Here is a 57,671-nt window from a genome sequence, read left to right as displayed (position 1 = left end):
ATTTTTCGTAACCTAGACTAAGAATTGTTTCTTCTATTTCATACTTATCTATATATTTGTCAATAAGTAAATCTAGCTCAATTCCCACTTGGAACCTCCACCTAAAATGTTTATTTGTAATATTGGATACAATAATTATCGATTTATCCTTTCATAATTTAGGATTTACCAATAGTTTGTGAATCCATCACATTAAGCTTTTCATTATACCCTCTATCTTCTTAAATTCTTTCTTAACGTTTTTATTTCTAATTAAAAACGAACTATTCATCTAATATTTCAAATTTTTTTATTATGTTAAAGAATTCATGTGAATATTCATTAATTTGAAAAGCTCCCCATGCATTTCCGAAATTACCTAATCCACCAACACCATACCCCAAAACTTGTAATCTTTTTAACTTTTCAATACTATTTTCTAACTCAAATTTATTAACTCCGCTATTTTCAATTTCTTTTTGCATATCGTGCACTCTAATACCTTGTATATTATCTTTAAATGTTCTGTACAAAAATTTGAAATAATTTAAGTCCATATCATTTAACGACTTTAATGCATTTATTATTACAAAATCTTTGTACTCAAGTTCTTTTAGTTCATGTAAAATTATACCTGCATAATATCCCATTATTGCTGAACAAGTAGAAGACTTTGTTTGAATACTAGCTTCAATAGTTTCTGCAATATACTCTAGGTTTTTCTCATTTTTTAAGTATTTTTCTAATCTACTAAAATATTCATCATCTAATTCTTCATCTATTAATGAATCTGCTAATTCTTTTAAAAATTTTTTAAATTTAATTTTTTTATCATATTTAATGCTTGGATTCCATATTTCACTGGTGATATATATTTTCCTACCTCTTCAGCGATATCATTAAATTCTGTAAGCTCATCATCAATTCTTTCTAAAATTTCTTTTGAACTTTTCAATAATCCTGAAATAATACTAACCTCATTTACACTCTGTGCCATATCCTCGTACTCCTTATTTTTCAAAAACTATTAATTTTTTTCTCTAATCAAAAGAATTCCTTTGCTCTTTATAAATGTTGTAATACGGATTGATTTACCCAAATCTTATCACTTTAATTCATCTTTTTTATTTGTAATTGTTCATAAAGCTTAACTTTGTTATAAAAAGTATTTCTTTTTAATTCCATTTTTCGCATCATTGCAACTGCTGTCATTTCCCCCTTTTTCCAAACCGGATATAGTTGGTTAAATTGTTCAACTTGTTTTTCTGTTAATTGTGCTTTAGGTCTTCCCAAATGCTTTCCTCTTCTTCTAGCTGCTTCTATTCCCTCTTTCTGTCTTTGTTTAATCTCTTCTCTTTCTTTTTGTGCAAACGCACCAAGTATAGTGAGGATGATATCATTAATTGCCTTACGCATAACATCACTTGTATCATTACTAGTATTTAGCATGGGTTCCTTAATGAACTTCAAATTAATTCCATTATCATTAAACCAAGAATATTCATTTTTAATATCATCCATATTTCTTGAAAGTCTTGTTATACTATCAAATACAATTGTGTCGCCATCTCGTACAACCGCTTTAAGTAATTTATATTGCGGTCTCTCTATGTCTTTACCGCTTTGTTTATCGATAAATATTTCTCTATCATCAATACCTAATTTCCTCATAGTGTCAATTTGTCTATCTATATTTTGCTCTTTACTACTTACTCTTACATAAGCAAAAGTTTTACTTGTCATATAATCCCTCCACGTACTTTTATTTCTATCAAGTGTAACTCAAATGTTTGATAAAGGTATATCAAATTTATAGGATATCCTATAAAATTTTCATGTAATTTTCAGGACATAATTTAACTCTTAAAAGGAGATATATGTATAATAAAAAGTATCCTCTAAACCTTTACCTTATTCACACACATAAAAAGTGTGTTGATTTACCATAGAGGAAACTTGATAAAAAAAAGTAATAGCATAAATCGCCATTACTTAGCTAGCCAATGTTACACACTAAAAAGGAACATGTTGTTCTTCAATAGTACTTGTCATCATTGCTTCAATTCTTTTTTCTAATCTGTTTTCTAATTCAAAAACATTTTTCCATATTATTGTATTAATTTGTTTTACGTCGAAATGCGCTGCTTCGAAATCAGAATCCTTACAGGTGAAAATTACTTCTTTACCCATACCTTGAGCGAATCCTGCTTCATAATAAACCCCATTTCTATGTTGAGTAATATCTGCAATTACAAATTCCGCATTTCCTATTTCTTCTAATATTTGAGGGACAATTAATTGATTATGTTCTTTGTCGTCAATAATCATTGGCTTATAACCTTGTGCTCTAACAACTTCAATTATTTTTTCTCTTGCATCTTTCATATCCGAATCAAATGACATTGCTATAAATACAGACTTTAAAATTTCAGGAATTTGTATTCGGTTTCTAATAATTTCACGATGTATAATTTTTTTTAATCCATCAATTGATTTATCAGATGAGCCAATATTATCTATATATAATAATGAAATAAAAAACTCCTTATCATCTAAACCATTTATAAATTCCCAAAATTCGTCATAAATATAATGGTAAAAATAGATTCCAAATAATTCCTCATATTCTTTATGTCTATTTAATAAACTAATATCATATTCCATCTCATTGAAGAAATCTTTTATAAACGCTTCACTTAACCTAAAATATTTACGCTCAAAATCTTCCTTTTTTTCCACAATTGCATAATATTCATCATTCAATTCTTCTCTCCAAAGTTCGTGAGAATTTACTATGCCTCTTCTAAATGATGATAATATTTGGTCGTTAGGTAAATAACTAATGTATATATTCTTTATATGTCCCATAAAACAAGCCCCTTCTTTTTTACTATATTTTACAATATTAGAAATACCTTTTCGAATTTACATATTCAATTATATACTTTATTTATATATAGAAGAAAAAATGGACAATATGATATAATTGTCCACCTCTTATATATTTAAGCAACTGTTAGTTTATTAAACTTTAATAATTTTAGTATTCATATAGCGAATCCTGGATTTGCTTAAGTAAATCCTCTTTTTTATCTCCTTTTATCTTTGATAATTGTCCCAATTTTCTAATATTTTATTAGAAATGTTGCTGAAAACAAATAAATTATTTCTTTCAATAAATGCTGAAGGTTTTGGAAAACTCTCTTTATTTACTTTAAATATACCTTTAAATTTCTCCAAATCAAATAAATCTACACTAACTGTTTTTTCTTTTAGAAAATCTGGAATTTCATTATAAACAGGGATGTTCAATTTTTCTGTATTTAATTTTAAATAAAGCTCATAGTTCTTAGTAATACCATATAGTTCAAGTCTTTTTTTATAATCATTTGAATGGCTAATTTTCTTTTTTCTACTATAATGAATAAACATATCGGTTTTCAAATCATCATCCGTTAATAACTTTAAATTATTATCACTTATATATTCCTTTATATCTATTAATATTTCAATAGTATGTAAACCTATCTCATATCCTACAATATAATTATTTAAATAACTTTTTGGGATATTAAGCTCTGATAACCTTTTATATGAATGTTTATTTTCTTTGTACAAATTTATTTCACCATTAAAATCAGATGTATCTTTGACAACAAATATATCTTCTAAATCATCATCAAAATAAAAACCAATATTATTGTTATCATTAATCAATTTACTAATATACGGTAATTTCTTATACTTAATAAAATTAGATAAAACCATTTTAGGAAATGAAATTTCGCTTTTTTGCATTAAAGGCAACCCTTGTTTTTGTGACTCTAACTTTAAATCAAATACATACTCCGCTTTTTCAGGAATATAACCAATTGGTGAAGATTTAAAATGATTGTTATTGTATATTTCTTCCCTTTTATAATATTCATCTTTATATAAATTTCCATACTTTTCTCTAAAAACCAATTCTATAGTATGCTCTTCCCTTATCCTTGGTACAGTCCTATAATTTAATGGCAAAACTTCATCTTCAAAAATTATATTTTTTCCTTTTTCGTTAAATATTTTTTTATATCTCTCCCATGCATTTTTTCTTGATTCTAACGATGGATTATAATTTATATTATTTATTAAATAATATTCTTGTATATAAGAGAATTCTAACAAATAGGTAACATCTAATATGCTAAAACCCTCCAATAAATAATGATTAAATTCATTTAATTTTTCTTGGCTAAATTCCTTCAATACATAATCAGGTAGTTGTTGAATAAATGTTTTTTTTGAAAACATCCCATTTTCATTAATATTTTCATTGTTATCATTATTAGAATGTTGTTCAAGTTTTATTTTTTCAATCGAAATTTCGATTTCCTTATTAGTATTTCTGTCATTTAACACTAACTCAGTTCCATTACTATTAAATAATTTTATTTCTAAAACTGGATTTAGCAAAGTAGTTGCAAACATTATCTTATCTATCTCGGTAAGAGTCTTTTTTAATAAATCTTTTGTTTTAATTTCGCCTTCATAAATAACTTTCAATTTGCTTCTCCTAATAAAATGATATTTTTTTGATATATTCAAATCATATATTTATTATACAATATCTTTGTAATCTAACATTGATTAATATATGGTAAAGATATAATAAATATGGAATTACAGTTCTAAATATGAAAAAATTACTATAGTCAATATTTATATCATTTTATATTTAATTTTTATTTCATAGCATATATTATATGAAAATAATCTCCATACTAGGAATTCAAGTTAATAATCTATTAATATCAAAACTTTTGATATCATTGTTATGAAATTTAGTTATTTGTCGATAACTAGCACCAATATTAAAAGAGATATCTATAAAAAAATAACTCCTCAAAATTTTTCTTTTATTGCAATTGTTTTATTTTATCTAACTAACTCTATTACAAATTTCAAGACTTTTATGAATTGATTTCTTCTACCTATGTAATACTCTGAAAATAACAATATTTAGATATTTCTAAATTTTCCACTAATTATTATTGTGAAAAATTTATGAATTAGATAGTCCTACACCTCTATTTACAATGTACTTTAAAATACAAAAAAGAAGGGAGTAACTCCCTTCTTTTCTTAAACGTTACATTCTATTATTTGTTGAAATCACTTACTTTTCAACAAATCTTGCAATTTTTTTATTTTATCTACATCTATTTCTAAAATAAATTCCTTTAGTTGATTATATTCTTCAATTTTCCTTTTATCCATAATATGTGAATTATCTACATCAGTTATTTCATTTGGTGATATATTAAATAGTGCACATAATCCCATCAGTATTTTAGTAGAAGGATTGTTTCTATCTCCTCTTTCTAATCTCCATATATAACTTGGTGATACTCCTAACTTTTCCCCTAACTGCTCCCGTGTCCAACCAAGTTCTTTTCGTTTTGTTAATATAACATTTTGTATTTTATCTGTCGTCATAAGACCACTCCTCCTTAAAAGTAATGCTAACAGTAGCTACTATTTTGTTGTCACTTTATATTCTATTAATTTTATACATTTTTATAACAGTATCCTCTCTTTTAACACTTTTTATTATATTACACCTGTTTATTTATAAAGTAAATATTTTAATTAAATAGAAAATAGTGTAATTACAATAGTCAATAAAAATCACTTACAATAGTTGTTTAATAAATAATTTAAATAAGATATAAAATATTTGCTGCCACTAAAATATTATCTAAATCTGTAATACATACGATATTACCATCATGCTGGATATCTATAATTCTGTCCCACAGTTATAAAAAGCATCCCACAATCTATCAACCACTTTTATTCCGCTTTCTACTTTACTTCTCTCCTATTTTGTTATCACTGGTGCAATGTACGATGTGTATCTTAATTTATAAACTTATAACCTATATAAATGCCAACACAATACGTACACTTTCGCTTGCTTAAGCGATGCACAAAAAGAGACTTTGAAAACATGGTTTTAGTACCTATACATCATAGATTTTCAATAACCCTTAAGCTCGAAAAGAAAAAAGTAATTGCTCGCTAGTAGCAATTACTTTAAGTACAAATAATCTTTTTGATATTTTTAATTCAAACAAAAGTTCTCTCTTCTAATATCAGGTTCTCTTCTTTTCTATTGAGCCTTTAGCAAATTATCAATTTCATTAATTCGTTTTAATAATATTGATTTTTCATTTAATAAAGCGTCTTTATCATACTCTTGTTCTTTTACTATTGTTAATCCATCTGAAGATTTTTTTGTCACTTTCTCATATAAAGATAGAGGGATATTCTTTACTCGCATTACAACCTCTTCATCATAATCTAATGATGGATATTTTGAAGAACCACCCTTTTTAGGGAAATTTCCTGCCTTTAAGATTACATCATCATCGCCAATAAACACTTCCCTATCACGGCTACTTCTAGTAGCTAGCGTTCTTCCAAAAGCAATAAATTGAGAAGCCTCTGATGATTCATTAAGCCACTCAGCTTCCATCAAACAGATGTCTACCACCACTTTAGTAACTACACTAATTCCGTCTTCTCCGTAAACATCAATGAGCCTTTGCTTAACAACTTCTAAATCATCTTCTTTAAATTCCCATCGTTTTGTCGAACGGTCAAATTTCCCTTTCATTCTTCTAGCGTATTCCACAAATTTTAAATTATAGGGTGATTCTACCTTTACCTTACCGTCTTCTATTATTGTTTTTATCATATGTATTTCCTCCTCTAAACTAATAGTATTTGTTTCTTTATATAATGTTATTAAGCTTAAATATTTTTATAACAATTATTTATTTACTCGAACGAAAAATTACTCCAAAGAAAAAACATAATCAAAGAATCTCACGCTTCAGTCATTATGAAGATAGAAGATTTTCTCTCTAAATTATTCCGTAACTACTTCACCCTCTAAATCAAACTCTGTTGAAAAAAGTGATAGCTAATTAGCTACCACTAATAAATATCATCTAAATCAGTAATACATACGATATTGCCATCATCCTGAATATCAATAATTCTATCTCTGGTTATTTTGTACTTACTACTATCCAATTGCCTCCTTATCTTTTTAAAATATTGCTCAGCATCTCTCTTTGTATAAAATAATTCTGTCCCATACTCAATATTAAAATCTCCCCAACACTCGACCAACCATTTTGGTTCCACTTCCTTCATCCCCCTTCACTACTTTGTTATTATTATGATTTATTATAATGTTTGTCCTCACAAACTGATTTTACACTCTATTTATTTTTACACTTCCAACCTTCTCTAGTTTCTAGCCTATTATGGACTCCACCCCAATTATTGCTTGTGTTACGCATAATAAAAGGGAGAAGATTATATAGATTTTCTCCTAATGTATTTTAAAGCTATTAATATTTGCCTGATTCTTATTTTTCAAAATCGTTATATTTTCCACAGCCATTTCCTCTTTATTTGCATTAGGTACTTTGTTTGTTACGATAAAAGCTACTTAATCCACCTTTTTATAACATTGGATGTCCTCATTGTATCCTAAAAAAGAAGGTTAACATTTGCCTGCTTATAGGTCTATTTCTGATATCGTTAATAACCATCATTGTTTCAAAGGAATTAGTATTATATACATCAAAATAAGGTAAGTTTTAATAGATAGTATTACTTAAATCACCAAAACTAAAACATTAAAACCTTTTCTAATTATTAAAATAATTGATAAGAGATGTTGTTTCAGTATCTAAGTATTTCACTCTTCACGAATAAAACATTAGCCAATGTAACTAAACAATTAATCCAAGCCTTAAGCCAAGGCTTAAACCAGGGCTTAATTGTTTAATTGCATTTTCTTTAAATATCAAATGGAAAAAGAAATTATCATAAAACCTTTATATATGTATTAGTAATTCAGCCTTTAATTTTTAAAATCTAAAAATTTGATAACACCACTCTAATCGTCCTTGCCTTATTGTTTTGATAAAAAGCAAACAATGAGTCAATATTCACCTAATTTATAAGAAGGATACTTCACCAATCAATTAATATCTCTAATATCTCTTTGAATAAAAAGTAATCATCCTTCCTTATATATAGAGAGATAAAAAATGATTACTTTACTATTTTAGTATATAGATAGTATTCAGCAGGCAATAGTTAACTTAAATCAAAATAACGTGTTTCCACTTTGATATTTTTTTCTTTTAAAAATGTTTTTATCTTTTTAATTTCTCTAGAAAGTAGATGTCTATCAATTCCTATATTCTCACAAACCACTTTTTTAGATACTTTAGGTAATTTATTTTGTTGACATTCTTCCAGATAACTAATTAGTTTATCTGCTACCGTTTCTTTTTTTACTTTTGGAAATCTAATCTTCGGAATTTTGCATTCTTCAAATTGAATATTAGGTAATTGAGTCATTACTTTTTTTATAGCCTCAATATTTTTTGTATATATAAAATAAGTAGCAGCCATACCTGTTTTACGAGCAATACGACGCATTGATTGGTAATAATCGCATGCAATCAGTGATAATCTCATTTTTTCGATGCTTTCCTCCTGGAAAAGTTCAACTTTTTTAATATTCCCAACCCCTTGAGAATTATAAAAAGCATAAATCAAAAAATAATCAACATAATTATAATTAGGCGTTTTCATTAAAACAGCTACATCGCAATCTTTATAATCATTTTTTCCTATTAAGTTTCCAAAATAGTCTATTTCATAATTTTCTATTAAACTTCTTCCATCAAATTTTCTTAATTGGTTAGAGTCATTGATTATATTTTTTAAATTTTTTGAAATAGCATTTGAAGTAATAAAAAGTACTTTTTCTGTAGGTTTTGTTTCTAAACTTTCAAAAATAATCTGATGGATACTTCCTTTATCCCTACGATAATCAATTTCTCCCGTATTTAAATCAAACCACTTAATAAGACTAGTTGAGTAATTAAGTACTTTTTGTTGAGGATGTACAGTAAATATATCAGATATTTCATAACGATAATCAATTTCTGCTGAGGCATCTAAAATGATATTACAATCTAGTAAACTAAATTGAAAATCACTATCATATGTCTCAATATTTCTATCCACAATAAAACTTGGATTTTCTAAAATACACTTCAATTTTTCTAACATTTTACGGTCTTCGTTTGATTTCATTTTCTTCAAATTATCTATTAACCTTATATACTCTTTTATTTCATCTTCGGTATAATCCATTTCTAACTTTGCAAACATCATACTATTTATATTATCTATTTTTTCTAAGCTTACTATAATGTTTTCTACTATATTTTTTAGTATTTCATTTTTTTCAATTCTTGCAAATAATGCTGCATGCCCTAAATCAGCAAAACTAAATGTCTTTTTTTCAAATACATCAGGATGTTCGTCAATAATTAAGATTTTACGTTCTTCAATTAGCTCTTGATGATAACCTAAACAAATTTGATGATACATTTTATGAGTTATACATAACACCTTTGAATCTTTTGCATCCTTTAATTTAGACCCTTTACCCGATTCTTCAGATGTGAATTTACATGCTCTGTTTTCCTCATTTGCTAACTTATTAATGTTTTCCACTGTTTTATTCATAGCGTTATCTTTGACGAATCGTTGTACATATAATGCTCTATAAGGGGTGCTTGCCAATAACTCCTGGACTTTTTTGCTTTTCCCCACCCCAGCTTCATACGGATATACATCAAAATGTTTATCATCCCATAATTTCGTATTAGTCATCTTTTCTACCAATTCTTTAAAGTCCTTAGACCCATTCGGCATATTAAATCACTTCTTTTATTATATTTATATACTTTATTATACACCTCATAAGTAATATAAATAATACTATTATTACCTTTACTAGTACGATTTATATGAATATTATTAATTCTATTGCATATTATAAAAATATAAATTCTTTCAATATTTTTGTTGAAATTATCTAAGTAAAATAATAGAGGAGTGATATTATGGCAAATAGTCTATTAATTGCAGTTGATAGCGGAAAATATGCTACTAAAGCTAGATATAAAGGTGGTGATTTTGAAGATAGTAAGAAGATGTACTTTCGTACGAAGGTTCAAGAAATAGATAAAGGTTTATCTTACGATATTAAAGGTGGTGATATAATAGAGTATAATAACAAAACATATATTATAGGCGATAGTGTATCTGAGAAAAGAGCTAATTATGATGTATCAAAAGACACGACAGAACATCTTGTATGTATTTACTTAGCAATATCAAAAGCAATAGAAAAATTACAAATTACAGCAAACTTAATAAGAATAAATCTAGCGGTTAACGTCCCTATTAACATCTATCAGAATGTGGATTTGAAAGAACAGTATGCAAATCATATTAATAACAATAAAATTATTCATATTAAGCATAATGGAAAGCAATTACATCTTCTTATTGATAATTTAATATTATTACCAGAAGGAATGGCCGATATCTATACAAATCTTAGTAAATATCGTACAACTAAAAACTTAGTATTAGATATTGGAGGACTGAATACAACTTATTGTGTTTATAAAGGTATTGTGCCTCAGATAGATACAATGATTTTGGCTAATACAGGTGGTAACATTATACGCAGCAAAATCGCTAGCGCTCTCTCAAAGCAATATGGGATTGTCATTGCAGCTGATGATGTAGAGCAAATCATTAAAGATTCTTTTCTATCAAAAAATGGAGTTGTTATGGAAGACAGTCATGATTTAATTCTTAAAGTATTAACAGAACATGTTAATGAAATTATTAATTTCGCGAAATCTCATGATATTTCCTTTTACAATACCAATGTTATTATTTGCGGTGGTGGTTCGCAATTGCTTAAAAAGGTTTTGCTTTCTAAAATACCTAATGCGAATATTGTAGAGGATGGAGCTTTCTCGAACGTTAATAGTTTTTTTACAATTTTAGATGTGAAAATCAATGGGTAATCGCAGAATTTCCATAAGTATTAGAACAGACTTTAATGATGTATATACATACTTGCAATCACTTGATAACGTTAGTCTATACGTTTGTAAGCTTATTAGGGGTGATATTCAACAAAAAAAGAGGACATCAACAGATGATGAATCTTTAAAACGCCTTGTTGATTCACTTATTGATAATAAGCTCGCCAATCTTAACCTTGACAATTTGCCAACAAGCAGTAATGTCAAAGAAATCACTGAGGATGATAAAGATTTAATCAGTTCAATATTTTAGATACATAATAATTAAGGCTATTCATTGTAGAATAGCCTTTTTCCTTATATAAAGCAACAGGTGTTATATGTAATTGAATGACTAACTAACCTATTCAATAATGGATATTTGCCAAAATTGATTTTCCCCTAAGAATTTTTATATTAATAGATTATTTTTATAAATCCATATGTCAATTAAATATAAAATCCTACTTAACTTTTATGTAATTGAAATTAATAACTCAACTTTTTTATTGTATATATAGGTTTATGTTTCGGGATTGTTTCCCTAAAGAAACTTTTGATTAATGATAATGATATTATTGTATGTCATATTATTTTAATTTATAGCATTACAATTATTTTTTTGCTATTTTATCAACTTATATAAAATACATTTGCCATAATATATTTTCATTGTACAAGAAATGACATATTTTAACCTTTATTTTATTAAAAATATAAATAATGATAGATTATATTTTAATATGGCATAATATCGCAAAATATTATTTTTTAATCCATATAATATTATATTTTATTTTAATATGACATCATGGTAATTAAAGACTATGAATTATCATCTTTTATGTCATATTCTTATACAGAAAATCGTTATATAGGTTATTTTATTAGCATTTCTTTAATAATTAATGTTTAACATATATCAACCACAAATAATATTGACATATAAATTCTATCGCAATATATGTCCGTACAGCTGATAAATATCTCCTTTCTATATTATGAAAATGCTCCAATTCAAAAGAAGTAATTTTTGCACCATGTATAGTAACTTATTCAATTTGATTAAATATGTTTCAGCTACCAATAGATTTAATTTAATAACTACAATGCTTACTTTCACCTTTTATTATACAATACAGTTAGTAAGGTAAAAATATACTAAGGGTGATTATTAATGAAATTAATGGATGCTTTAAGAATTTTAGAGAATGGTAAAATTGAAAATATCCCTTTCAAAGACCTATTTTTAGATGTTCCCATAGATAAAGTAAATAAAGGAAAAGTCGGACAACTTCTTGAAATATATTTAGGCCTAGCTAATACACCTAACCCTCTAGATTTTGAAGATGGAGAACTTAAAACTAATAAAGCTAAGTTAAACGGTGAACCCCTTGAAACTATGTTCATTTCCCAAATCTCTTCGCAAGTTGATAATATGTTTTCTGGAATGACATTTGAACAATCATGGTTATTCAATAAGATTAAGCGAATGATATATTTACCAGTAGTTAAACTTTCTAAGAAGCCTGAAGAATGGTATTTTAAACCACCAATATATTTTGAAACAAAACCTGGGGAAGATTTTTTTGCTCAACTTCAAGATGACTATAATAATATAGTCTCCCAAATGATGAAGTCTATAGAAAAAGGTGATGGTTTCTTACATACTTCTAACGGAAAATATATTCAGATACGAACTAAAGATTCTAAACCTTATCATCCTATTTACTCAAAACACTACAAAAAATACATTTCAAATAAAAATTTTGCTTTTTATTTAAAAAAAGAATTCATGACTGATTTATTAAAAAGTTCAATGAAATATCCCGATATAATCTAAAAAATTTTATAGGGTAATTTACATAAAAGCCGACTATAGAGAATTTGCCTTTTAATATAGGAGATGAAGTTTTATTATGCCTTTTTCTTATTCAATGAACGAAGCAGATAATATCGCCCAGCTAGCTTATAAAGATATTGAAAAGTATTTGAACTATTTTGATGTAACTGATGAAGTAATAGATGTTCAAAACGACAAAAGATTTCAATCTCTAGATATCGATTTACTTTGGAAAAGAACGATAAATGGAAAAAATGAAACAATTAAAATTGAAATAAAAGGTGATAGATGGCATAGAACAGGAAATTACTTTTTTGAAACAATTAGTAATAGCAATAAAAACACTCCTGGTTGTTTTATGTATACAGAGGCAGATTATATATTTTACTATTTTCTTGAAATAAAAGAATTACATGTACTGCCAATGCCTGCTACAAGAAATTGGTTTATTTTGCACCAAGATGAATTTGAAGAAAAAGCTACATCAACACCTGGAGCAAATGGTCAAATAGCATATAAAACCATTGGTAAACTTGTTCCTAAAAAAACTTTACATGATAATAAAAAGCTTCCATTTCAAATTAAAGTAGTAAAATTAAATAACTGTTTAAAGTAAATTAAAAGTGAGGAATTTTATGAACATCAAATATCCTAATCCTTATTACACATCAATAGACCAAAACTATTCACTAATTCTTGGGGATAGTTTAGAAATATTAAATTCTCTTCCAGACGAATCTATTGATGTAGTTTTTGCTGACCCACCGTATTTTCTATCCAACGATGGAATTACATGTTCAGGAGGAAAAATGGTTTCAGTGAATAAAGGTTCTTGGGACAAGAAAAACTCGTTTGAAGATATTTATCAGTTTAACCTGGCCTGGTTAAAAGAAGCAAAACGAATATTAAAACCAAATGGAACACTATGGGTATCTGGTACACTTCATAATATCTATACTGTAGGATTCATCTTACAGAAACTAGATTATAAGATTCTGAATAATATCACTTGGCAAAAGACTAACCCGCCCCCTAACTTAGCCTGTAGAACTTTTACACATTCCACAGAGACAATTATTTGGGCAAAAAAGTCCAAGAAAGCCAAGCATTATTTCAACTATGACTTAATGAAGAGTTGGAATAGTGGGAAACAGATGAAGGATGTATGGACCACTTCAATTACTAAAAAGTCTGAGAAATCATTTGGTAAACATCCCACTCAAAAGCCACTTGAATTATTAGAACGTATAATCTTATCTTCAACACAAGAAGGTGATGTTGTCTTAGACCCTTTTAATGGAAGTGGCACTACCGGAGTAGCTTGCTATGAATATAATCGTAATTATATTGGAATTGATATTAATCCTACTTACTTAGATATCACGATTAACAGAATAAATCATACCGCCAAAAAGTTTTCAATTTAAAGAGGAGTAACTTATTTGAAACTTAGAATATTACTGAATGTATTTAACAATAATTTAATGCTTAATAAAAAATATTAAATATGATGCATTTTGGTTTAAACAGGATTCTGAATGGAATTATCAAAATAATTATTTGGAGGTTAGATTGGTTTGGATATAAAATTTATCAGTCCTGGAACACAGATTTTTAAAAGGGATTCCCATTCTTTTCAATCAGTATTAGATATTTATATAAATCAAAAATATGTTTTGGCAATTTTCCCAGGTAGATTATCAAAAAATGATTATTTAATAAAATACCGTGAATTTGTTAATGGAAAAGAATCTCGTCTAAGAACTCCTAAACATATTCATTGGGTTACAGATTTACTAATAAAAAAAGAATGTAAACCTAAATTAACCAATGAACTGATTAACGCATTATTATACTCTTGGAATAACTCTTCTTCAATTTCTAATCTTAATAAGAATTCTATTGTTAAGATACTAAAATCCTCCAAAGTAATTTCCAATATTGACTACTATTCTAAATTAAGTAAATATGGATATTACGATATAGAATTTCTTATTATACTTGCTGAACTTTTGGCAGTACAAGAAAAAACAAATAATACAAGTGCTTTTATGTTCAGGCATATTTTAGAAAAATCTTTAACAAATGATTTGTTTAGTATCATCTCCACTGCTACACACAATGGAAGATAACTTATATTTATTTGAAAACACCCTTTTCTAAATGGAAAAGGGTGTTTATAAACTCATTCATTTACAACTAATATCTCCGTAATTGCTCCACGCTTTGATGCCTTTGAGTTAATTGCTCTTGCAGCTTCTATATCTTCATAAATTTTAAATCCATTATACAATTCTTCAAAAAATGTATCGTCCGGATTAGTATTTTTAGGATTTGAGTTACTAAGCATCATAGCCGCACCCTTATCACTCATACTACGGTACCACTTTGCTAAACGACACTGTTCCTCATCATCAAAATCTCCCTTAGAATAACTATTAAAACTTGATGTCACATTTAAAGGTCTATATGGAGGGTCCAAGTATACAAACGTATCTTTCGTCACAAAATCAGATAGTTTTTCAAAATCTATATTGGTTAGTTTTACGTTTTTTAAAGCTTCATTAACATCACGAAGATTTTTGGCATCTACTATTTGTGGATTTTTATATTTTCCAGCTGGAACATTAAAACCACCTTTTTTATTTTCACGATAAAGTCCATTAAAACATGTTCTATTCAAAAATAGAAAACATACACTAGCTTCTATTCTAGTATTATCGATAACATTTTCTCCATAGCTGTCATATTCTATTTTATTCTTAATATTATTAAATTTATCACGCATTTCATAATAATAACTTTCTCTTTCTTCAGGAGATTTCTCCAGATAAATTGATTGTACTTTTTCTAATTTATCAATTAAAACTTCCACATTTTGTTGAATAATATAATAGGTTGAAATCAATATATTATTCACATCATTTAATATTACTTCTTCAAATTGATATTTTTTTATTAAATCAAAAAATACAGCACCACCACCAACGAATCCTTCAATGTATTTCTTAATTTCCCCATTCTGTAACCGTTTTGGATACTTTTCTGCATAAACAGGTAATAGTTTTCTTTTTCCTCCTGCCCACTTAACAAATGGTTGCGCTGATTTCATTATTATATTTTCCTCCTGAAATTTATTACTAATTCTTATATTTATATAATACCATACTTTCACTATGAGTGAAAGTTTAGGTTTTATTTATATGTTATAATTTACTTAAATATATACTGAAGGAGAAGTAATATGGCAACTGATATTATCTTTGAAAAAGAGTATTACAAAATCGGTCAAGTTATTAAAAATATTCGGATATCAAATCAATTGTCTCAAGAAGACTTTAGTAATTCTATAGGAATTAGCTTGAGCCATTTATCCAAACTAGAAGCTCCAGGTTCATGTCAAAAAGTCTCGTTAGATGTCTTATTATGTATTTCTAAAAAATATAATATACCTATGAAGAATTTTTTTGATTAGTAAATATAGTTATTTCCTCAACAAAATTAACATTTAATTTAATAAAAATTTATATTTGCCTTTAAAATAGTCAGACATATTCCACATTGTGACTTTGCTCAAAAGATACTTATTATGCCACAAATTTAATCGATTAGCGCTAAAACTGAAAAAGGAACTTCTCATCATCAAGAAGTTCCTTTAATTTGAGTCAATTTCTATTCTCTTAAATCGTACACCCTTTTCCCGTCATATTATAGATTATCTAATTCATCATATATTTGAAGACCCAAAGCAGCTAAATAAAATGCACTACTTAAACAAATCAAACAGATAATTTTCACTTAACATATTTAAATTAAATACATAATTAATATGTCCAAATGCTTCTTCAAGAGGTAAATGGGCAGTGTGCCATCCTTGTCCATCTGTAACCCAAACAAAAGTAACGTCATCACCAGAGTTTGAGACAAATTCATTTAATGTGGTAAACTCTCCTGCTACTGCTTTTAGCTTACTACCTCCGCCACCATAGTAATTTGTTTCAATCAACCATAAACGTTTTGTATTAGGGTCAAACACTGCTTCATCAAATCTACGTTCTGACTTATCGACTGGAACGTGAATCCCCCAATTACTTAATATCCATTTAGCTGTAGCTTGTGGATGGTGTTCAAATGAGAGTTTATTTGCAACTTTTGCAACATTTCTTTCAAGTATCCCTTCCATTGTTGTCCCACTACGATTCTTACGACCGTTACTATCAAGACCAGCTTCTACGCCGTAAACATAATCAACTAGAGAACGATTTGCTTCATTCGCTAAGAAATTCAATAACCCAGATTGCTCGGCAAAATCAACATACGACTTAATGTTATTTATATCAATATCTTTGAAATCGAGTTGATAAAACGACATACTATCATTTTCATCTATTGATAAAACATCTAGAATTTTATCCCTGCTAGCAATTAGACTCGGCAAAGCTTTGATTAAGTCAGGTTGTTTTGTGAACAAATTAAGAGTTTCTTGATAGATATTTTCTTTACCTATTAAATAGTTTAGCGTATTTAATTCTAACTCATACTTCTTTGTTTCACGATTCACTTTTTCCCAATTTACATAATACTCGGGAGTACGATTGGTTACAGATAAAGTATCCATAAAAAAAGCCAACCGTTTATCAGGTGATAAGTTTGCATATTCTTCAAATTTCATATGTAAAATTCCTCCATTTATGGTCTTCCTATAAGAAGTTTCTAGTTTCACTCTTCATTCTATTATTCTTAATCTACATAATAACATGTAATTATTAAAATGGTTTTATAGGATAGATTACTATGTCTGTTCAATAAACGTCTTTAAGCTTTTTACCTTATGGCAATTTTAATCCCTTCGGTGAACCTATAAAATTGCAACAATATTTATTAAACATATAAATGTATTTCATCACATATTATATATATTATCAAATCGAAAATATAGATAAAGGAAGTGCCAATAATGAGTAACAATTCTTGGAGAAGAATCTTTGATGATTTGAACTTAGACCAACATGATTTTGATACTTCACCTTACTATTTAAGTGCTGAACAAATAAAAGTCGCTTGCCAAGACTTTACGAAAGTGGCGGAAAAAGAAGTAAGAATTTTATGCAAACAAGATACACGTGAAAGTAGACCAGATGTTTTTAAGGAGAAAAACCTTTTTCTATTACCCGTAAAAAACGGTAATTATGCTATTATCCGAGGTGAAGGGTATATAGATATACCAGAAATAGATACGGATGCAATTCTTTTTAAATCAAAACTTTCCTTTAAACCTATTACAAGCACTATCGGGAATTCCGAGATGCAGCATGTTGATTATGCATTTGCTGCTGGACTTATAGAGAAATTTGTTAATGATAACTCTTTAGTATTAACAATAAGGGGAAGAAAATATACACCAAAGTTCAAATTTTCTGTCGACAAAAATCACTTAGAGGTAGAAAGTGTTCAAACAGAGGTAGATGCTGGATACGAAGGAAGTAATAAAATTGTTTTAATAGAAGTTAAAAACTCTTCAACTAGAAATACAATTATTCGTCAACTTTACTCCTTTTCACATTATAATAAAAACCACCCTAAGCCACTGTAAAGCATTAGGTTGGTTCAACAAAAATAAATTAGTGACTACTACCACTCAGATAGTAATAGTTGTAAAGTGAGAAATTGTTACTAGCAGTCTTCATTTTAATTATTAAATTCCTATAAAAACTTGAATTACCACATTTACACGTATCTGCTGTACTAATAAGTATTCTTTCCTACATCTTTACATGCAGCCAAAAATTCATCATTAAAGTTGAGCTTAAAATTATGTTCTTCGCCATTTAAAACTTTACCTTGAATACTTACATTAAATAATGAAGATAAAATAAAAACATTACCTGTTGGCTCACTGATTTCCAGTTGCAATAATGAAAGTCCAGATAATATATCTTCAATCTCTTCTATCCCCATATTAGTTTGCTTAGATATGTTTTCTAGAGTACAATGAAGCGTACTTTGATAAACATATCTTGGATTGAAAATTAATTTAAATAGTATTTCGTTGAACAATCTAATTTCTGATACTTTCATTTTACTAAAATAGATTTGGAATTTTTCTTTATCGTCATAGTCTTTTAACCTATTTTGAATATATTTATCTAAACAGTCAAAAAAGATTCCCTTTTCTCTTTTATAGGGAATTAGCTTTCTTGGTTCTATTATAGTAATGTCCTCTATTAATTGGTGCAAAAAATTATATTTCATTGATTCTACATTCCTTCTTAATAATGTATTTGATATTCATTTTTCTTATCATGCCTTATAATAGTATCGTATTTTTAATAAAAATGCATTATTTATATTGAATTTTGAAATCAAAGAAAATGAAGAATGAATTGGACATACTACCATTAAAAGCTTTCCCTACAATGTAAATTACTGGTTATTAATATCACTTTTTCTAATAATACTTGAAGTTTTTTAGGAGGTTAATATCTCTTACTCTTTTTCAGATTTTTTCGTTGTTAGTATTCTCCATACATTTTCATCTTTTTATTAACATCTATTTTTTTCAAGCTTAAAACTCATCTTTCATTTAATATACATAAAAACAGTCTATTTATCGTTAATACAAGCATCACCGATAAATAGACCTGGAATTTTATCTTCTTAAACCACGTTCATCACATAAATTAGCAATTTCTCTCCATGGTCGCCCAATAGAAAAATTACACGCTTGTTCAACCGAATAACCCTCATAGAATAACTGATAAACAGCTAAACCTTTAATACGTTTACCAACTTTAGTTTCAACCCCATTTGCAAGCATGCGGTTTTGCTCGGCTAACATCACCAAATACAATGTACCGAATAACTTTTGGATTTCAAGATTATTAAAGTAATTATTTTCTAGATTAGTAGCTATTTCAGGTATTACATTATTCAATATTCTTTCTTCTACTTCTCTACCTGTTAAATTGTAAAGATTTAAAAACTCATTGTACACTTTATCCATTCCACAAGTTTGACCTAATTTATGAAGACTACCTAAATAATCTCTATCATAGGGTGCTCTTCCATTTATATAAATGCACCATTCATCAAAATTACCTTTATCACGTGATAATTCAGTTCCATCTTCGTATCTTTTTACTAATACCATAATTTATATATATATTAAACTAAATACCTATATTATTGTCAAAAAAAACATTTAATATATTAGATAAATAATATACTTCATTATGTATATATCAGTTATAGTAGATTGATAAATTAAGCATTCTATTGATAAACATACTTAAAATTTTCATTTTAATAAAAAAGCACACTGTTTAACTATTTGAACAATATTTAAATTCGTAAATGAATACGTTTTGACTAGGTAATTGACTACGTTCATTTTATATTTATCGAAACTACATGCAATTAAAAAAGTGCCAAAATCCTTATCTATAAAGGATTTTGACACTCATTGAAATCATCTATTTTCGTATTATGGAGACGGTGGGAATCGAACTCGCGTCCAGAAACTCCAATACTCAAACTTCTACGCGTGTAGTTTGCCTATTTGCAATTCGCGAGTCCTTATGCCGACTCTTACTGCTATAAGGGATTGGAGACTTTTCCCTACTCTTCATTTATCATTTTTTTCATTAGGGAGTATTACATATTTACGAACTTGGTTCAAAGACCTTAATAATCATATCATATTTTAAGAGGTTTCAACTAGATTTCCATTTACACATTGACTAATAAATGCAAACCACTTTCCTTCTATATCATCTTCGGTGTCCATTTCTTTAATCTGTTCATAAGTTAATTTCTGTGCTACATGATTATTAAGTTTTTTCTTCACATTACTTTCAGAATATCTTGTTAGACTTGCAATCAAATTAGGTACATCATCATCTGGACCAAATGTAAATCCATCTTCCAATGAATAAAATTCTTTAATTACATCTGGATGAATATAATTTTCTATTTCTCTTTTACTAGTTAGAAATGCAACGGAACCATCGTTTCTTTCTCTAACTTTTCTACACCATTTCTCATATTTAGGTTCTTCACCTTCTTTTACTACATCTCTATCGTAAATATGAATTTCTGGTATATTTAATTGTTTTAAATATTGATTTTCAACCCAACCTCTTAATGTATCCCCACCACAAGGAATTATTATTACTTCATCTGTATTAGTTAAATCTACAATATTAGGATTTCTACTTGCAATTATTTGGCTAAATATTTTTAAAATACTAAAGTCATTCGGTCCTTCAACAAAAACTGCTACCTTTACTCTACTACCAATAGGCGATGGATATACCCCTAATGTTTCAGCCACTTTTTCAAGAACTGTTTCGTCATTTTTAGATGACATTACTACTTTTCCATCATCTATATTCAATATCAATCTTAATGAATCTATAGGTAATAAACTAGCAAAGGCTGGAACATGTGTAGTAAGAATCACTTGTGTATTATCTTTTTTGCTTAATTCCAATAAAGCATCAGCTAACATGACTTGATTAGCAGGATGCTGGGCTGTTTCTGGTTCTTCTATAGCATAAATAATGTCCCTAGAATTAGTTATATCTTTTTTTTCCGCCGCAGCCCTAAAAAAGTTCAATAAAATTAACCTTCTAACTCCACTACCTCTCTTATTAACAGGTATCCCATTATCCCCCTCTAGCGTCAATTTAAATAAATTTTGCCACTTTGGTTGTTCTGAAATATATGGTGTTAATTCGTTCGCCAATGTTGGGTCCATTTCTTTTAATTTTTCTAATGTTTGTTTTGCTACACTCATTGCCTTATCTTGAACTAACTTTTCAATATCATCTAGCTTATCTCTTACTTCTTCTAGTGCTTCTCTTATAGCAACCTTCATTGGGTCTTGAACTTCAGAATCCCCATCGCTACTTGGTCTATCAGATTGGAATAAAGTGAATATAGGTAACATAGGTTCAATTTTTTCCCATACTGTACCACTGCTTCCTCTATGTAAAACGATTTTATGCGGTTCCAATTTGTTAGTATCAACTGTACTAAATATATCTTTACGCATTAAATGATTAGTTCTTAAATCTGTTGGTCCATTTTCAATATTCAAAGTCTTTACTTTACGCTGTAACTCTTGTTGTGTAAGTTGAATAAGAAATTTTCCGTTTTCTATTGCATCTGTAGGATATAATGCTTTCAAATAAATATCTGGTTTTATATTTTTCTTAGAACAGTCATATACTTTGTGAATCTCTAAATAACCATCTTCATTTAATAAAAATTCTTCTCTAAATGTTGTAGGTGCTGTATCGTCTAAAATAATTTCTTCATCAAATCCTGAAAAAACACATCCTATTAAGACGTTACGATTTTCCGATGTAACACAATAATCTTTACTATCAATTTTAACTGTACTGTTATTAAAGAATATCTCCAGTGCCTCTAAAATAGTTGATTTTCCTACATCATTTTTTCCAATAATAGTTGTTAAACTATTAAAGTCAATTTCTACAAGGTCTTGATACGAACGAAAATTATGAATGATAACTTTTTCTAATTTCATGCATTCACCCCTTATATTTTATATACAAATATTACCATGAAATATTTTGGAATGAAAGTATTATTTTGTGCGCAAAAAGGTTTCCAAACCACTGTGTAAATTGTGCATCCACTAGTAAAGGATACAGCTATCCCCGTCCCCCCTAGGGTAGAGCTTATACTGTATTTTTTATTTGCACAACTTCGCACAGTTTTTACTAAGCTACTTGCATAATGTCACTCACTTGTTTGAAGTCATTCAACGTCATCTGGACAGCTATTGGTTTACTATCTTTCATTTCTATCACCTTTATTGGTAGTCTATTTTTTACTGCGACTTTCATCATTTGTTCTAGTATTCGTGGCGTACATGAATACATCTCAATTTCGCCCGTATATTCCACTACCAATCTTGTTTATCACATAGGTTTGTGACTTTAACTTTCAAATAAATCCTCTAATCGTACTTTATCCATAACTACTTTTGATTCAATACTCTCCTTTCGTTTTTCAAATTTTAAAAATAAGTCTGGCACTTGTTTATATAACTCCTCTTTACAATGGGGCTGTAGAGGAAAATAAATATTATCGTTATTTTTGTGTTTTTTAATTATCAATAGACCAGCTTGTTCTAATCGTTTATTAGCAGTAACTATATTTTGCCTACTACAATTAAGAAGTAATTCTAATTGATAAATCGTTGGATATGCATAGGCTTGATTAGGATTAAATAACTCTAAATATTTCACATACAAAGCTACATCGAATGGTTTGATTAAACCTAACTCAACATAGCGAAATATATCTGTAGAAACCTTCTCCATCTTCTGTTGCAAAAGATTTTTTAGGAGTAATCATTATTTCACCTCTCTTTTCCAAAATAAAAAAGTGCAAAGAATTTATCCCTCACAGTTATGTACTTTCAAATATGTTTTAGTTTAGGACATTATTATAAAAAGTCTCTTAAATTAGTTGCCACCTCTTCTACATCTAAATCTAAATATTGTGTTGTGACAGCTAAATCACTATGTCCTAATGCTTTACTGATTAACGCTATACTAGCACCCTTCTCTAATAAATTCTTAGCATGAGCACGTCTAATAGCATGGGCATTGATATTCTGTAGTCCAAATCGTTTAGCATATTTGTTTAGCTGTTTAGATATTGCAAAATTAGATGACTTACTTGTATTCATTGGTAATCCATTTTGCGTAATAAATACATTAAAGTTCTCTGTTCCATAATAATTACGAATACCATTATTAAGCTGTATTAACGTTTTTAGCATATTTGCAATTTCATCATCAATTGGTAACTTTAAATGTTTATGATTTTTTAATGTAGAACCATCTAAACTTAAAACTAAGTTTTCAAAATCGATATGACGTTCCTTGAGTTCCCCTAAAGTACGGATACGAATTCCAGTCTTATACATTAACTTAATAGCCACCGCATCTCTAAAACCTATAAATGTAGTCTGGTCTATTAACTGTAATAATTTTTCAATATCTGATAACTTAGCACCACTTTTTACTTCTTTGTCTACTCTAATTTGAATTGTTGTCCAAAAACGGTCACTAAACCAACCGTTGTTATAGAACTTACTAAGAACTGCTTTAATTGATTTTAAACGAATTAACTTTGTTCGCTGTGATACTTCAATTGAATCTAAATAATGATAGATTGAATCAATTGTTATCTCTTCCACGTACTCTAATTTATTTATCTCTATAAATTGTTTAAAGATATAATCATAACTTTGAATTGTACGTTCACGATTACCCCCAATTTTCATTTGCTTAAAAACTGTTTCTAAAGCTGTTTCAATAGTAATAGCATTACGAACTTCCTCACGATTCATTGTAGTTAATGCCACTACATCACCACTTACAGCAAAGATTCCATGTTTTCTACTCTTAGACAAAATAAAAAACCTCCATTTTCATTAGTGAATTTGAAGGTCTTGAACAGTGTAAATATGTAGGTATGAAAAAAGGGACATTCAACAAGAGTTCAACTCCCGTTCAATATCCCTAATCTCGAAAATCGTTGATATGATTGCATTTACAGCCATTATTTTTATGGAGACGATGGGAGTCGAACCCGCGTCTAATAACCTTATTATTTCACAAATAATTCCTTAAATTTTCAGCAACTTCATCTACATCTAAATCTAAATACTGCGTAGTTACTTCTAAATTAGAGTGACCAAGTGCTTTTGATATAAGAGCTAAATTTGCTCCTTTTTTCAACAAATTCTTTGCATAAGCCCTTCTTATTGCATGTGCATTGATATTTTTTAAACCATATTTTTTACTATATTTAGTAAGCTGCTTAGAAATTGCGTTATTAGTTGATTTTGTATTTAGCGATTTACCTTTATATGAAATAAAGATAAATGAATTATCCTCATGATAGTAATTCCTAACTTTATTGTTTTGTTGTATTAATACCTTGTACAAATGAAGTAATTGATTATCCAAAGGTAGCTTTAGATACTTATGATTTTTCAATACATCCCCATCTAGCTTTAATACCCCCTCATTAAAATCAATGTGTTTTTCTTCTAACTGGCCTAATGTATTAATACGTATCCCCGTCTTATACATTGTAAGAATAGCAGTAGCATCCCTTAATCCAACAAATGTTTTTAAGTCTAACAAAGATAACAATAAATCAATATCTGATGGCTTGGTTCCCTGTTTTATCTTCTTGTCTACTTTTACATTGATGGATGCCCAAAATTTAGTCTCATACCATCCATTGTTGAAACACTTGCTTAAAAAGGATTTCAAAGATTTTAATCTTGTCAATTTTGTTTGGTTTGCTACATTCATTTTATCTAGCCAATTATATATTGTTTCCATAGTTATTTCCGACAAATATTTTATACCTTGAGCCTTTTCGAAATTACTGACAATTCTTCTGTAATCATCAGTAGTACGCTTTCGATAACCACTAGCTATCATTTGTCTAATAACTATCTCCAATGCATTATCTATCGTACGTGATTCTATATCCTTCTTCTTATTTTTCTTTTTTGTTTCAATCGGCAATAACCCATCAAAATCAACATCAAAAACGCCTGACTTTTTTGTCATAAAAAAATCCTCCATTCTTTTTTTGCAATGGAAGATGAAATCGGCTAGCTGCATAGAGCAACGGTGTTCTAAGCCAGAGGTGGTGCAAAAATAGGGATTTTTCTTTCCGGACCGACACCCTGACCGAATCCCTAAAAACAGAAAAACCCTTGCGTAGCAAGGGCTCTAGAGGCTAAAACTGTATGTCCCAGGAGGGATTCGAACCCCCGACCGACGGCTTAGAAGGCCGTTGCTCTATCCAGCTGAGCTACTGAGACAGGATGTCTTTTTGATATGTTATCCTTAAGACATTTCCTATTATAGCATCTCTGATAAAATTGTCAACACTATTTTATCAATATAATAAAGTTTTTTCTTCAATTACCTTTTTTTCTTCTGTATAGAAAATTATATGCCAACCATTTTCGATGTTTTCAATGATTGCGTAACTTTTTTCTTTGCGGCCTCTCGGTAGTAAAAGACTTCCCGGATTGATATAAAGAATATTATCAACGAGTTCAACGCCTAGAACATGAGAATGTCCAAATAAGACTACGTCTGCTTCTACTTCTCTTGCTCGATAAGATAACGCAGTTAGACTTGATTTTATATGATATAAATGGCCATGCGTCATGTAGATTTGTTTACCATCTATTTCTTTTATCATTTCAGTTGGAAATTCAATATCTTGATCGCAATTGCCTCTAACTTTTAAAACACCTTGGAGTTCTGGCGCCGAGCATGATAACTCGCTATCTCCACAGTGGAAAATAGCGTCTACATCGGGGTTTTGCGCGATTACATTGGTAATTACTGCTGCATCACTATGTGTATCACTCATGACTAATAGTTTCATCGCTACCCTCTCCTATTTAAACCAAGATGGTAATTCTTCTGCTAATTTACGAATTGCATTTCCACGGTGTGAAATAGACCCTTTTTCTTCAGCAGTCATTTGAGCCATTGTTCGTTCCATTGAAGGTACATAGAAAATTGGATCATAACCAAAGCCATTATTGCCACGTTTTTCAGTTAAGATAATACCTTCGGACGTACCAAATACAGTTTTTGTTTTATGTTCTGGGCCGGTAATAGCTAAGCAACAGCAAAATCGTGCTGTACGCTTTTCTTCAGGTACTCCCTCTAAATTTTCTAATACTTTCTTAATATTCGCTTCATCATCATGATCTCCTGCATATCTTGCAGAATATACGCCTGGTTCTCCATTTAAGGCATCTATTTGAAGTCCACTATCATCTGCAATTACAAATGTATTGAGATGTTTTGCAACGGTATCTGCCTTTAAAATTGCGTTTTCTTCAAATGTTGTTCCTGTTTCTTCAATTTCCATATCTGGTGCTACATCAAATAATGTCAAGACTTCATAGCCAAGCGGTGCAAAAATAGCTTCAAAATCTTTAGCCTTTCCTTTATTCTTTGTAGCAATAACAACTTGTTTCATAAAAATTCCTCCTAATATTCCAATTTATTTTATCATTTCGCTTTCTTTAACTCCAGTAGCTTAAAACATAACATTTTATAACTAAGAATCAATGACGAGCCGAGCAAAACTACTCGTCCTATGTATAATAACTCAAAAAGAAAGCCCGAAAAGAAAACTTTTCGAGCTTCATACTATAGTTTTATTCGTTTGACATGGACTTCTTTTAAGGGTAACCAATTACTTGCAATTGTTTTGAAGATAGGAACTGAGCCTGTTGTATAAAAAAGATACTCTGGAGATTTTTTGTCTGTTCTAGCAATATGCTGGAACTGTAAAATTTCCTTTACATGTTTTGCTGTTTCCTCTGCAGATGAAACAACATGAACTTGGTCGCCTACTACTTCTTCAATTAGACTTTGAATAATTGGATAATGTGTACATCCTAAAATCATCGTATCAAACTTTTCATTTTTTAATGGCGCTAGTGTTTCCGCTACCAAGCTTTTGGCAAATTCGCCTTGGTATTCTCCACTTTCAACAAGTGGTACTAATCTTGGACACGCTAAAGATGTTACGTTACTAGAGGAATATAATGAATAAAGTGCATTTTCATATGCACCGCTTTTAACTGTTCCTTGAGTTGCAATAACTGCAATATCATGTGATTTTGTTGCTTTGACAGCTGCTTGAGCACCTGCATTAATCACACCGATTACAGGGAATTTACAACGTTTTTGTAGTCCTTCTAATGCGACTGCTGTAATTGTGTTACAAGCAATCACAAGCATTTTAATATTCATTTTTTCAAGCTGATCGACTATTTGCCAAGTAAATTGAATCACCTGTTCCTTGGAACGGGGACCATATGGGCAACGAGCAGTGTCGCCTAAATAGGTTATCGATTCATTTGGTAAATAGCGAAGCATTTCCTTTACAACGGTTAGCCCACCAACTCCTGAATCAATTACTCCAATGGGAGCATTCACATTAACCGCCTCTATCCTGGTTCATTTCTTTGTATAGTTTGCTTAATAATATTGAAAGAGATTGAACTTCTTCGCATTTAAAATCTTTGACGATATCTGCCAAATAATTTTGACGTTGTTCAATTACTTCTTCAATAATACGTTCTCCTTCTTTAAGCAAATGGATACGAACGACACGACGATCCTGATTATCCCGAATTCGTTGTACTAGTTCGTTTCTTTCCATACGATCAACTAAATCGGTTGTCGTACTGAACGCTAAATACATTTTATTCGAAAGATCTCCAATTGTCATGTCTCCTAGCTCATGAAGCCATTGTAGAGCGATGAACTGTGGTGGTGTTATTGTGTAATCACTTAAAATTTCTCTACCTTTTTGTTTTATAAGAGCTGCAATATGACGTAACTCTTTTTCTAACAATGCAATTTGTTCAATATCATGTGTGTTATTCTGTTGCTCTTGGTTTGACATGTAGCTACTCCACTCCTCAAAAGGATTACTTATTCCTATTGTGAAGTGTTTTTTTCAAAATGGCAAGTGTACTTTTTACTCTAAAGTAAACTCCCCTAAACGGATTAACTCAAGCATTGCTTGTGCGCGACTAGATACGCCCAGTTTCTGAATAGTATTAGAAATATGGTTTCGAACTGTTTTTTCACTTATACCTAGCTCTTTAGCAATTTCTTTTGTCGTATAATCCTTCATTAATAAAAGAAATATTTCGTGTTCTCTTTTCGTCAAAATTGAATGATGAAAACGACTCATTTACGTGCGCCCCTCCAATCCCCTCACACTGTAAAGTATGATAGGAATTGAATAGCGGTGACGGCATTTGCCCGAAGTTTTTTTATAGAATAATATTACTTTTCTTTTGGTTGTTTAGTTTGGATAATTGTCGTTCTTCCCAAGGTACTGATTTTCCAGTTTCTTGGTTCATCTGAACGACTGTCCCTCTACCTGTAAAACATATATGGTCAAAATCATCTACACCTAGATAATGTAGATCTAATGAAGATGTACCTATCTTGGCAATCTTAACATATACCTTTAATTGTTCATCAAAATATACCTGTTTTACATAATCACATTGTATGTCTGCAATCACAATTATGTTATTTATTTCCCTATCTAGCCATTCTTCCATAATTCCTAAATTATTTAGAAACTCAATTCTTGCTTGTTCAAAATATACAATAGGTACTGTATTATTCATATGCCCATACAAATCAGTTTCAGAAAACCTAACTTTAATAGGCGTGAAAAAAGTAAAATCCTTTTGCCACTCTTCTAAATCTTCAATATAACTTTTTATCATTTCAAAAATCCCCCTTGTTGTAAAATGAATGATTATTCATTTTATTATATCAGAACATTTAAATAATTCCACATAACTACTACTTCTGTTTTTCACAACTTATTACAGGATTATTTATTGTACATCTTTTAATGAAGGAATATAGAAACATCCATTGAATAGATATAATTACAAATTTATACATGCTAGGGGGATTTGTTTGGAAATAGAAATAACACTTTTAAGTGAAAACAAGGAGTTTGTTAAAGCTGTTTCGCAGATGGTCTATAAAGAATTTGTATTACCTTCGAGTAGCAAAATGTCTTTTGATGATGTTGTAGACTTTTTTTCAGATACTTATTCATCGAAATTCCCAATAACATTCATAGCTATATTAGATCATCAATGTGTTGGCACAGTATCAATATTTGAAAATGATTTCAAGAAATGCACACATTTTAAGCCTTGGTTAGCTTCCCTTTACGTGGACCCGAACTACAGAGAAAGAAAAATCGGAATAAGCCTTATTGATGCCTTATTAAAACACTTAGTCTCATTAGGTTTTAGAGAGGTGTATCTTAAAACTGAAAATGCTGCTGAATATTATCTAAATCGTGGTTGGGAATTTGTTGAGTCAGTATTAGATGATCGAAATGTGAATTTAGATATTTTTAAACACAATTTAATAAATAAAAAACTCCGTACCAAGTAAGTACGGAGTTTCTCGTTATCTATCTTTTTACTAGTCAACCATATGGTCAGAACCAAAGAAGTTCTTGAACATTTGAACAGTTGTAGCACGGTTTAATGCTGCGATAGAAGTTGTCAAAGGAATACCTTTTGGACAAGCTAATACACAGTTTTGTGCGTTACCACAGCCTTCAAGACCACCTGGTGTCATAATAGCGTTTAAACGTACATCTTTAGTCATTGCGCCTGTTGGATGTGCGTTGAATAAACGTACTTGTGAAAGTGGAGCTGGTCCCATAAAGTCTGAATGACTGTTAACATTTGGACATGATTCTAAACATACACCACAAGTCATACATTTAGATAATTCATATGCCCATTCACGTTTACGTTCTGGCATACGAGGACCTTCACCTAAATCGTAAGAACCATCGATTGGAACCCAAGCTTTAACTTGTTTCAAAGAGTCAAACATGCGGCTACGATCGATTTGTAAGTCACGAATTACAGGGAAAGTACTCATAGGTTGTAATTTCAATGGTTGTTCCAATTTATCAACCAATGCTGAACATGATTGACGTGGGCGACCATTAATTACCATTGAACATGCCCCACATACTTCTTCTAAACAGTTCATGTCCCATGCAACAGGAGTAGTTTGTTTTCCTTCAACTGTTACAGGGTTTTCACGAATTCCCATAAGAACAGAGATTACGTTCATATTTGGACGATACGGAACTCTGAATTTTTCCCAATAGGGGTTAGAGTTAGCATCATCTTGACGTTGAACTTCAACCTCAACATATTTTTGCGCTTCGTTTCCCATAATTAGTGAGCTCCTTTCGTATAGTCACGTTTACGAGGTTTGATAAGAGATATATCAACGTCTTCGTAGCTAATTTTTGGATCAAATGAAGGTGTAAACTCAGCAATTGTTGTTTTAAGGAATTTTTCATCGTTACGTTCTGGGAATTCAGGTTTATAGTGAGCTCCACGAGATTCATCACGAAGTAAAGCACCTTTAGTAATAACATTTGCTAAAGCAATCATATTTCTTAATTGGCGAGTGAATTGAACACCTTGGTTTGACCATTTAGATGTATCATTAATATTAATGTTGTTCCAACGTTCTTTTAATTCTTGTAATTTTACAAGAGTTTCTTTTAAACCATCGTTGTAACGAACAACAGTAACGTTTTTAGTCATTACTTCACCAAGTTCTTTGTGAAGTAAGTATGCATTTTCAGTACCATCTAAACGTAATACTTCATCCCATTTAGCTTGTTCTTCTTTAACAGCTTTATCGTACATAGATGATGGAAGATCATCAACGTGTTTATCAAGTCCATGAATGTAGTTAACAGCATTCGGACCTGCAACGCTACCACCGTAAATAGCTGAAAGTAATGAGTTAGCACCAAGACGGTTACCACCGTGTTGAGAGTAATCACATTCACCTGCAGCGAATAAGCCAGGAATTGAAGTATGTTGATCAAAGTCAACCCATAGACCACCCATAGAGTAGTGAACTGCTGGGAAGATTTTCATTGGAACTTTGTGTGGATCATCACCAACGAATTTTTGGTAGATTTCAATGATACCACCAAGTTTAACGTCAAGTTCATGTGGATCTTTATGAGAAAGATCTAGATAAACAACGTTTTCGCCGTTAATACCAAGTTTTTGGTTGATACATACGTCGAAGATTTCACGTGTTGCGATATCACGTGGAACTAAGTTACCGTATGCAGGATATTTTTCTTCTAAGAAGTACCAAGGTTTACCGTCTTTATAAGTCCAAATACGGCCACCTTCACCACGAGCTGATTCTGACATTAAACGTAATTTGTCATCACCAGGGATTGCAGTTGGGTGAATTTGAATCATTTCACCATTTGCATATTTTGCACCTTGTTGATAAACGATAGATGCTGCAGAACCAGTATTAATCATTGAGTTAGTTGATTTACCGAAGATGATACCAGGACCACCACTAGCCATGATTACAGCGTCAGCACGGAATGCTTTAATTTCAGAAGATGTAAGGTTTTGAGCTTTAATACCTTTACATACGCCTTCATCATCAAGAATTACACCTAGGAATTCCCAGCCTTCATATTTCTTAACTAATCCTTCAACTTCCCATTTACGAACTTGTTCATCAAGTGCATAAAGAAGTTGTTGACCAGTAGTCGCACCAGCAAATGCTGTACGGTGATGTTGTGTACCACCGAAACGACGGAAATCTAATAAACCTTCTGGGGTACGGTTGAACATAACGCCCATACGGTCAAACATATGAATAATAGATGGTGCTGCATCACACATTGCTTTAACTGGTGGTTGGTTTGCTAAGAAGTCCCCACCATATACAGTATCATCAAAGTGGATCCAAGGAGAGTCCCCTTCACCTTTTGTATTTACGGCACCATTAATTCCGCCTTGCGCACATACAGAGTGTGAGCGTTTTACCGGAACTAATGAGAATAATTCAACTTCTGTGCCCATTTCGGCAGCTTTCATAGTAGCCATTAAGCCAGCTAGTCCACCACCAACGACTATCAATTTACTTTTAGCCATGTTTTTTTCTCACTCCTCGTTCAAATAGTAATCAAGCGCTTACAAGTCTTCACTAGACTATTACAAAAATGCAAGTAGAGCGCCAACGCCGATTACAGATAACACTACAAAGAAAATCATTGTGATGAAAGTTGCAACTCTTTGAGATTTTGGAGATTGTGTAATACCCCAACTTACTAAGAATGACCAAATACCATTAGCTAAATGGAAAGTAGCTGAGATAATACCTAATGCATAGAATACAACCATGATTGGGTTAGATAAAATATCAACCATCATGTTAAAGTCAGCTTCTGTACCAAGTGCTTTTTGGATTCTTGTTTGGAAAATATGCCAAGCAATGAAAATTACTAAGAATACACCAGTAATACGTTGTAATAGGAACATCCAGTTACGGAAAGTACCAAAACGTTTGTTATTTGGTGATGCTGTAAATGCAATAAACACACCATAGAATGCATGGAACATTAAAGGAATGTAAATTACGAACCACTCAAGGAACCATAAAAATGGTAGATTCCCCATAAATTCACTTGCTTTGTTAAATGATGCTTCTCCGTTTGTTGCTGAGAAATTGATTAACAAGTGTTGCGTCAAAAATAGCCCTACTGGAATAATTCCAAGAAGAGAATGCAGACGACGCCAATAAAACTCTCGATCTTTCGACAAGACTGTTACCCCCCTTAGTACTTGGAAACAAGATGTCAATTTTTTGCCACGTTTTTGTAACCGGACATCTATTGACTGCTTGTTTCATAATGGTACAATATTATGACAAGTTTATTGTACTCTCATACCACAATAGCGTCAAGGAATCATGAACTTTTTATATAAGTAGTTCTTGTCTAGATTATTCTTAAATAAGTAGAGATTTCCTACTTGGCATTTGATATTTCTTTTTTAGAAATAATATAGGCAAAAAAATATGAAAGAAGGACCTTCAATGTCTACTCAACAAAAGCATGAAATAACACAATTTGGATATGAATTAATCCGTGATCACGTACTATCTTCTATTTTGGGCAAAAATGAAGAAGATATTCTATATTGGAGCGGAAAAGAATTAGCCCGGAAATTTCCACTCTATGAATTAGAAGAAGCAATCCCTTTCTTCCATGAAGCTGGTTGGGGAGATTTGACTATCGATAAGGTTTCCGCAAGTGAAGCATTTTGTACTTTAACTGGTGATCCAGAGATTCTTAAATTTGACCAACGTTGTTTTCGTCTAGAAGCGGGTTTTTTAGCTCAAAACCAACAAAAATGTAGTGGCTTTTTAACGGAATGCTATGAAGAGAAAAAAGTTAAGCAAGGTCAAGTCAAATTCCATATTAAATGGGACTTAAAAGATAAAATAGAAGAATAATAGATTAATACCACTTAGAAGATTAGCATGTCTTTAAAATCTTATATTACATAATAATCTAAGTATACGTCGGGTATTCAAAAAAATATTACTCTCTCATTGAATATTAGTGAGAGAGTCTTTTTATGCAAAAGGACTCCACTAAAACTATTTTTGTGAAGTCCTTTTAACTTATCTATACATTTCTTTTTTATTATTGTGCAACCTTTTCTTTTAATGAAAGACCAAATTCCTCATGTAGTGCATTCGCAGCTTTTAACATATCTTCTTGTGGTACTACAACTGATACTTTTATTTCAGAAGTACTTACCATTTTTACTGGTATACCTTCACGATATAAACGGTCGAACATGGAAGCTGCTACACCTGGATTTGATACCATACCTGATCCTACAATTGAAACTTTTGCTAGTTCGCCTTCGTAATTTATATGATCATATCCAAGGATATCTTTATGTTCAGATAGAACTTGTAATGTATCTTGTAAATTTTCTTTTTTTACTGAAAATGATACAGATGGTTGTGTTCCTTGAATAATCGTTTGAACAATAATATCAACATTGACATGATTTTTTGCTAATGTTGTAAAAATATTAGCTAACGAACCATTATAGGCCTCTTTATAATATACTGTTAAACGAATAATATCCGGTTCAAACGCAACACCACGTACTACTAAATCTTTTTCCACTTCGATTTCCTCCTTCAAGATTGTACCTTCAACATCCTCGTAACTCGAACGAACAGACATAGGAATGTTGTGATTTTTTGCTACTTCGACAGATCGTGGATGTAAGACACCTGCTCCTAGGTTCGCTAGTTCAAGCATTTCGTCATAAGACAATTCCTTTAACTTTCTAGCACCTTTTACAAATCGTGGATCACTCGTATAAACACCATCAACATCTGTATAAATATCACAACGTTCGGCATTTAACGCTGAAGCAATAGCAACTGCAGTCGTATCTGAACCACCACGTCCAAGCGTAGTAATATTTCCTTCGTCATCTATCCCCTGGAAGCCAGCAACGACAGCCACTTCCCCTGCTTTTAACGCATCATTGACTGCTTTTGGCTTTATGTTCTCGATTCTCGCGTTACTTGGTACATGTTCTGTAACAATACCTGCTTGCCAGCCAGTAAATGATTTTGCCTCGATTCCTAACTTATGTAATGCAATTGATAACAATGAAATCGTCACTTGTTCTCCAGTGGTCAACAATACATCCATTTCCCTCTTTGAAGGTGATTCGGAAATTTCGTGGGCCATATCCACAAGTTGATCCGTTGTTTTACCCATTGCTGATACGACAACGACAATGTCATATCCATTTTGTTTCTCACGCTGAATGCGCTTAGCAACATGCATAATTCTTTCTGTTGTTGCAACGGAAGTTCCGCCAAATTTCACTACTAAAGTACTCATCAAAACGCTCCCCCTACATCAGAATGTGTGGGCGACTTTCACAATGACTTCTAATGAAAAAAGAGCAGCTCTTCACATAAAGTGAATAGGCTGCTCTTAGCATGCACGTTCAAAAGAACATTCATGTGAGATAGCCCTCCAGAATCTATTTTCGACTCTGACAATTCTACATTTCTTCAATGTAGAACCAGCAGCAAGTTGGAATTAGCAAACTTGCAACTTCGGCGGCTTCCCCTTTCACCGACTTTCAAAGAATCTAATCATCCTCCGGTCGGGTACTATTGAAATCCGCGCCTCTATCATCACTAAATCAGTGATTTTTAATTGGTGACACTAAGATACCATATCATTTACTTCCCTTGCAATCGTTTTTCCGAAAAAAAGTCAATTATTGTCTGAGCTAGTTTTTTAGGTACACCAGCTTTTTGCAATTCATCAAAAGTTGCTTTTTTAATCTTATTAATCGATCCAAAATGTTTTAGTAATTGTTGTTTCCTTTTTGGGCCTACTCCTGGAATCTCATCTAAAATAGATGTAATAGCATTTTTTTCATGTAATTGTCTATGGAATGTAATTGCAAATCTATGCACTTCATCTTGGACACGCTGTAATAGATAAAACGCTTCACTAGTTCGTTTTAATGGAATAATCTCAGGCGGATTTCCATAAAGCAATTGAGACGTTTGATGCTTATCATCTTTTGCCAATCCAGCTATTGGTATATCTAGCCCTAGCTCATCTTCCAAAATTTCTCTGGCCACTTCCATCTGACCTTTCCCTCCATCAGTCACCAGTAAGTCTGGAAGTGGTAAACCTTCTTTTAAAACTCTCGAATAACGCCGACGAATAACTTCTCTCATTGCACCATAATCATCATGTGCATTTGCATTTTGGATTTTAAATTTACGGTATTCTTTTTTACTAGGTTTACCATCTATAAAGACAACCATGGCTGAAACAGTATCAGCCCCGAAAATATGCGAGTTATCAAACGCTTCAATTCGTAGTGGAGTAGCAATATTCATCGCATCACCTAGTTGTTCACAAGCACCCACTGTTCTTTGTTCTTGTCTCTCGATTAGTTGGAATTTTTCTGAAATTGCTATTTGAGCATTTTTTGATGCTAGATCAAGCAATTCCTTCTTATTTCCTCTTTGTGGTTGTAACACGTTGATATCTAAGACTTGTTGCAACATATCTCCTTCAATTTCTTTGGGAATAAGAATTTCTTTCGGTTTAATATGTTCCGCCTTTTCATAAAATTGGCCTACAAAAGTTAGAAACTCATCTTCCGGTTCACCATATGAAGGAAATAAAGATACATCTCGTTCAATAAGTTTTCCTTGTCTTACAAAAAATACTTGGACACACATCCATCCCTTATCTACCGCATAGCCAAATACATCTCTATTGGTAAAATCAGTTGTCGTAATTTTTTGTCTTTCCATTACAGACTCGATATGAGCTATTTGATCTCGATATTCTTTTGCACGCTCAAAATCTAGCTGTTCAGAAGCAGCTAACATTTTTTTCTGTAATTCTTCTTTAACCTTTGCGTGGCCACCATTTAAGAAATTCACAATCTCCTGAACCATATCATCGTATACCTTTTTTTCTATATCTTTTATACAAGGGGCTAGGCATTGACCGATATGGTAATACAAGCAAACACGATTAGGAAGGGTTTGGCATTTTCGTAAAGGATATAAGCGATCAAGCAATTTTTTAGTTTCATTTGCTGCATAGACATTTGGATATGGTCCAAAGTATTTGCCTTTGTCTTTTTTAACTTTCCGAACTGTCAATAATCGTGGGTGTTTTTCGTTTGTGATTTTGATATAAGGATATGTTTTATCATCCTTTAACATGATGTTGTATTTTGGATCATGTAATTTTATCAAATTTAGTTCGAGCAAAAAGGCTTCTTTATTTGAGGAAGTTACAATGTATTCGAAATCTTCAATTTCACTAACAAGTCGTTGTGTTTTACCATTATGCGTTCCAGTAAAGTATGAACGTACTCTATTTTTAAGTACTTTTGCCTTTCCCACGTAAATGATAGTACCTTGTCGATCTTTCATTAAATAGCATCCTGGTTGGTCAGGTAAGATAGATAGCTTTTGTTTGATTAAATCATTCATCAAATCACCTCTAAAAAAAACCGGGTACCTAGTAGGAACCCGGTTTCGTTTATAACCCAAAAAAACTTACGCGTGTTTTTGGATGAATTCAGCTAATGCTTCTTTTGGTTGGAAACCAACAGTTTTATCAACTTGTTCGCCATCTTTGAACAATAATAGTGTTGGGATTGACATAATACCAAATTGGCTAGCAGTTTCTTGGTTTTGGTCAACATCTACTTTTACAATGTTCACTTTACCAGCTAATTCCTGATCAAGTTCTTCTAGTACTGGAGCGATCATTTTACATGGTCCACACCAAGTTGCCCAGAAGTCTACTAATACTAATCCATTTGCAATATCATTTGAAAATGTTGCGTCTGTTGAATGTACAATTGCCATTTTTATATTTCCTCCTTAATACTATATGTATCGGTAGTGTAGCATAAAAGAAATTATGAGGCGACTGTTCTGCTCACTATTGCACTATTTTAACATAATATTTTGTTTTAATAAAAATTAAAGCTCTGCAAAAGTTCACAGAGCTTTTCGAATCATTATTTTACAGCAACACTTTTGAATTCTTCGATCAACATTGGTACGACTTCAAATAAGTCTCCAACTATCCCGTAATCTGCTACTTTGAAAATATTAGCTTCAGGGTCTTTGTTAATCGCTACGATGATTTTTGAATTAGACATACCTGCTAAATGTTGGATTGCTCCAGAGATTCCGCAAGCAATATATAAATCTGGAGTTACGACTTTTCCAGTTTGACCAATTTGCAATGAATAATCGCAATAATCTGCATCACATGCACCACGTGAAGCACCTACAGCGCCGCCTAAAACTTTTGCTAATTCTTGTAATGGAGCAAAGCCTTCAGCACTTTTAACACCTCGGCCACCAGATACCACTACTTTTGCTTCAGATAAATCTACTCCATCTGTAGTTTTACGTACTACTTCTTTAATAACAGTACGTAAATTTGTAATATCTACTGATATACTAGAAACTTCACCTGAACGAGACTCGTCTTTTTCAAGTGGCGCAATGTTATTTGGACGAATTGTGATAAATACTAAGCCATCCTTTACCTTTACTTTTTCAAATGCTTTACCTGAGTAAATTGGACGGATAAATAAAGCATCATCACCTTCACCCTCAATTGCTGTCACATCTGAGATTAATCCACTTTGTAATTTACTTGCAATCTTCGGTGACAAGTCTTTACCAAGTGCTGTATGACCAAACACAATAGCATCTGGCTTTTCTGCATCTGCTACTGCAACAAATGCTTGGCTAAAGCCATCAGATGTGTATTGTTTTAAATGAGGATGTTCCACAGTCACAATACGATCAGCACCATATTGAATCAGTTCTGCACTTAAAGTTTCTACTGCATCTCCAATTAGAACGCCAACTACTTCACCGCCATCAGCAATTGTTTTTGCAGATGCAATTGCTTCAAACGAAACATTTCTTAAAGTTCCTTCACGTACTTCACTTAAAACTAGTACTTTTTTTGACATACGATTTCCTCCTCAGCAATATTAAATCAGCTTATATAACTTTTGCTTCTGAATGTAGTAATTGAACAAGTTCTTTTACTTGGTCTTGCAATTCACCTTGAAGCACGCGACCAGCTTCTTTTTGAGCTGGTAAGAAGATTTCTACTGTTTCTGTTTTTGCTTCAACGTCATCTTCATCAATGTCTAAATCATCTAATTCTAGTTCTTCTAATGGTTTTTTCTTAGCTTTCATGATTCCAGGTAAAGACGGATAACGAGGTTCGTTTAAACCTTGTTGTGCTGTTACTAATAATGGTAACGAAGATTCAATCACTTCTGAATCACCTTCTACATCTCGCACAAGTTTAACAGTATCACCATCGATATCTAAGTCTGTAATTGTAGTAACATAATTGATATCTAATAATTCAGCAACACGTGGACCTACTTGACCAGATCCACCATCTATTGCAACATTACCAGCTATAATCAGGTCTGCTTCTTTGTCTTTTAAGTATTCGGCTAAAATATATGCTACAGAGAATTGATCTAAATCTTCTACATCTTCTTCTGCATTGATTAGTACTGCTTTATCGGCACCCATTGCTAAGGCTGTGCGAAGTTGTTTTTCAGCGTCTTCTCCGCCAATTGTAACAACTGTCACTTCTCCACCTTGTGCATCACGGATTTGAATGGCTTCCTCAATTGCATATTCATCGTAAGGATTGATGATAAATTCTGCACCGTCTTCTTGAATAACGCCACCGTTTAATACGATTTTCTCTTCAGTGTCAAAAGTTCGTTTTACTAATACATAAATATTCATATAACTAACCTCCCAATACTTTTATTGACCTTTAAAAACAGGCTCTCTTTTTTCGATAAATGCTTGGATTCCTTCTTTCGCATCTTCTGTTGCAAAAACTTTTCCAAATCCTTCAGCTTCAGCAGAGATCCCTTCATAGAAAGATGCGGGTTTTGTAAATTGCAGTAGTTCGATTGCTGTTTTTAAAGCAATTGGACTTTTCTTTGCAATTTTCTTAGCAGTTTTAAGTGCTTCTTCTAATAAGGACTCTTCGGGTACCGCTCGATTCGCAAGCCCCCATTTTACAGCCTCAATACCAGATATAGGATCACTAGTGAACATCATTTCTGCCGCTTTTGCTGCACCAACATAACGTGGTAAGCGCTGTGTGCCACCAAACCCTGGTACTAGACCTAGCTGTAATTCAGGTAAACCTAATTTCGCTGTCTCACTTACGTATCTAAAATGACAGCTCATTGCAAGTTCAAGCCCTCCACCTAAAGCCGCACCATGAATTGCTGCTATGATTGGTTTAGGAAAGGCTTCCAGTTTTTCGAAGACATCTTGTCCTCTAGTTGATAATGTTGAAAAAGCATCAACTGTTGAAAATTCAGTAAATTCTTTTATATCTGCTCCAGCTGAAAAGAACCTACCTTCCCCATGTAACAAAACTACTCGTATATCTGGATCATTTTCAACTGTATCTAAAAGACGATTTACTTCCTCAACTAGTCCGCTAGATAAAGCGTTTGCAGGTGGACGATTAATCGTCACAATAGCAACACCTTCATCCACTCTATAATTTAGATATTCCATTCCCTATTTCCTCCTTTGTGAAAAAATATGTATGTGGCAAAGTTGTGACACTTTGCCACCTTTTATTACCCCTTTTGAATCCCTTTTTGTAAAATCTGATGAACGCGTGGTGCCATTTCAACTAAATCATATTTTTGCTCTTTCATTACCCAAGTTGTAGATACTTCATCTATCGTTCCAAAAATCACTTGTCTTGTTAAACGAATATCAATATTCTCTTGAAACTCTCCATCTTCAATACCCTTTTGTAATATTTCGTCAAGCAATTTTAAATATCCTTTTAAAATACTATTAATTTTCAAACGAAGTTCTTTATTGGATTGACGAAGTTCTAATTGAGTAACAACTGCTAAATGATGATCATTCGATAGCACCTTAAAATGTCCTTCAATCATTCGATAGAGCATTTCAGAAGCTGAATTACTATCATTAATAATTTCCCGCAAGTTATCAACAAAAACTGACATTTTCTCTTGAAAAACAGATATCAAAATATCCTCTTTGTTTTTGAAATATAGATAAATTGTTCCATCAGCTACACCTGCTTGTTTCGCAATCTTGGAAACTTGTGCCTGGTGATAACCATTTTCCGCTATTGCGATGACAGCAGCGTCAATAATCTGTTTGTATTTAAGCTTGTTTTTTTTCAATCTGATCACCACCGGTTTTTTAAAAATATGAATGACCATTCATTCATATTTTTATAATATATTTTCATCCGGAGGATGTCAAGCATCGTACAATTTTTAGTTTAACTGTTCTTGTTTTGCTTTTTCTTCTTCCACTAAAGATCTACGTAAAATCTTTCCTACAGCTGTTTTAGGAAGTTCTGAACGAAACTCATATATTCTTGGGACTTTATATGCCGCTAAATTTGCACGACAATATTCATTGAACTCATCTTCGGTTACTTGATAACCTTCTTTTAATACAATATATGCTTTTACTGTTTCACCGCGATATGGATCTGGTACACCTGCAACAACACATTCTTGTACCGCATCATGCTCATATAAAACTTCTTCTATTTCACGTGGATATATATTAAAGCCACCAGCAATTATGATATCCTTTTTCCGATCAACCACGAAGAAATACCCGTTTTCATCCATATAGCCTAAATCACCTGTTAGTAACCAGCCATTACGTAAAGTCATCTCTGTATCCTCAGGACGATTCCAGTATCCTTTCATCACTTGTGGGCCTTTTACTGCAATTTCACCCACTTCACCTACAGGCAACTGTTCTAATGTATCTGTCTTAAAAATAGCCGCATCTGTATCTGGCCATGGAACACCTATAGAACCTTTTACACGTTCTCCATACCATAAGAAATTGGCATGTGTTACCGGTGAAGATTCTGTTAATCCGTATCCTTCTACCAATTTTCCTCCAGTAACTTTTTCGAATTTTTCTTGTACTTCAACAGGTAATGAAGCTGATCCACTTATACATGCTTTAATAGATGAGAGATCATATTTATCAATATCTGGATGATTCAGGAGGCCAATATATAATGTTGGTGCACCAGGGAACAGAGTAGCTTTTTGTTTTTGAATGGCTTTTAACGTATCTGTTGCATTAAATTTAGGCATTAACACCATTTTATCTTTACGCATTACTGATAGTAGTAAAACAGTTGTCATACCATACACATGGAAAAATGGTAATACCCCCATAATTACTTCTTCACCAGGTGTACATTCAGACATCCAGACACTGCACATTTGTACGTTGGCCACTAGGTTTTTATGCGTCAACATAACGCCTTTCGGAAAACCTGTTGTACCTCCAGTATACTGAAGTAACGCAATATCATCTTCATTGTTGGTTGAAACTTCAACCTTTTTCACTTGGCCAATCTTCATAATTTCAGTAAAAAGATGATTCATGCCACTATGCTCAACTGTCACTTTAAAACCATATTCCTTTTTTTGAACAAAAGGATACAACAGATTTTTCGGGAATGGTAAATAATCTTTTATGCCCGTTACAATTATATTTTCTAAATCTGTATTCTTTTGCACTTTCATAATACGAGGATAAAGTATATCTAATGTAACAATTGCCTTAGCACCTGAATCTTTAAGTTGATATTCTACCTCCCTTTCAGTATAAAGTGGGTTTGTCTGAACCACAGTACCCCCAGCATATAAGATACCGTAATAAGCTATAACACTTTGCGGACAGTTTGGCAGCATAATTGCTACGCGATCCCCTTTTTCGATGCCAATTTTCACTAAATAATTTGCAAACTTTAATGAGGATTCATATAACTCTTGATAAGTTAATTCTTTACCAAGAAAGTGAATCGCAATTTTCGTAGGAGTTTTTTCTACAGCCCTCGTCAAATATTCCTGTAATGGAATTTCCTCGTATTCCATTGTTGTAGGAATATTTGGAGGATAGTTCTTTAACCAAATTTTTTCGGTCAATTGATACGCCTCCTTTACCATGCAAAATTTTAGAATATTGCTAATTTTAATTATAAGGAAAATAGGGAGCGCTTTCAATTAATATTCACCAATTTTACGTTTTTTCTAGAAATTAATTGATTAATAGAGAATTTAATTAACATATCATCTTTATCATTTAAAGAATAGCCTTAAAATAAAAAGCTAGGCTCGCATCTAATTTGAGCCTAGCTTTTTATATATTAATCTATAATTACATCGTCTAACTGGCTTTTAGTTCATCATTAAATAGACAATTCCTGTAATAATGAAAAGACCACATACCACCATTAAAACTTTTGCTAAAGTTTCCATTTGAACTCTCCTAAACTGCTAAGAAATACTTGCACCTATCACAAATGATAAACCAACTGAAATTGTAAAGGAAATAAAACCAACAGATTTATTATCCTGTTCAATTTCCTCATCAATATTAAATGTTGGTGTCAAAAATTCAAAAAGAATATAAGCGAAGATCAGTAAGATAAATCCAAACAATCCCCAACCAATCATTTCTATCAATGAATTGTGTCTCTCGATCGAATAACGGAATATATTACACACCCCTAAGATTTTACCGCCAGTTGCTAAGGCCACAGCGATATTGCCGTTCTTTATTTCTTGCCAGTTTTTATATTTTGTAACTAGCTCAAATATTACCATTGATACAACGAGGCATAGTACAACAATACTGAAATAGCCTGCTGTCTCAACAATTGGATGATGCCAAAAGCTACTTAGCAACATAAAATCCCCCACTTCCATAATTCTCTATTATTTCAATTCCACAACGGTAACACCATATCCGCCTTCCCCAGCTTCACCGTAACGGTATGATTTCACTCGTTTATGTCGTTTTAGTAATGCTTGGATTCCTTGTCGAAGAGCACCTGTACCCTTACCATGAATAATGGATACTCGATTATAGTTAGACAATAATGCATCATCTAAATATTTTTCAGTACGAATCATTGCATCTTCATAGCGTTCTCCTCGTAAATCTAATTCCAATTTCACATAAGAATCACGATTTCGAACATTGGCAACTGATACTGTATCTTTCACTTTTTCAGGTTTCACATATTCTAAATCAGATTCTTCGAGCTTCATCTTCAAAATACCAATTTGAACAATCCATTCTTTATCTGAAACTTTTTCTAGTAATGTGCCTTTTTGACCGTAGCTTAGTACTTTAACTTCATCGCCCTTTTGCAAGTTGACAGCACGAGCATTCGCTTGGCGTTGTTTTTTCAAAATGCGATTTTCTTCTGGAGCAGCTTCTTCTAGTTTTTTACGTGCTTCAATGATTTCATGTTCTTTGACGACTTTGTTTGCATTTAAACGCATTTTATGAAGTTCATCGATTACTTCTTCTGCTTCTCGTTTTGCATCCTCAACAATTTTGCGAGCTTTTTCTTTTGCTTTTTTAGCAAGCTCTTCTTTGTTTTCTTCATATTCTTTTAACTTTTTATCAAGTTCTGCTTGTAATTTTTCGGCCTCTTCTAATAATTGATGAGAGCGTTCTGCATCAGCTTCGGAACGACGGCGACTTTCTTCAAGAGAAGCAATCATCGATTCGACTTCATGTCGATCTGTACCTGTGAAAGATTTGGCACTATTAATAATATGTTCTGGTAATCCTAGTCGAGTTGAAATTTCAAAAGCATTACTGCGTCCTGGGACACCAATTAGTAAACGGTAAGTTGGGCTAAGTGTTTCAATATCAAATTCAACACTGGCATTAATAACACCTTCACGATTATAGCCATAAGCCTTAAGTTCAGGATAGTGTGTTGTTGCCATAACACGAGCACCTCGTCCATGAACTTCGTCTAAGATAGATATTGCAAGCGCTGCACCTTCTTGAGGGTCAGTACCTGCGCCTAATTCATCGAATAAGATTAATGAACGCTCATCAAACTTTTGAAGGATATCTACAATATTCACCATATGACTAGAGAATGTAGATAAACTTTGTTCAATGGATTGTTCGTCACCAATATCAGCAAATACTTCTGTAAATACAGATAACTCCGATCCATCTAATGCAGGTACAGGAATTCCAGCCTGCGCCATTAAAGTACATAAGCCTACTGTTTTTAAAGTAACTGTTTTACCACCAGTATTTGGACCAGTAATAACAATTGCTGTAATATCACGACCAAACTCGATATCATTGGCTACTGCTTCGTCTATTGGCAATAAAGGATGACGTGCTTTTCCTAATTTAAGATAACCTTCATCATTCATAATAGGCATTGTACATTTGTTGGCCTGTCCATATTTTGCTTTGGCCAATATAACATCAATTTCACCTAATAACTGAACTAGTTCGAATAACGAGTGTGCAACCTCTTGAACCAAAGCCGAAAGATGAAGCAATATTTTTTGAATTTCTACTTTTTCTTTTGCCTTTAGACGGTGAATTTCATTATTAGCTTGAACTACAGCATCAGGCTCAATATAAAGTGTTTGTCCTGATGCAGATTGGTCATGTACGATACCGCCATAGTGTCCTCGGTATTCTTGCTTTACAGGAATTACAAAACGATCGTTACGAATAGTAATGATTGAGTCAGAAAGCATTTTAGAAGCGTTGCTACCTCGAGTTAAACTTGCCAACTTTTCACGTACACTGCCTTCTTGCGCACGCAATTGTTGACGAATTGAGCGTAATTCAGAACTTGCAGAATCCATGACTGCTGCATTTTCATCAATACAAGAATTAATCTCATGTTGTAATCCAGTGAGCACAGGAATATCATTTTTCTTTTGTATAAAATGCGGAATTTGAATCACATCTTCATCTTCAATAACTTCGATAAATTCACGGAAGATGCGACTCGCTCGAATGGTACTTGAGATTTCCATCAATTCTTGAGGACTCAACATACCACCAATTTGTGCACGTTTTGCATGAGGGCGAATATCGAATATTCCTCCCATCGGCACAGATCCCTTTACACGTAAAATAGATAACCCTTCATCCATTTCATCTAATAATTTCTTCACTGTTGCTAAATCTGTTTCAGGTACTAATTTTTCAATTGCTGATGTACCGATAGAACATGTACAATAAGTTGCCACTTGGGCACGTACCTTATCAAACTCTAGTGTTTTTAGTGCGCGTTCTGCAATCACTTAAAACACCTCCTATTTTTTCTCTAAAAAATTCACAAAATCATTGAATGACCATGTGTTTACGATATTTTCTTTTTTCAACCAAGCTTTTTGAGCGTATTTTGTCCCAATTTCCATATAACGTAATTGCTCGATTGCATGAGCATCTGTATTAATCGCAATAGGAACACCCGCATTTGCAGCCATTTCTAAATGCTCTACACAAAGATCCAGTCGATACGGATTTGCATTTAACTCTAAAATTTTACCATATTCTTTCGCCCATGCAATAAGTTGAGGTATATCAGGATTATACCCATCACGTTGACCAATCACACGCCCCGTTGGATGTGCAATCATATCGACATGAGGATTTTTCATCGCATTATGCAATCGCTCCATGATTTTCTCTTGGGGTTGTGAAAAGCTAGAATGAATTGATGCAATCACAAAATCCAATTCAGCCATTACATCATCTTCAAAATCAAGCGAACCATCTGGTAATATATCCATTTCAGTTCCCGCTAATAATCGGAAATCTGGATGTTTTTCATTGAAGGACCAAATTTCTTTTCGTTGCTCGATTAATCGCTCTGGTGTAAGACCATTCGCTACTTTTAGATATTGGGAATGATCTGTTATGACTGCATATTGATAACCTTTTGCTATTAAAGCTTCCCCCATCTCACGAACTGCATTCGCACCATCTGACCAAGTCGTATGCATATGCAAATCAGATTTAATATCACTAAGTTGCACTAGATTTGGTATATCATCAAGACGTTCAAATTCGTGAGTACCTGCACGTACAGTTGGAGGGATAAAAGGCAAATCAAAATGTGCAAAGAAATCCTTTTCAGTATTAAAAGTTAAAATAGATCCATCTTGCTGTTCTACACCATATTCACTGATTTTCTCGCCACGCTCTTTAGCGATTTGTCGCATTCGAACATTATGTTCCTTTGAACCAGTAAAGTGATGAAGCGCTGTTGCATATTCAGCCTGTGATACTAAGCGAAAGTCAACATTCACATCTTCTGTTTGTAACGTGACAGATACTTTCGTGTCTCCAGCCGCAATGATTTCTTTTACAGCCAATTTAGACAATAATGCTTCCTTCACTACTTCCGGCTTACTTGTTGCAATGATAAAGTCAACATCCTTACTTTGTTCTTTTACACGTCTAAAACTACCAGCTACAGAAGATTGTTGAATCTCCGGTATCTGTTCTAGGATCTCCTCAATTCCAGAGACAACTTCTTCTAATAACCATACAGGATGAAACTCTGCTCTTTTGCCAAAAGATTCTAGCTCTTTTAGTATCTTTTCTTCTGTTTTTTTACCAAATCCAGATAGTGCTGAAACTTTTCCATCTTCACAAGCTTCTTTTAAACTTTCTGCTGAGTCCACTCCAAGTTCTTGATAAAGTTTTGCTATCTTTTTCCCACCTAAACCTGGCAATTTTAACAATGGTGGCAAGCCTTTTGGAACTTCATTTTCCAATTGTAGCAGCACTTCAGATTGTCCATTTTCTAACAAATCATGAATAACAGCTGCTGTTCCTTTACCGATACCCTTTATAGCTGTAATATCTTCAATCTCATCTATACTTCGTGTGTCCGCTTCTAATGCTGCAGCAGCTTTTCTGAATGCAGATATTTTAAATGGGTTAACGCCTTGAAGTTCTAAATAGAGTGCTATTTTCTCAAGCGTGTTAATAATTATTTTTTTATTCATCATTTACCTCCTAATCGACAAAAGACTTCTCTCTATAGAGAGAAGTCTATCATTTACTTCATATAAACAAACCATAGATTTTGGAATGTTTTAGAAATTATAGGTGTATAATCTAGTATTAATGTCGTTAAAAATGAGCTATCTACGTATTTTTGAATACTAGCTAATGGTAACAAAGCTAATACATAAAGTACGATAAAAATAAGTAAGTAAGCTTCAATAACTCCAAAAAGTCCACCTAATATCCGATTTAAGCCACCTAGAATTGGGATATGTCTTAAAAAATCAAATAATGATGCGAAAATTTGTATAGCAAATTTCACAACAAAGAAGATCAATGCAAATGCTAGCAACTGATAAAAAGTCTGGCTTAAATCTAATTGCTCTACTGCAAATTTTAATGTAGTATTTTCATCAACGGAAGGATATGGAATCCATAACACTAATTTTTCCGCTAATGGCTTATAATATAAATAAGCTACAATAATAGAGATCAAAAAGCCAGCCATTTGGATTAGTTGTACGATTAAACCCCTTCTAGCACCGCTTACTAATCCAACAAGTAATAATATAATTATGATTAAATCAACCATTCACTTCATCCTTTAATTTTTTCAATTGTGATTCTAGTAATTCTACTTGTTTTTTTAATTTCAAGTAATCATTTACTGCATTACAGGCAGTAAGGACGGCTAATTTGGCACTGTCGAGGCTTGGGTTTGCTCGCTTAATCATACGCATTTGTTCATCAACACTTGCTGCTACAAATCGCATATGTCCTGGAGACTCTATTCCAACTATATTATATGTTTGACCATAGATTTCAACTGAAACTTTATTTTTTTGTTGCTCTGACAAAGCCGTAACCTCCTTCAAAGTCCTATTTCTTATGATAGCATGAAGTGTCTAAGTTGTGAATAATTTGAGAAGAAAGGAATATTAAATATGTCTAATATTGTCATTAAGTTAACTACAAAGGTACAAAAAGAAGTTATGAACTATTATTCTCAAAATATTATCGAACGAAAGGCTCCTGGCGTTATTTTTGCTGCAAAACTACCAGATTGCGCCATTACTGCCTATTCATCTGGTAAAGTCATGTTCCAAGGTAGCGGTTGTGAACGTGAAGCCAATCATTGGAAGTCACAAGCTGAAGACACACCTTCTATGACGTCATCTAAAGGTGATTCGTTGCCTAAAAACTTGTCCTCTTTATCTGTATTGGGTTCTGACGAAACTGGAACCGGAGATTATTTTGGTCCAATAACTGTAGCAGCTGTCTATGTACCACAAGACAAAATTGAATTGGTAAAAGAATTAGGTGTTAAAGATTCAAAAATGCTATCCGATGAATACATGCTCAAAATAGCACCAGATTTAAAAGCGACACTTCCTAATTGTGTATTAACACTCCCTAACGAAAAGTATAATGAAGTTCAAAAAAAGGGATTTTCCCAAGGAAAGATGAAAGCCTTACTTCATAACCAAGCACTTCGAAAAGTTCTCAATGAAATTGAGCCAGAAAGACCAGCTCACGTACTTATCGATCAATTTGCTGAAAGAAATACCTACTATAATTATATAAAAAATGAAAAAGAAATCGTATCAGAAAATGTGTTATTTGCAACAAAAGCTGAACAAATCCATGTTGCTGTCGCTGCTGCATCCATTCTAGCTCGCTGTGCTTTCTTACACGAAATGGACAAACTAAGCAAAAAAATCGGTATCTCATTGCCAAAAGGTGCCGGCCATCAAGTAGATGAAGTTGCAGCAAAAATATTATTAGCTCAAGGGGAAGATACCCTTTACAGTGTCACAAAATGGCATTTTGCAAATACTCAAAAAGCTTCGCGTATTGCATCTAAAAAACGTTTTAGATAAAGTAAACCTAAATTCAGAAGACATAACGATACTCAAATAACTTCAACTTTTACTGAGTATATCGTAATCATATTGCAAGAATATAACTAAATCATGATAATTCAATGACTTAAAGTAACAACGAAAAAGTGCTAATGGAAATAAAATCCACTAGCACTTTTTTCTTAAAGGTAAATAACTGTTAAATTATTTCACTGGTTCGTCAGCTACTAATTCAAGGTCTTGTAATTCAGTTTCATTTAAATAATCTATATTGTAGTTTTTCACACGTTTGTTAACTGGAATGATTTCAGTACGGAAGTACATTGGAATCGTAGTAGCTTGTTCACTCATGTATTCTTGCCATGCTCTGAATGCTTTACCACGATATTCTAAATCCATTGCTTCCTTAGAATCTATATCTGATAATAATTTTGTTAGATCATCCGAAACGAAACGGCTGAAGTTAAATTGAGCTTCTTTTCCGTATAATCCTACAGGTGATGGATTAGTACCTGTACCCCATGCAGCCATGAACATATCGATATCTTTATCATCCGCTTGTACTTTATCATAGAAACTGTTGAATTCTATCAGACGGCCAGTTGATAGTTCCACTTTTAGGCCAACATCTTTCCAATTTTGAATATAGAATTGAATAATTTTTTCATCTTTATCAGAACCCGACATCGCTGCTAGTTTGATAGAGAACTCTTTACCATCTGGATCTTCTACATAACCATCATTATTAGTATCTTTGTAACCTGCTTCTTCTAATAATTTTTTCGCTTGTTTCGGATCATATTTGTAGCCCTCTAATGAATCATCATAGAAGCTAGAGAATACTGGTGGAATTAAAGAATTAGCACGTGTACGTAATCCTTCATAATATACATCTGATACTTGTTCAATATCCATTGCATATGCAACCGCTTTGCGTAGATTCACGTTATTCATCTTCGCAGTATCATTCATTACACTTACGCCTTCTTTAGTATCGTATTTACCTAGTTTAAAGCCTACATAAGAATAAGCTAACTCTGGACGACCTAAGATTGTAGTATTTGACGCATCTTTAATAGCAGAATAATCATTTGCTGGGTAATTCTTCACAACATCATATTTACCTGCTTTAATAGCAGCTGCAGAAGATGATGATGGTACAACTTCTACTACAACACTATCAAGTTTAGGTTTTCCTTTGAAATAATTTGGATTGGCTTTAAATTTTACAGATTCACCTTTTACAATATTATCGATAACAAATGCACCCACTGTTACTGGATTTTTACGAACTGCATCTGATTTAATTAAATCTTTGATTTTGATATCTTTTAATTGGTGTTTTGGTGCAGCATAACCCCAAAGGCCATCACCGCCAGAGTAGATTGCTGGTGAAACTTTTTTGAATGAAATTTCCATTGTATAATCATCCACTTTTTTGATACCAGAAATCTCTTTTGCTTTGCCATCATGATATTCTTTAGCCCCAACGATATTTTGGAAGTCTGCATCATAACGAACTCCAGTATAATCCTTATCAGCGATAATATAGTAAGGGTAAATAACGTCATCAATTGTAAATGGCTTACCATCTGACCATTTAACATCTTTTTTAATTGTTACAGTTGCTTTGTTTGCATCCTCATCTACTTTAAGTTGTCCTAGACCTGTATCAGCAATTAAAAAGTCTTCTTTTGTATCAAAAATTGAATTTGAGGCGTAATCCAGAATATCCTTATCATTTCCATCTTCATATAACTCCCAGTTAAAAATCCCTTGGAATGGTGAATCTGTCACTAAGCCGACTTTTAATGTTCCTCCTTCAATCGAATCACCATCATTTTTTGCCTCAAAAGGTAATTTACTTGTATCTACCTTTTCCTTTTTAGTATCTTCTCCTTTGCTTTTATCTTTAGAATCTGATCCTCCACATGCAGCTAGTGCCAACATTAATACACATACTAAAGATAGTAAAAGCCATTTCTTTTTCTTCATCCAATCTCCTCCTCTTTTTTATCCTATTCTTTGTTTTGCATCTGCTGAACGACGTAATGCCTGCCCAACATAATTTATTCCTAACATCAATACTAAAATTAGCATAGATGCTGGTAACCATACCCACCACTTTTCAGCTAAGACTGTTTGGTTAAATGCAGAACTGACAAGTGTGCCTAAACTTGGCGTAGATTCAGGTAAACCAAAACCTAAGAATGAAAGACCTGTTTCAATCCCTACATTTCCTGCAAAGTTTAATGTCATTTCTACAATTAAGATAGAACTTAAATTTGGCACAATGCCCTTCAACATAATGGCAAAATCGCTTGTCCCCATAGTTTTAGAAGCATTAACATAATCTCGTTTTGACTCAGATAATGTCTTACTTCGTACTAGCCTTGCTGTTCCAACCCACATAAATGCACTCAATATTAAGACGAAAGATGTAACATTATATTTTGGAATGATTGTCACAAAAACGATGACAATCATCATAGTTGGTAAAGTCATGACAAAATCAACTAAGCGCATTAGAATATTATCGACTATGCCACCATAATAGCCTGCTAAAATTCCTACACCTATTCCAAGAATTCCAGTAATGATCGTAATCGCAATTGCGATAATCAGAGAATTCCTTGCCCCAATGACCAATTGGCCTAATACATCACTACCACCTTGATCAGCACCTAATATAAAACCATTTTCACCTGGTCTTGCAAATTCATCTAGTAAACTAATTTTCATCAGTTCCTCTTGATTGATAAAAGGTGCCCAAATAATAGAGCCAAATATAATTACAAACAATATAAGAAGTGAAAACATAGCTAATTTATCTTTTTTAAATTCACGCCAGATAACACGCCATCCCGTGACGGGCAAACTTGATGCTTCCACTTCTCTATCTGGACTCTTTTCTAACACTTTTTCCATATTAGATTCACCCCTCTTTTTCTAATATTTTTGTAGTTTATTCGATTCGAATACGTGGATCAACAATGCTTAAAATAATATCCGATAACAAACTACCTAATAATGTTAAGAATCCATATAGCATAATAAGTGTTGTAATAACGCTATAGTCACGGGCCATTATCGAGTCGATAAATAATTTCCCCATACCTGGATATCCAAAAATGGTCTCTATAAAAAACGATCCACCTAGTAATCCAGTAATGGTAAAACCTAGGAATGCAGCGATTGGCAATAGCGAATTTCGAAAAATGTGGCGTGAATATACTTTTTTCATCGGAATTCCCTTACTTCTTGCAGTTTTTACATAATCCTGTAATTGTGCATCTATAATTTCTGATCGTAGATATTGAATAATAGCTGTTGTACCAAGTACAGCATATGTAATTGCAGGTAGTAGAAGATGGTATATAATGCTCCAATAATAACCAAGTGTTCCCGCCTTTTCTTCTACATCTTTTGTTCCTGAAGTAGGAAACCACTGTAATTTGTAGCCGAAAACATAGACGAAAATCAAACCTAATACAAATGTTGGAATCGCATAGCTAATAAAGCTATACAATACGATTGTTTTATCTTTTAATGAGTTTTGATAACGTCCTGCTATAACACCTAATGGAATTGCAATAAGATACACTAAGAAAACACTTAATAAAGATAACCAAAGTGTATTTAATCCTCTATCACCAATAAGAGAAGCTACGCTCACTTTAAACGTATAACTATCACCAAAATCGCCTTGGAACATATTAACAATCCAATTCCAATATTGAACGTATACCGGATCATTTAATCCTGCCAATTCTCGTAATTCCTCAATACGATTTGGATCGGTTTGTGGTGTTATCAATCCCGAAAAAGGATCACCTGGCATAAATTGAGCTAAGATGAATATAAAAATACTTAAAACAAATAGTTGCGGTATCATGATTAAAAAGCGTCTAGCTATTGTTTTCCACACTTTCGTAACCTCCTTTCTCAATGCTCCCTATTGCAACAGAATGATTAGAGGAAACACTACTAAGCGGATATACCTTACCATCTTCATCGTAGTATTTATGTTGTTCTTTTTTATAGTCAACTTCTACTTGTCGTCGCTTATGTTTTCTTTCCAAGCGTGATTCGGGTGCAATATTCGGAATTGCGGACAATAAACGCTTGGTATAAATATGCCGTGGATCTTTAAATATCTCATTTTTACTTCCAGTTTCAACAAAGCGCCCTTTATACATGATAGAAATATGATCACACATATGACGGACAACCCCTAAGTCATGAGAAATAAATAAGTAGCTCAAACCATATTCGTTTTGAATATCCTTCATAAAGTTCAATACTTGGGCTTGTACAGAAAGATCCAGAGCTGACACTGGTTCATCTGCTATTATCATTTTAGGATTACAAGCAACTGCCCTCGCAATACCAAGACGTTGACGTTGACCACCTGAAAACTGATGAGGATACTTGTACATTGCTTCTTCTGACATTCCGACAATTTCTAGTAGTTCAATAATACGTTTACGTTCCTCTTGAACTGTCATATTCATAAAATTACGAATAGGCTCTGCAATAATATCAAGCACACGTTTTCTCGGATTCATACTTGACTGTGAATCCTGGAAGATCATTTGAATATCTCTGTTATAAGCACTATCACGCTTACGGCGTTGGTGCGTTACGTCTTCACCTTCATAAATTATTTTTCCAGAAGTAATTTTCTCTAGTCCAATAATTGCTTTACCAGTTGTCGATTTACCTGAACCTGACTCTCCAACTAATCCATATGTCTTTCCTTTTTCAAATTCCATAGATACGCCATCTACTGCATATACATGATCAATCACTGTATTAAAAAAGCCACCGCGAATTGGATAGTGCACACATAAATCTTTTACTTCCATAAAGCTACTCATAGATGGCTTCCTCCTTTCTCCCCATCGAAATGAAAGTTCTTCCAACAGGTACATCTGACAAAGTGCCCTGGAGAAATTTCATGAAGCTGCGGTTCTTTTTCATGTTTACTTTCATCAATCCACGGAATTCGAGGTGAAAAACGGCAGCCGTGTTTGGATAGCTTTGTCAATGTTGGCACGATTCCCTGTATTACTTCTAGTTTTTCACTTTCTCTTTCTACTTGAGGAATAGAATTTAACAATGAACGAGTATATGGATGCTTTGGATTATTAAATAATTCCTGTACGGATGCAATCTCAATAATTTGTCCTGCATACATCACTGCTACTCGATCTGCTACTTCAGCTACAACTCCCAAATCGTGAGTAATTAGAATAATTCCTGCGTTTGTTTCTGCTTGTAAATCTAATAATAAGTCTAGGATTTGGGCTTGAATTGTTACATCAAGTGCAGTAGTAGGCTCGTCTGCAATCATTATTTTAGGCTTACATGCAATCGCGATTGCAATCATGACACGTTGTCTCATGCCACCTGATAATTGGTGTGAAAACTGTCTCGCTACGCGTTTTGGATTGATAATTCCTACTTGATCTAAAAGCTCAAGCACTCTTTTCTTTCGTTGTTGTTCATCCAGCTTTGTATGAAAAAACAAGGACTCTTCAATTTGATCCCCTATTCTCATTAAAGGATTCAATGCGGAAAGTGGATCCTGGAAGATAAACCCTATATCATTTCCACGAATCTTATTTAAATCATCCTCTTTAAGCTTCACAATATTACTTCCGTTATATAGGATTTCTCCAGTTACCTTTGTATTTAATGGATTATGCAAACCTACAATGGAAGTTGCTAATGTACTTTTACCACAGCCAGATTCTCCAACAATAGCTAGAACTTCATTTTCCTTTAGTGATAGTGAAACATCATCTACAGCATCGTAGTAACTGTCCTTTATTCTGAAACTAGTGCGCAAATGATTGATTTTGAGTATTTCATTTGAGGATTTCAAATTGTTTGCTAGTACTTCTTCTGAGGTTTTCAAATATATGCCCTCCCTTAATAATTTGAATATTAAAAATATTAAAGTTGAACCAATAAACATTATGTAGAGAACAATCGACATATTTCGTTTTTCTAAATATATTATTTTTACTAAAATAACATAAAATAGAATTTTGTCTATCTTTTTATTACAATATTCTGAAATTTTTATATATTATAAGTATATCAATATATAACATTAAGGTCTGACAACATTTTTATCCATTATAGCATACTGATATTAATTATCAATAATATTTTACTATTTATTTACATTAATAGAATTGCTTTGTATATCATATTATATATTCAAGTAATTTATGTGAAAAATATTACATAAACCATTTTTTCAAAATAAAAAGGCGATAACTAAAAGTTATCACCTTTTTAAAATAAGGATTATTACATATTAACGTAATTCTGCTCCAGATTCAGTAAGAGCGGCTACAACTTTATCATGTGCAGCTACAACTTCTTCATCAGTAAGTGTTCGTTCTGGTGTGAAGTAAGTTAATGTGAAGGCAACTGATTTTTTGCCTAGTTCCATTTTTTCTCCTTCATAAAGGTCAAATACATTGACTTCTTTAAGTAATTTACCACCAGCATTACGGATTGTTGCTTCTAAATCTGCTGCTTTTGTAGTACGATCAACGATTAATGCAATATCACGTGAAATAGATGGGAAACGTGGAACTGGAACATATACTAATGGTTCAATAGATGCTGCAATAATTTCTTCTAAGTTTAGTTCCATCACATACGTTTCTTTAAGGCCGTTTGCTTTTTGTTCCGCTGGGTGCAATTGACCTAAGAAACCAATTCTCTTGCCATCTAAAAGGATGTTAGCTGTGCGTCCTGGATGTAAACCATCGACAACTGCCGTTTCGTAAGTGATACGAGTTGTTAAGTCTAATTTAGCAAATAAAGATTCTAAAATTCCTTTGAGTACAAAGAAGTCGACTTTTTTATGTTCACCTTGCCAAGCGTTATTCAACCAATTACCTGTCATAACAGCCGCAAGATGTGATTCTTCTCGTGGAAGACCTTCTTCTGTTTCTCCTAAAAATACGGAACCAATTTCGTAAAGAGCTACAGAATCTTGTTGACGAGATACATTATAAGTAACACTTTCAATTAGATGAGGCAAAATACTTTGACGCAATGTACTGCGTTCTTCACTCATTGGCATTAAAAGGCGAGTTGTTGGAGCTGTTTCTAATGCGTATTTTTGTGAAAGCTCATCTGAAGTAAGTGAATAAGTCAATGCTTGATACAAACCTGATCCTTGTAATTGGTGATGAATAAGACGACGTTTTGCTTGGTATGCATTAAGGCCACCAGCTTTAGATTCACCAACTGGTACTGTTGCAGGGATTTCATCATAACCATATAATCGAGCAATTTCTTCTACGATATCTTCTTCAATTTTGATGTCTTGACGACGTGTTGGTGCATCGATATAAAGAAGACCATTAGCAGTTTCAACGTCAAATTTTAAACGAGTTAAGATAGTTACCATTTCGTTAAGAGAAATTTTCATACCTAAACGTGAATTGACAAAATCAGGTGAAACAACAACTTTGGCAGGTGTTTTATCTAATTCATCAAAAACAACAGCACCTGATAATACTTCTCCACCTGCAATTTCTGCTAATAACTGAGCAGCACGTTCTGCAGCAGGAATGACGCGGTTTGGATCAACGCCTTTTTCATAACGGGCACTTGCTTCGCTACGTAAGCCAAGATCTTTTGCAGTATAACGAACAGATAGACCATCAAAGTATGCAGATTCAATTACTACAGTTGTTGTTTTATCTGTTACTTCTGAGTCATAGCCACCCATAACACCTGCTACTGCTACAGGTTCTTTACCATTTGTAATGACAAGATTTTTTGCATTTAGCACTCGATCTTGACCATCTAATGTTTTAATCGGTTCTCCTTCTTTTGCTAAGCGAACAACGATTTCACCAGTACCTAGTGCATCATAGTCAAATGCATGAAGTGGTTGACCATATTCCATTAAAATGTAGTTTGTAATATCAACGACATTATTTAATGGGCGTACACCAGCAGCCATTAAACGTTGTTGTAACCATAATGGTGATTCACCGATTTTGACGTTTTTCACGAC

58 protein-coding genes, 1 tRNA gene and 1 riboswitch (2 of these 60 running past the window's edge) are annotated in these 57,671 nt (G+C 32.3%); of the genes, 11 read left to right on the top strand and 48 right to left on the bottom strand.

The annotated features are described in order from the left end of the window. From CW357_RS00810 to CW357_RS00765, 10 genes are all read right to left on the bottom strand, one after another. Positions 1-88: the 5' portion of a hypothetical protein gene (locus tag CW357_RS00810; protein WP_124217097.1), read on the bottom strand. Its footprint begins 917 nt before the window's first position; only the first 88 of its 1,005 coding nucleotides appear in the window; the start codon lies at positions 86-88; its stop codon lies beyond the left edge, outside the window. A gap of 175 nt (positions 89-263) precedes the next feature. Beyond that, entirely contained in the window at positions 264-464 is a 201-nt protein-coding gene (locus CW357_RS18130) for a hypothetical protein (RefSeq protein WP_164489514.1), read from the bottom strand. 317 nt (positions 465-781) lie between these two features. After that, positions 782-976 (bottom strand): hypothetical protein, encoded by a 195-nt coding sequence (locus CW357_RS00800; protein ID WP_124217095.1) that lies wholly within the window; start codon positions 974-976, stop codon positions 782-784. Positions 977-1,089: 113 nt separating this feature from the next. Further along, the gene (locus CW357_RS00795; RefSeq protein ID WP_124217094.1) at positions 1,090-1,722 is read right to left on the bottom strand and encodes a recombinase family protein; all 633 of its coding nucleotides are present in this window, start codon (positions 1,720-1,722) and stop codon (positions 1,090-1,092) included. A gap of 270 nt (positions 1,723-1,992) precedes the next feature. Continuing rightward, complete coding sequence (locus CW357_RS00790) at positions 1,993-2,847, bottom strand: hypothetical protein (RefSeq protein ID WP_124217093.1); 855 nt, start codon at positions 2,845-2,847, stop codon at positions 1,993-1,995. A gap of 231 nt (positions 2,848-3,078) precedes the next feature. Then, positions 3,079-4,524, bottom strand: coding sequence for a hypothetical protein (locus CW357_RS00785; protein ID WP_124217092.1), 1,446 nt, complete (start codon positions 4,522-4,524; stop codon positions 3,079-3,081). Between the two features lie 609 nt (positions 4,525-5,133). After that, a complete protein-coding gene (locus CW357_RS00780; RefSeq protein WP_124217091.1) occupies positions 5,134-5,457 on the bottom strand; it encodes a helix-turn-helix domain-containing protein in 324 nt (107 codons plus the stop codon). Between the two features lie 676 nt (positions 5,458-6,133). Further along, positions 6,134-6,721 (bottom strand): hypothetical protein, encoded by a 588-nt coding sequence (locus CW357_RS00775; RefSeq protein ID WP_124217090.1) that lies wholly within the window; start codon positions 6,719-6,721, stop codon positions 6,134-6,136. Between the two features lie 242 nt (positions 6,722-6,963). Beyond that, the gene (locus CW357_RS00770) at positions 6,964-7,176 is read right to left on the bottom strand and encodes a hypothetical protein (protein WP_124217089.1); all 213 of its coding nucleotides are present in this window, start codon (positions 7,174-7,176) and stop codon (positions 6,964-6,966) included. 966 nt (positions 7,177-8,142) lie between these two features. After that, entirely contained in the window at positions 8,143-9,780 is a 1,638-nt protein-coding gene (locus tag CW357_RS00765; protein ID WP_124217088.1) for a hypothetical protein, read from the bottom strand. 191 nt (positions 9,781-9,971) lie between these two features. Between CW357_RS00765 and CW357_RS00760 the strand changes: the two genes are divergently transcribed. The 6 genes from CW357_RS00760 to CW357_RS00735 all read left to right on the top strand — a co-directional run bounded on the left by CW357_RS00760 (position 9,972) and on the right by CW357_RS00735 (position 14,927). Continuing rightward, the gene (locus CW357_RS00760) at positions 9,972-10,952 is read left to right on the top strand and encodes a ParM/StbA family protein (RefSeq protein ID WP_124217087.1); all 981 of its coding nucleotides are present in this window, start codon (positions 9,972-9,974) and stop codon (positions 10,950-10,952) included. Further along, positions 10,945-11,226, top strand: a complete 282-nt coding sequence (locus tag CW357_RS00755; RefSeq protein WP_124217086.1) for a hypothetical protein — start codon at positions 10,945-10,947, stop codon at positions 11,224-11,226. Before CW357_RS00760 ends, CW357_RS00755 begins: the two co-directional genes overlap by 8 nt. Positions 11,227-12,129: 903 nt before the next feature. Further along, entirely contained in the window at positions 12,130-12,795 is a 666-nt protein-coding gene (locus CW357_RS00750; RefSeq protein ID WP_124217085.1) for a MutH/Sau3AI family endonuclease, read from the top strand. Positions 12,796-12,871: 76 nt separating this feature from the next. Beyond that, positions 12,872-13,411 (top strand): hypothetical protein, encoded by a 540-nt coding sequence (locus CW357_RS00745; RefSeq protein WP_206426800.1) that lies wholly within the window; start codon positions 12,872-12,874, stop codon positions 13,409-13,411. A 19-nt stretch (positions 13,412-13,430) separates the two neighbouring features. Continuing rightward, positions 13,431-14,222 carry a DNA-methyltransferase gene (locus tag CW357_RS00740; protein WP_124217084.1) on the top strand — a complete coding sequence of 264 codons (792 nt, stop codon included), beginning with the start codon at positions 13,431-13,433 and terminating at the stop codon, positions 14,220-14,222. 150 nt (positions 14,223-14,372) lie between these two features. Continuing rightward, positions 14,373-14,927: a hypothetical protein gene (locus tag CW357_RS00735; RefSeq protein WP_124217083.1), complete on the top strand. Its 555-nt coding sequence runs from the start codon at positions 14,373-14,375 to the stop codon at positions 14,925-14,927. Positions 14,928-14,980: 53 nt separating this feature from the next. Here the strand turns inward: CW357_RS00735 and CW357_RS00730 are convergent, their stop codons facing one another. Beyond that, positions 14,981-15,907, bottom strand: coding sequence for a DNA adenine methylase (locus CW357_RS00730; RefSeq protein WP_124217082.1), 927 nt, complete (start codon positions 15,905-15,907; stop codon positions 14,981-14,983). Between the two features lie 132 nt (positions 15,908-16,039). On the opposite strand from CW357_RS00730, the gene CW357_RS00725 reads away from it, so the two are divergent. After that, complete coding sequence (locus CW357_RS00725) at positions 16,040-16,270, top strand: helix-turn-helix domain-containing protein (RefSeq protein ID WP_124217081.1); 231 nt, start codon at positions 16,040-16,042, stop codon at positions 16,268-16,270. A 291-nt stretch (positions 16,271-16,561) separates the two neighbouring features. Here the strand turns inward: CW357_RS00725 and CW357_RS00720 are convergent, their stop codons facing one another. Next, positions 16,562-17,467: a type II restriction endonuclease gene (locus CW357_RS00720; RefSeq protein WP_124217080.1), complete on the bottom strand. Its 906-nt coding sequence runs from the start codon at positions 17,465-17,467 to the stop codon at positions 16,562-16,564. A 285-nt stretch (positions 17,468-17,752) separates the two neighbouring features. On the opposite strand from CW357_RS00720, the gene CW357_RS00715 reads away from it, so the two are divergent. After that, positions 17,753-18,388: a type II restriction enzyme gene (locus CW357_RS00715; RefSeq protein ID WP_124217079.1), complete on the top strand. Its 636-nt coding sequence runs from the start codon at positions 17,753-17,755 to the stop codon at positions 18,386-18,388. Positions 18,389-18,540: 152 nt separating this feature from the next. On the opposite strand, the gene CW357_RS00710 is transcribed toward CW357_RS00715, so the two are convergent. From CW357_RS00710 to CW357_RS00650, 14 genes are all read right to left on the bottom strand, one after another. Continuing rightward, the gene (locus CW357_RS00710; protein ID WP_124217078.1) at positions 18,541-19,047 is read right to left on the bottom strand and encodes a hypothetical protein; all 507 of its coding nucleotides are present in this window, start codon (positions 19,045-19,047) and stop codon (positions 18,541-18,543) included. A 397-nt stretch (positions 19,048-19,444) separates the two neighbouring features. Then, on the bottom strand, positions 19,445-19,945 hold the full coding sequence (locus CW357_RS00705; RefSeq protein WP_124217077.1) for a DUF7004 family protein: 501 nt from the start codon (positions 19,943-19,945) through the stop codon (positions 19,445-19,447). Between the two features lie 552 nt (positions 19,946-20,497). After that, positions 20,498-22,348 (bottom strand): ATP-binding protein, encoded by a 1,851-nt coding sequence (locus CW357_RS00700; protein WP_124217076.1) that lies wholly within the window; start codon positions 22,346-22,348, stop codon positions 20,498-20,500. Between the two features lie 196 nt (positions 22,349-22,544). After that, positions 22,545-22,706, bottom strand: coding sequence for a hypothetical protein (locus CW357_RS18125; protein ID WP_164489513.1), 162 nt, complete (start codon positions 22,704-22,706; stop codon positions 22,545-22,547). A 57-nt stretch (positions 22,707-22,763) separates the two neighbouring features. Then, on the bottom strand, positions 22,764-23,150 hold the full coding sequence (locus CW357_RS00695) for a hypothetical protein (protein WP_164489512.1): 387 nt from the start codon (positions 23,148-23,150) through the stop codon (positions 22,764-22,766). A gap of 125 nt (positions 23,151-23,275) precedes the next feature. Next, positions 23,276-24,250, bottom strand: a complete 975-nt coding sequence (locus tag CW357_RS00690) for a tyrosine-type recombinase/integrase (protein ID WP_241155027.1) — start codon at positions 24,248-24,250, stop codon at positions 23,276-23,278. Positions 24,251-24,452: 202 nt separating this feature from the next. After that, on the bottom strand, positions 24,453-25,427 hold the full coding sequence (locus tag CW357_RS00685; protein WP_124217074.1) for a tyrosine-type recombinase/integrase: 975 nt from the start codon (positions 25,425-25,427) through the stop codon (positions 24,453-24,455). A 183-nt stretch (positions 25,428-25,610) separates the two neighbouring features. After that, positions 25,611-25,684, bottom strand: a tRNA-Arg gene (locus tag CW357_RS00680). A 77-nt stretch (positions 25,685-25,761) separates the two neighbouring features. Next, the gene (locus CW357_RS00675; protein WP_124217073.1) at positions 25,762-26,262 is read right to left on the bottom strand and encodes a metallophosphoesterase; all 501 of its coding nucleotides are present in this window, start codon (positions 26,260-26,262) and stop codon (positions 25,762-25,764) included. A 12-nt stretch (positions 26,263-26,274) separates the two neighbouring features. Next, positions 26,275-26,868: an XTP/dITP diphosphatase gene (locus CW357_RS00670; protein WP_119415553.1), complete on the bottom strand. Its 594-nt coding sequence runs from the start codon at positions 26,866-26,868 to the stop codon at positions 26,275-26,277. 173 nt (positions 26,869-27,041) lie between these two features. Further along, positions 27,042-27,836 (bottom strand): glutamate racemase, encoded by a 795-nt coding sequence (gene racE / locus CW357_RS00665; RefSeq protein WP_119415554.1) that lies wholly within the window; start codon positions 27,834-27,836, stop codon positions 27,042-27,044. Position 27,837: 1 nt separating this feature from the next. After that, complete coding sequence (locus tag CW357_RS00660) at positions 27,838-28,308, bottom strand: MarR family winged helix-turn-helix transcriptional regulator (protein WP_119415555.1); 471 nt, start codon at positions 28,306-28,308, stop codon at positions 27,838-27,840. Between the two features lie 75 nt (positions 28,309-28,383). Beyond that, complete coding sequence (locus tag CW357_RS00655) at positions 28,384-28,602, bottom strand: helix-turn-helix domain-containing protein (protein ID WP_119415556.1); 219 nt, start codon at positions 28,600-28,602, stop codon at positions 28,384-28,386. A gap of 82 nt (positions 28,603-28,684) precedes the next feature. Beyond that, a complete protein-coding gene (locus tag CW357_RS00650; protein ID WP_119415557.1) occupies positions 28,685-29,152 on the bottom strand; it encodes an acyl-CoA thioesterase in 468 nt (155 codons plus the stop codon). 199 nt (positions 29,153-29,351) lie between these two features. On the opposite strand from CW357_RS00650, the gene CW357_RS00645 reads away from it, so the two are divergent. Further along, positions 29,352-29,843 carry a GNAT family N-acetyltransferase gene (locus CW357_RS00645; protein ID WP_233548055.1) on the top strand — a complete coding sequence of 164 codons (492 nt, stop codon included), beginning with the start codon at positions 29,352-29,354 and terminating at the stop codon, positions 29,841-29,843. 30 nt (positions 29,844-29,873) lie between these two features. Here CW357_RS00645 and sdhB read toward each other — a convergent pair whose 3' ends face one another. The 3 genes from sdhB to CW357_RS00630 are packed head-to-tail and all read right to left on the bottom strand — an operon-like array spanning position 29,874 to position 33,070. Continuing rightward, complete coding sequence (gene sdhB, locus CW357_RS00640) at positions 29,874-30,647, bottom strand: succinate dehydrogenase iron-sulfur subunit (RefSeq protein WP_119415558.1); 774 nt, start codon at positions 30,645-30,647, stop codon at positions 29,874-29,876. Between the two features lie 2 nt (positions 30,648-30,649). After that, complete coding sequence (gene sdhA, locus CW357_RS00635; RefSeq protein WP_119415559.1) at positions 30,650-32,401, bottom strand: succinate dehydrogenase flavoprotein subunit; 1,752 nt, start codon at positions 32,399-32,401, stop codon at positions 30,650-30,652. Between the two features lie 60 nt (positions 32,402-32,461). After that, a complete protein-coding gene (locus tag CW357_RS00630) occupies positions 32,462-33,070 on the bottom strand; it encodes a succinate dehydrogenase cytochrome b558 subunit (RefSeq protein ID WP_119415560.1) in 609 nt (202 codons plus the stop codon). A gap of 274 nt (positions 33,071-33,344) precedes the next feature. Here CW357_RS00630 and CW357_RS00625 point away from each other — a divergent pair, with 274 nt between their 5' ends. After that, positions 33,345-33,764, top strand: a complete 420-nt coding sequence (locus tag CW357_RS00625) for a DUF2507 domain-containing protein (RefSeq protein ID WP_119415561.1) — start codon at positions 33,345-33,347, stop codon at positions 33,762-33,764. 193 nt (positions 33,765-33,957) lie between these two features. Here CW357_RS00625 and CW357_RS00620 read toward each other — a convergent pair whose 3' ends face one another. The 13 genes from CW357_RS00620 to zapA all read right to left on the bottom strand — a co-directional run bounded on the left by CW357_RS00620 (position 33,958) and on the right by zapA (position 48,610). Next, complete coding sequence (locus CW357_RS00620; RefSeq protein ID WP_124217072.1) at positions 33,958-35,190, bottom strand: aspartate kinase; 1,233 nt, start codon at positions 35,188-35,190, stop codon at positions 33,958-33,960. A 123-nt stretch (positions 35,191-35,313) separates the two neighbouring features. After that, positions 35,314-35,497, bottom strand: a riboswitch (Lysine riboswitch). Between the two features lie 43 nt (positions 35,498-35,540). Further along, positions 35,541-37,331, bottom strand: coding sequence for an excinuclease ABC subunit UvrC (gene uvrC, locus CW357_RS00615; protein WP_119415563.1), 1,791 nt, complete (start codon positions 37,329-37,331; stop codon positions 35,541-35,543). Positions 37,332-37,397: 66 nt separating this feature from the next. Continuing rightward, positions 37,398-37,712 carry a thioredoxin gene (gene trxA / locus CW357_RS00610; protein WP_102691131.1) on the bottom strand — a complete coding sequence of 105 codons (315 nt, stop codon included), beginning with the start codon at positions 37,710-37,712 and terminating at the stop codon, positions 37,398-37,400. Positions 37,713-37,867: 155 nt separating this feature from the next. After that, on the bottom strand, positions 37,868-38,842 hold the full coding sequence (locus tag CW357_RS00605) for an electron transfer flavoprotein subunit alpha/FixB family protein (RefSeq protein ID WP_119415564.1): 975 nt from the start codon (positions 38,840-38,842) through the stop codon (positions 37,868-37,870). 31 nt (positions 38,843-38,873) lie between these two features. Continuing rightward, positions 38,874-39,647, bottom strand: coding sequence for an electron transfer flavoprotein subunit beta/FixA family protein (locus CW357_RS00600; protein WP_119415565.1), 774 nt, complete (start codon positions 39,645-39,647; stop codon positions 38,874-38,876). A gap of 21 nt (positions 39,648-39,668) precedes the next feature. Next, complete coding sequence (locus CW357_RS00595) at positions 39,669-40,442, bottom strand: enoyl-CoA hydratase (RefSeq protein ID WP_119415566.1); 774 nt, start codon at positions 40,440-40,442, stop codon at positions 39,669-39,671. Positions 40,443-40,507: 65 nt separating this feature from the next. Continuing rightward, positions 40,508-41,092 (bottom strand): TetR/AcrR family transcriptional regulator, encoded by a 585-nt coding sequence (locus CW357_RS00590; RefSeq protein ID WP_124217071.1) that lies wholly within the window; start codon positions 41,090-41,092, stop codon positions 40,508-40,510. A gap of 96 nt (positions 41,093-41,188) precedes the next feature. Then, positions 41,189-42,877 carry an AMP-binding protein gene (locus CW357_RS00585; protein WP_119415568.1) on the bottom strand — a complete coding sequence of 563 codons (1,689 nt, stop codon included), beginning with the start codon at positions 42,875-42,877 and terminating at the stop codon, positions 41,189-41,191. A gap of 351 nt (positions 42,878-43,228) precedes the next feature. Continuing rightward, entirely contained in the window at positions 43,229-43,642 is a 414-nt protein-coding gene (locus tag CW357_RS00580; RefSeq protein ID WP_119415569.1) for a DUF350 domain-containing protein, read from the bottom strand. Between the two features lie 27 nt (positions 43,643-43,669). Continuing rightward, on the bottom strand, positions 43,670-46,036 hold the full coding sequence (locus CW357_RS00575; protein ID WP_124217070.1) for an endonuclease MutS2: 2,367 nt from the start codon (positions 46,034-46,036) through the stop codon (positions 43,670-43,672). A 12-nt stretch (positions 46,037-46,048) separates the two neighbouring features. Further along, positions 46,049-47,752, bottom strand: coding sequence for a DNA polymerase/3'-5' exonuclease PolX (polX, locus tag CW357_RS00570; RefSeq protein ID WP_199670700.1), 1,704 nt, complete (start codon positions 47,750-47,752; stop codon positions 46,049-46,051). A 53-nt stretch (positions 47,753-47,805) separates the two neighbouring features. Beyond that, a complete protein-coding gene (locus CW357_RS00565) occupies positions 47,806-48,345 on the bottom strand; it encodes a CvpA family protein (RefSeq protein WP_119415572.1) in 540 nt (179 codons plus the stop codon). Continuing rightward, a complete protein-coding gene (zapA, locus tag CW357_RS00560) occupies positions 48,338-48,610 on the bottom strand; it encodes a cell division protein ZapA (protein ID WP_119415573.1) in 273 nt (90 codons plus the stop codon). The genes CW357_RS00565 and zapA overlap by 8 nt, the downstream gene beginning before the upstream one ends. An 87-nt stretch (positions 48,611-48,697) precedes the next feature. Between zapA and rnhC the strand changes: the two genes are divergently transcribed. Then, entirely contained in the window at positions 48,698-49,633 is a 936-nt protein-coding gene (gene rnhC, locus CW357_RS00555) for a ribonuclease HIII (RefSeq protein ID WP_119415574.1), read from the top strand. 186 nt (positions 49,634-49,819) lie between these two features. Here the strand turns inward: rnhC and CW357_RS00550 are convergent, their stop codons facing one another. The 6 genes from CW357_RS00550 to pheT form a co-directional block, all read right to left on the bottom strand. Continuing rightward, positions 49,820-51,610, bottom strand: a complete 1,791-nt coding sequence (locus tag CW357_RS00550; protein WP_124217069.1) for an oligopeptide ABC transporter substrate-binding protein — start codon at positions 51,608-51,610, stop codon at positions 49,820-49,822. An 18-nt stretch (positions 51,611-51,628) separates the two neighbouring features. Then, positions 51,629-52,543 (bottom strand): ABC transporter permease, encoded by a 915-nt coding sequence (locus CW357_RS00545; protein ID WP_119415576.1) that lies wholly within the window; start codon positions 52,541-52,543, stop codon positions 51,629-51,631. Between the two features lie 37 nt (positions 52,544-52,580). Next, positions 52,581-53,543: an oligopeptide ABC transporter permease gene (opp4B, locus tag CW357_RS00540; protein WP_119415577.1), complete on the bottom strand. Its 963-nt coding sequence runs from the start codon at positions 53,541-53,543 to the stop codon at positions 52,581-52,583. After that, the gene (locus tag CW357_RS00535; RefSeq protein WP_119415578.1) at positions 53,524-54,495 is read right to left on the bottom strand and encodes an ABC transporter ATP-binding protein; all 972 of its coding nucleotides are present in this window, start codon (positions 54,493-54,495) and stop codon (positions 53,524-53,526) included. Before CW357_RS00535 ends, opp4B begins: the two co-directional genes overlap by 20 nt. After that, complete coding sequence (locus CW357_RS00530; protein ID WP_369973779.1) at positions 54,492-55,538, bottom strand: ABC transporter ATP-binding protein; 1,047 nt, start codon at positions 55,536-55,538, stop codon at positions 54,492-54,494. The genes CW357_RS00535 and CW357_RS00530 overlap by 4 nt, the downstream gene beginning before the upstream one ends. Before the next feature lie 408 nt (positions 55,539-55,946). Then, positions 55,947-57,671 carry the 3' portion of a phenylalanine--tRNA ligase subunit beta gene (gene pheT / locus CW357_RS00525; protein ID WP_124217068.1) on the bottom strand. Its footprint extends 681 nt past the window's final position, so only the last 1,725 of its 2,406 coding nucleotides appear in the window; the start codon falls outside the window, past its right edge — the gene reads right to left on this strand; the stop codon is at positions 55,947-55,949.

Origin of the sequence: Rummeliibacillus sp. TYF005, from assembly GCF_003844195.1 — a bacterium.
In the GTDB taxonomy this organism is placed as follows: Bacteria; Bacillota; Bacilli; order Bacillales_A; family Planococcaceae; genus Rummeliibacillus.
The sequence above is the reverse complement of the archived record's forward strand: the minus strand, read 5'-3'. Positions and strand labels throughout refer to the sequence as shown.

Coding starts and splice junctions, on each gene's coding strand:
- CW357_RS18130 (WP_164489514.1), bottom strand. CDS start 464: ATGCAAAAAGAAATTGAAAATAGCGGAGTTAATAAATTTGAGTTAGAA.
- CW357_RS00800 (WP_124217095.1), bottom strand. CDS start 976: ATGGCACAGAGTGTAAATGAGGTTAGTATTATTTCAGGATTATTGAAA.
- CW357_RS00795 (WP_124217094.1), bottom strand. CDS start 1,722: ATGACAAGTAAAACTTTTGCTTATGTAAGAGTAAGTAGTAAAGAGCAA.
- CW357_RS00790 (WP_124217093.1), bottom strand. CDS start 2,847: ATGGGACATATAAAGAATATATACATTAGTTATTTACCTAACGACCAA.
- CW357_RS00780 (WP_124217091.1), bottom strand. CDS start 5,457: ATGACGACAGATAAAATACAAAATGTTATATTAACAAAACGAAAAGAA.
- CW357_RS00775 (WP_124217090.1), bottom strand. CDS start 6,721: ATGATAAAAACAATAATAGAAGACGGTAAGGTAAAGGTAGAATCACCC.
- CW357_RS00765 (WP_124217088.1), bottom strand. CDS start 9,780: ATGCCGAATGGGTCTAAGGACTTTAAAGAATTGGTAGAAAAGATGACT.
- CW357_RS00760 (WP_124217087.1), top strand. CDS start 9,972: ATGGCAAATAGTCTATTAATTGCAGTTGATAGCGGAAAATATGCTACT.
- CW357_RS00755 (WP_124217086.1), top strand. CDS start 10,945: ATGGGTAATCGCAGAATTTCCATAAGTATTAGAACAGACTTTAATGAT.
- CW357_RS00750 (WP_124217085.1), top strand. CDS start 12,130: ATGAAATTAATGGATGCTTTAAGAATTTTAGAGAATGGTAAAATTGAA.
- CW357_RS00745 (WP_206426800.1), top strand. CDS start 12,872: ATGCCTTTTTCTTATTCAATGAACGAAGCAGATAATATCGCCCAGCTA.
- CW357_RS00740 (WP_124217084.1), top strand. CDS start 13,431: ATGAACATCAAATATCCTAATCCTTATTACACATCAATAGACCAAAAC.
- CW357_RS00730 (WP_124217082.1), bottom strand. CDS start 15,907: ATGAAATCAGCGCAACCATTTGTTAAGTGGGCAGGAGGAAAAAGAAAA.
- CW357_RS00725 (WP_124217081.1), top strand. CDS start 16,040: ATGGCAACTGATATTATCTTTGAAAAAGAGTATTACAAAATCGGTCAA.
- CW357_RS00720 (WP_124217080.1), bottom strand. CDS start 17,467: ATGAAATTTGAAGAATATGCAAACTTATCACCTGATAAACGGTTGGCT.
- CW357_RS00715 (WP_124217079.1), top strand. CDS start 17,753: ATGAGTAACAATTCTTGGAGAAGAATCTTTGATGATTTGAACTTAGAC.
- CW357_RS00710 (WP_124217078.1), bottom strand. CDS start 19,047: ATGAAATATAATTTTTTGCACCAATTAATAGAGGACATTACTATAATA.
- CW357_RS00705 (WP_124217077.1), bottom strand. CDS start 19,945: ATGGTATTAGTAAAAAGATACGAAGATGGAACTGAATTATCACGTGAT.
- CW357_RS00700 (WP_124217076.1), bottom strand. CDS start 22,348: ATGAAATTAGAAAAAGTTATCATTCATAATTTTCGTTCGTATCAAGAC.
- CW357_RS18125 (WP_164489513.1), bottom strand. CDS start 22,706: ATGTATTCATGTACGCCACGAATACTAGAACAAATGATGAAAGTCGCA.
- CW357_RS00695 (WP_164489512.1), bottom strand. CDS start 23,150: ATGGAGAAGGTTTCTACAGATATATTTCGCTATGTTGAGTTAGGTTTA.
- CW357_RS00685 (WP_124217074.1), bottom strand. CDS start 25,427: ATGACAAAAAAGTCAGGCGTTTTTGATGTTGATTTTGATGGGTTATTG.
- CW357_RS00675 (WP_124217073.1), bottom strand. CDS start 26,262: ATGAAACTATTAGTCATGAGTGATACACATAGTGATGCAGCAGTAATT.
- CW357_RS00670 (WP_119415553.1), bottom strand. CDS start 26,868: ATGAAACAAGTTGTTATTGCTACAAAGAATAAAGGAAAGGCTAAAGAT.
- CW357_RS00660 (WP_119415555.1), bottom strand. CDS start 28,308: ATGTCAAACCAAGAGCAACAGAATAACACACATGATATTGAACAAATT.
- CW357_RS00655 (WP_119415556.1), bottom strand. CDS start 28,602: ATGAGTCGTTTTCATCATTCAATTTTGACGAAAAGAGAACACGAAATA.
- CW357_RS00650 (WP_119415557.1), bottom strand. CDS start 29,152: ATGATAAAAAGTTATATTGAAGATTTAGAAGAGTGGCAAAAGGATTTT.
- sdhB (WP_119415558.1), bottom strand. CDS start 30,647: ATGGGAAACGAAGCGCAAAAATATGTTGAGGTTGAAGTTCAACGTCAA.
- sdhA (WP_119415559.1), bottom strand. CDS start 32,401: ATGGCTAAAAGTAAATTGATAGTCGTTGGTGGTGGACTAGCTGGCTTA.
- CW357_RS00625 (WP_119415561.1), top strand. CDS start 33,345: ATGTCTACTCAACAAAAGCATGAAATAACACAATTTGGATATGAATTA.
- CW357_RS00620 (WP_124217072.1), bottom strand. CDS start 35,190: ATGAGTACTTTAGTAGTGAAATTTGGCGGAACTTCCGTTGCAACAACA.
- uvrC (WP_119415563.1), bottom strand. CDS start 37,331: ATGAATGATTTAATCAAACAAAAGCTATCTATCTTACCTGACCAACCA.
- trxA (WP_102691131.1), bottom strand. CDS start 37,712: ATGGCAATTGTACATTCAACAGACGCAACATTTTCAAATGATATTGCA.
- CW357_RS00605 (WP_119415564.1), bottom strand. CDS start 38,842: ATGTCAAAAAAAGTACTAGTTTTAAGTGAAGTACGTGAAGGAACTTTA.
- CW357_RS00600 (WP_119415565.1), bottom strand. CDS start 39,647: ATGAATATTTATGTATTAGTAAAACGAACTTTTGACACTGAAGAGAAA.
- CW357_RS00595 (WP_119415566.1), bottom strand. CDS start 40,442: ATGGAATATCTAAATTATAGAGTGGATGAAGGTGTTGCTATTGTGACG.
- CW357_RS00580 (WP_119415569.1), bottom strand. CDS start 43,642: ATGTTGCTAAGTAGCTTTTGGCATCATCCAATTGTTGAGACAGCAGGC.
- polX (WP_199670700.1), bottom strand. CDS start 47,752: ATGAATAAAAAAATAATTATTAACACGCTTGAGAAAATAGCACTCTAT.
- CW357_RS00565 (WP_119415572.1), bottom strand. CDS start 48,345: ATGGTTGATTTAATCATAATTATATTATTACTTGTTGGATTAGTAAGC.
- rnhC (WP_119415574.1), top strand. CDS start 48,698: ATGTCTAATATTGTCATTAAGTTAACTACAAAGGTACAAAAAGAAGTT.
- CW357_RS00550 (WP_124217069.1), bottom strand. CDS start 51,610: ATGAAGAAAAAGAAATGGCTTTTACTATCTTTAGTATGTGTATTAATG.
- CW357_RS00545 (WP_119415576.1), bottom strand. CDS start 52,543: ATGGAAAAAGTGTTAGAAAAGAGTCCAGATAGAGAAGTGGAAGCATCA.
- CW357_RS00535 (WP_119415578.1), bottom strand. CDS start 54,495: ATGAGTAGCTTTATGGAAGTAAAAGATTTATGTGTGCACTATCCAATT.